At 68.3% G+C, this 57003-nt stretch carries 53 protein-coding genes; 40 read left to right on the forward strand and 13 right to left on the reverse strand.

What is annotated here, in order from left to right:
• The 3 genes from ACNJ7E_RS08840 to ACNJ7E_RS08850 form a co-directional block, all read left to right on the forward strand.
• Positions 1-1122 (forward strand): acyl-CoA dehydrogenase family protein (locus tag ACNJ7E_RS08840; RefSeq protein ID WP_418339637.1); only part of this gene is annotated, 1122 nt, incomplete at its 5' end.
• A complete protein-coding gene (gene fabG / locus ACNJ7E_RS08845; protein WP_280780419.1) occupies positions 1119-1877 on the forward strand; it encodes a 3-oxoacyl-ACP reductase FabG in 759 nt (252 codons plus the stop codon). The genes ACNJ7E_RS08840 and fabG, both read left to right, overlap by 4 nt.
• Positions 1878-1880: 3 nt before the next feature.
• The gene (locus tag ACNJ7E_RS08850) at positions 1881-2870 is read left to right on the forward strand and encodes an NADPH:quinone oxidoreductase family protein (protein WP_280780418.1); all 990 of its coding nucleotides are present in this window, start codon (positions 1881-1883) and stop codon (positions 2868-2870) included.
• Here ACNJ7E_RS08850 and ACNJ7E_RS08855 read toward each other — a convergent pair.
• The gene (locus ACNJ7E_RS08855; protein WP_280780417.1) at positions 2867-3325 is read right to left on the reverse strand and encodes an SRPBCC family protein; all 459 of its coding nucleotides are present in this window, start codon (positions 3323-3325) and stop codon (positions 2867-2869) included. The two genes, ACNJ7E_RS08850 and ACNJ7E_RS08855, sit on opposite strands and share 4 nt — an antisense overlap.
• A gap of 119 nt (positions 3326-3444) precedes the next feature.
• Between ACNJ7E_RS08855 and ACNJ7E_RS08860 the strand changes: the two genes are divergently transcribed.
• The 4 genes from ACNJ7E_RS08860 to ACNJ7E_RS08875 all read left to right on the forward strand — a co-directional run bounded on the left by ACNJ7E_RS08860 (position 3445) and on the right by ACNJ7E_RS08875 (position 7132).
• Positions 3445-4065 (forward strand): TetR/AcrR family transcriptional regulator, encoded by a 621-nt coding sequence (locus ACNJ7E_RS08860; protein WP_007296545.1) that lies wholly within the window; start codon positions 3445-3447, stop codon positions 4063-4065.
• 99 nt (positions 4066-4164) lie between these two features.
• Positions 4165-5376 carry an acyl-CoA dehydrogenase family protein gene (locus tag ACNJ7E_RS08865; RefSeq protein ID WP_009480718.1) on the forward strand — a complete coding sequence of 404 codons (1212 nt, stop codon included), beginning with the start codon at positions 4165-4167 and terminating at the stop codon, positions 5374-5376.
• Positions 5373-6398 (forward strand): phosphotransferase family protein, encoded by a 1026-nt coding sequence (locus ACNJ7E_RS08870; protein WP_418339638.1) that lies wholly within the window; start codon positions 5373-5375, stop codon positions 6396-6398. Before ACNJ7E_RS08865 ends, ACNJ7E_RS08870 begins: the two co-directional genes overlap by 4 nt.
• Positions 6395-7132, forward strand: a complete 738-nt coding sequence (locus ACNJ7E_RS08875; RefSeq protein WP_317568258.1) for an SDR family NAD(P)-dependent oxidoreductase — start codon at positions 6395-6397, stop codon at positions 7130-7132. The genes ACNJ7E_RS08870 and ACNJ7E_RS08875 overlap by 4 nt, the downstream gene beginning before the upstream one ends.
• Here the strand turns inward: ACNJ7E_RS08875 and ACNJ7E_RS08880 are convergent.
• Complete coding sequence (locus tag ACNJ7E_RS08880) at positions 7120-7680, reverse strand: ribulose 1,5-bisphosphate carboxylase large subunit (protein ID WP_280780415.1); 561 nt, start codon at positions 7678-7680, stop codon at positions 7120-7122. The two genes, ACNJ7E_RS08875 and ACNJ7E_RS08880, sit on opposite strands and share 13 nt — an antisense overlap.
• Positions 7681-7774: 94 nt before the next feature.
• On the opposite strand from ACNJ7E_RS08880, the gene ACNJ7E_RS08885 reads away from it, so the two are divergent.
• Genes ACNJ7E_RS08885 through ACNJ7E_RS08910 form a run of 6 tightly spaced genes read left to right on the forward strand, consistent with a single transcriptional unit; the run spans position 7775 to position 11585 of the window.
• A complete protein-coding gene (locus ACNJ7E_RS08885) occupies positions 7775-8281 on the forward strand; it encodes a methylated-DNA--[protein]-cysteine S-methyltransferase (protein ID WP_418339639.1) in 507 nt (168 codons plus the stop codon).
• Positions 8278-8769, forward strand: a complete 492-nt coding sequence (locus ACNJ7E_RS08890) for an RNA polymerase sigma factor (protein ID WP_418339640.1) — start codon at positions 8278-8280, stop codon at positions 8767-8769. Before ACNJ7E_RS08885 ends, ACNJ7E_RS08890 begins: the two co-directional genes overlap by 4 nt.
• On the forward strand, positions 8766-9368 hold the full coding sequence (locus tag ACNJ7E_RS08895; protein WP_280780412.1) for a methylated-DNA--[protein]-cysteine S-methyltransferase: 603 nt from the start codon (positions 8766-8768) through the stop codon (positions 9366-9368). Before ACNJ7E_RS08890 ends, ACNJ7E_RS08895 begins: the two co-directional genes overlap by 4 nt.
• Positions 9365-10075 carry a 2OG-Fe(II) oxygenase gene (locus tag ACNJ7E_RS08900; protein WP_280780411.1) on the forward strand — a complete coding sequence of 237 codons (711 nt, stop codon included), beginning with the start codon at positions 9365-9367 and terminating at the stop codon, positions 10073-10075. Before ACNJ7E_RS08895 ends, ACNJ7E_RS08900 begins: the two co-directional genes overlap by 4 nt.
• Positions 10076-10080: 5 nt before the next feature.
• Positions 10081-10737: an alpha-ketoglutarate-dependent dioxygenase AlkB family protein gene (locus tag ACNJ7E_RS08905; protein WP_418339641.1), complete on the forward strand. Its 657-nt coding sequence runs from the start codon at positions 10081-10083 to the stop codon at positions 10735-10737.
• The gene (locus ACNJ7E_RS08910) at positions 10734-11585 is read left to right on the forward strand and encodes a DNA-3-methyladenine glycosylase family protein (protein ID WP_418339642.1); all 852 of its coding nucleotides are present in this window, start codon (positions 10734-10736) and stop codon (positions 11583-11585) included. Before ACNJ7E_RS08905 ends, ACNJ7E_RS08910 begins: the two co-directional genes overlap by 4 nt.
• Here ACNJ7E_RS08910 and ACNJ7E_RS08915 read toward each other — a convergent pair.
• Together ACNJ7E_RS08915 and ACNJ7E_RS08920 are read right to left on the reverse strand one after the other, a co-directional pair.
• Complete coding sequence (locus tag ACNJ7E_RS08915; protein WP_418339643.1) at positions 11582-13804, reverse strand: MMPL family transporter; 2223 nt, start codon at positions 13802-13804, stop codon at positions 11582-11584. The genes ACNJ7E_RS08910 and ACNJ7E_RS08915 overlap by 4 nt on opposite strands.
• Before the next feature lie 83 nt (positions 13805-13887).
• Complete coding sequence (locus ACNJ7E_RS08920) at positions 13888-15423, reverse strand: bifunctional 3'-5' exonuclease/DNA polymerase (RefSeq protein WP_418339660.1); 1536 nt, start codon at positions 15421-15423, stop codon at positions 13888-13890.
• A gap of 122 nt (positions 15424-15545) precedes the next feature.
• Here ACNJ7E_RS08920 and ACNJ7E_RS08925 point away from each other — a divergent pair, with 122 nt between their 5' ends.
• Complete coding sequence (locus ACNJ7E_RS08925; protein ID WP_054245510.1) at positions 15546-15755, forward strand: hypothetical protein; 210 nt, start codon at positions 15546-15548, stop codon at positions 15753-15755.
• A gap of 1 nt (position 15756) precedes the next feature.
• On the opposite strand, the gene ACNJ7E_RS08930 is transcribed toward ACNJ7E_RS08925, so the two are convergent.
• Positions 15757-17100 carry a YhgE/Pip domain-containing protein gene (locus ACNJ7E_RS08930; RefSeq protein ID WP_280780407.1) on the reverse strand — a complete coding sequence of 448 codons (1344 nt, stop codon included), beginning with the start codon at positions 17098-17100 and terminating at the stop codon, positions 15757-15759.
• Between the two features lie 75 nt (positions 17101-17175).
• Positions 17176-17424 (reverse strand): phosphopantetheine-binding protein, encoded by a 249-nt coding sequence (locus ACNJ7E_RS08935; RefSeq protein ID WP_037205604.1) that lies wholly within the window; start codon positions 17422-17424, stop codon positions 17176-17178.
• Positions 17425-17570: 146 nt separating this feature from the next.
• On the opposite strand from ACNJ7E_RS08935, the gene entS reads away from it, so the two are divergent.
• Complete coding sequence (entS, locus tag ACNJ7E_RS08940; protein ID WP_283353246.1) at positions 17571-18836, forward strand: enterobactin transporter EntS; 1266 nt, start codon at positions 17571-17573, stop codon at positions 18834-18836.
• 16 nt (positions 18837-18852) lie between these two features.
• On the opposite strand, the gene ACNJ7E_RS08945 is transcribed toward entS, so the two are convergent.
• The 3 genes from ACNJ7E_RS08945 to ACNJ7E_RS08955 form a co-directional block, all read right to left on the reverse strand.
• The gene (locus ACNJ7E_RS08945) at positions 18853-19917 is read right to left on the reverse strand and encodes an iron-siderophore ABC transporter substrate-binding protein (RefSeq protein WP_105423335.1); all 1065 of its coding nucleotides are present in this window, start codon (positions 19915-19917) and stop codon (positions 18853-18855) included.
• The gene (locus ACNJ7E_RS08950; protein WP_418339644.1) at positions 19914-26993 is read right to left on the reverse strand and encodes an amino acid adenylation domain-containing protein; all 7080 of its coding nucleotides are present in this window, start codon (positions 26991-26993) and stop codon (positions 19914-19916) included. The genes ACNJ7E_RS08945 and ACNJ7E_RS08950 overlap by 4 nt, the downstream gene beginning before the upstream one ends.
• Positions 26994-27164: 171 nt before the next feature.
• Positions 27165-27812: an isochorismatase family protein gene (locus ACNJ7E_RS08955; protein ID WP_418339645.1), complete on the reverse strand. Its 648-nt coding sequence runs from the start codon at positions 27810-27812 to the stop codon at positions 27165-27167.
• A 223-nt stretch (positions 27813-28035) separates the two neighbouring features.
• Between ACNJ7E_RS08955 and ACNJ7E_RS08960 the strand changes: the two genes are divergently transcribed.
• From ACNJ7E_RS08960 to ACNJ7E_RS09015, 12 genes are all read left to right on the forward strand, one after another.
• Positions 28036-28632, forward strand: a complete 597-nt coding sequence (locus ACNJ7E_RS08960; RefSeq protein WP_280780402.1) for a DUF4178 domain-containing protein — start codon at positions 28036-28038, stop codon at positions 28630-28632.
• Positions 28629-29132 (forward strand): DUF2617 family protein, encoded by a 504-nt coding sequence (locus tag ACNJ7E_RS08965; protein ID WP_418339646.1) that lies wholly within the window; start codon positions 28629-28631, stop codon positions 29130-29132. Before ACNJ7E_RS08960 ends, ACNJ7E_RS08965 begins: the two co-directional genes overlap by 4 nt.
• Positions 29120-29542: a DUF4247 domain-containing protein gene (locus ACNJ7E_RS08970; protein ID WP_105423344.1), complete on the forward strand. Its 423-nt coding sequence runs from the start codon at positions 29120-29122 to the stop codon at positions 29540-29542. The genes ACNJ7E_RS08965 and ACNJ7E_RS08970 overlap by 13 nt, the downstream gene beginning before the upstream one ends.
• Before the next feature lie 28 nt (positions 29543-29570).
• Complete coding sequence (locus tag ACNJ7E_RS08975) at positions 29571-30041, forward strand: DUF350 domain-containing protein (RefSeq protein WP_005251488.1); 471 nt, start codon at positions 29571-29573, stop codon at positions 30039-30041.
• A gap of 4 nt (positions 30042-30045) precedes the next feature.
• Complete coding sequence (locus ACNJ7E_RS08980; RefSeq protein ID WP_283353252.1) at positions 30046-31617, forward strand: polyamine aminopropyltransferase; 1572 nt, start codon at positions 30046-30048, stop codon at positions 31615-31617.
• 133 nt (positions 31618-31750) lie between these two features.
• Positions 31751-32305 carry a MarR family winged helix-turn-helix transcriptional regulator gene (locus ACNJ7E_RS08985; protein WP_280780400.1) on the forward strand — a complete coding sequence of 185 codons (555 nt, stop codon included), beginning with the start codon at positions 31751-31753 and terminating at the stop codon, positions 32303-32305.
• Between the two features lie 99 nt (positions 32306-32404).
• The gene (locus tag ACNJ7E_RS08990) at positions 32405-33604 is read left to right on the forward strand and encodes a homogentisate 1,2-dioxygenase (RefSeq protein WP_418339647.1); all 1200 of its coding nucleotides are present in this window, start codon (positions 32405-32407) and stop codon (positions 33602-33604) included.
• The gene (locus ACNJ7E_RS08995; protein ID WP_283353310.1) at positions 33601-34458 is read left to right on the forward strand and encodes a hypothetical protein; all 858 of its coding nucleotides are present in this window, start codon (positions 33601-33603) and stop codon (positions 34456-34458) included. Before ACNJ7E_RS08990 ends, ACNJ7E_RS08995 begins: the two co-directional genes overlap by 4 nt.
• A complete protein-coding gene (fahA, locus tag ACNJ7E_RS09000) occupies positions 34455-35636 on the forward strand; it encodes a fumarylacetoacetase (protein WP_418339648.1) in 1182 nt (393 codons plus the stop codon). Before ACNJ7E_RS08995 ends, fahA begins: the two co-directional genes overlap by 4 nt.
• A gap of 43 nt (positions 35637-35679) precedes the next feature.
• Complete coding sequence (locus ACNJ7E_RS09005) at positions 35680-36462, forward strand: enoyl-CoA hydratase (protein ID WP_280780397.1); 783 nt, start codon at positions 35680-35682, stop codon at positions 36460-36462.
• 162 nt (positions 36463-36624) lie between these two features.
• The gene (locus ACNJ7E_RS09010; RefSeq protein WP_007296521.1) at positions 36625-37233 is read left to right on the forward strand and encodes a hypothetical protein; all 609 of its coding nucleotides are present in this window, start codon (positions 36625-36627) and stop codon (positions 37231-37233) included.
• 45 nt (positions 37234-37278) lie between these two features.
• Positions 37279-38802 (forward strand): acyl-CoA synthetase, encoded by a 1524-nt coding sequence (locus ACNJ7E_RS09015; protein WP_418339649.1) that lies wholly within the window; start codon positions 37279-37281, stop codon positions 38800-38802.
• Here ACNJ7E_RS09015 and ACNJ7E_RS09020 read toward each other — a convergent pair whose 3' ends face one another.
• The gene (locus tag ACNJ7E_RS09020; protein ID WP_280780394.1) at positions 38803-39837 is read right to left on the reverse strand and encodes a LacI family DNA-binding transcriptional regulator; all 1035 of its coding nucleotides are present in this window, start codon (positions 39835-39837) and stop codon (positions 38803-38805) included.
• 147 nt (positions 39838-39984) lie between these two features.
• Between ACNJ7E_RS09020 and ACNJ7E_RS09025 the strand changes: the two genes are divergently transcribed.
• From ACNJ7E_RS09025 to ACNJ7E_RS09050, 6 genes are all read left to right on the forward strand, one after another.
• Complete coding sequence (locus tag ACNJ7E_RS09025) at positions 39985-41157, forward strand: acyl-CoA dehydrogenase family protein (protein WP_418339650.1); 1173 nt, start codon at positions 39985-39987, stop codon at positions 41155-41157.
• Positions 41154-42287: a CaiB/BaiF CoA transferase family protein gene (locus ACNJ7E_RS09030; RefSeq protein WP_280780392.1), complete on the forward strand. Its 1134-nt coding sequence runs from the start codon at positions 41154-41156 to the stop codon at positions 42285-42287. Before ACNJ7E_RS09025 ends, ACNJ7E_RS09030 begins: the two co-directional genes overlap by 4 nt.
• A 138-nt stretch (positions 42288-42425) precedes the next feature.
• Positions 42426-43793, forward strand: a complete 1368-nt coding sequence (locus ACNJ7E_RS09035; protein WP_418339651.1) for an MFS transporter — start codon at positions 42426-42428, stop codon at positions 43791-43793.
• 15 nt (positions 43794-43808) lie between these two features.
• Entirely contained in the window at positions 43809-44468 is a 660-nt protein-coding gene (locus ACNJ7E_RS09040; RefSeq protein WP_009474969.1) for a response regulator transcription factor, read from the forward strand.
• A gap of 1 nt (position 44469) precedes the next feature.
• Positions 44470-45900: a sensor histidine kinase gene (locus ACNJ7E_RS09045; protein WP_418339652.1), complete on the forward strand. Its 1431-nt coding sequence runs from the start codon at positions 44470-44472 to the stop codon at positions 45898-45900.
• Positions 45897-46838 carry a TAXI family TRAP transporter solute-binding subunit gene (locus tag ACNJ7E_RS09050; protein WP_418339653.1) on the forward strand — a complete coding sequence of 314 codons (942 nt, stop codon included), beginning with the start codon at positions 45897-45899 and terminating at the stop codon, positions 46836-46838. Before ACNJ7E_RS09045 ends, ACNJ7E_RS09050 begins: the two co-directional genes overlap by 4 nt.
• Positions 46839-46847: 9 nt before the next feature.
• Here the strand turns inward: ACNJ7E_RS09050 and ACNJ7E_RS09055 are convergent, their stop codons facing one another.
• Complete coding sequence (locus ACNJ7E_RS09055; RefSeq protein WP_418339654.1) at positions 46848-47612, reverse strand: trans-aconitate 2-methyltransferase; 765 nt, start codon at positions 47610-47612, stop codon at positions 46848-46850.
• Between the two features lie 49 nt (positions 47613-47661).
• On the reverse strand, positions 47662-48819 hold the full coding sequence (locus tag ACNJ7E_RS09060) for an acyl-CoA dehydrogenase family protein (protein WP_280780387.1): 1158 nt from the start codon (positions 48817-48819) through the stop codon (positions 47662-47664).
• A 330-nt stretch (positions 48820-49149) separates the two neighbouring features.
• Here ACNJ7E_RS09060 and ACNJ7E_RS09065 point away from each other — a divergent pair, with 330 nt between their 5' ends.
• From ACNJ7E_RS09065 to ACNJ7E_RS09090, 6 genes are all read left to right on the forward strand, one after another.
• Positions 49150-50478 carry an MFS transporter gene (locus ACNJ7E_RS09065; RefSeq protein WP_005251536.1) on the forward strand — a complete coding sequence of 443 codons (1329 nt, stop codon included), beginning with the start codon at positions 49150-49152 and terminating at the stop codon, positions 50476-50478.
• An 84-nt stretch (positions 50479-50562) separates the two neighbouring features.
• The gene (locus ACNJ7E_RS09070) at positions 50563-51696 is read left to right on the forward strand and encodes a thiolase family protein (protein ID WP_418339655.1); all 1134 of its coding nucleotides are present in this window, start codon (positions 50563-50565) and stop codon (positions 51694-51696) included.
• Positions 51697-51730: 34 nt separating this feature from the next.
• Positions 51731-52495 carry an SDR family NAD(P)-dependent oxidoreductase gene (locus tag ACNJ7E_RS09075; protein WP_005261389.1) on the forward strand — a complete coding sequence of 255 codons (765 nt, stop codon included), beginning with the start codon at positions 51731-51733 and terminating at the stop codon, positions 52493-52495.
• A gap of 17 nt (positions 52496-52512) precedes the next feature.
• On the forward strand, positions 52513-54162 hold the full coding sequence (locus tag ACNJ7E_RS09080) for a class I adenylate-forming enzyme family protein (protein ID WP_418339656.1): 1650 nt from the start codon (positions 52513-52515) through the stop codon (positions 54160-54162).
• Positions 54163-54249: 87 nt separating this feature from the next.
• On the forward strand, positions 54250-54603 hold the full coding sequence (locus ACNJ7E_RS09085; protein WP_280780384.1) for a hypothetical protein: 354 nt from the start codon (positions 54250-54252) through the stop codon (positions 54601-54603).
• Complete coding sequence (locus tag ACNJ7E_RS09090; RefSeq protein ID WP_418339657.1) at positions 54596-55255, forward strand: Dabb family protein; 660 nt, start codon at positions 54596-54598, stop codon at positions 55253-55255. The genes ACNJ7E_RS09085 and ACNJ7E_RS09090 overlap by 8 nt, the downstream gene beginning before the upstream one ends.
• On the opposite strand, the gene ACNJ7E_RS09095 is transcribed toward ACNJ7E_RS09090, so the two are convergent.
• Positions 55224-56048 carry an enoyl-CoA hydratase/isomerase family protein gene (locus ACNJ7E_RS09095; RefSeq protein ID WP_418339658.1) on the reverse strand — a complete coding sequence of 275 codons (825 nt, stop codon included), beginning with the start codon at positions 56046-56048 and terminating at the stop codon, positions 55224-55226. The two genes, ACNJ7E_RS09090 and ACNJ7E_RS09095, sit on opposite strands and share 32 nt — an antisense overlap.
• Before the next feature lie 269 nt (positions 56049-56317).
• Here ACNJ7E_RS09095 and ACNJ7E_RS09100 point away from each other — a divergent pair.
• Positions 56318-57003, forward strand: a 686-nt coding sequence (locus ACNJ7E_RS09100) for an NAD(P)H-dependent flavin oxidoreductase (protein WP_418339659.1), incomplete at its 3' end; no start/stop codon positions are given.

A 57003-nucleotide genomic window follows, 5' to 3' on the forward strand; every position in this document is an offset into this window, starting at 1 on the left:
GATCCGCATTTCCAGCCGCCGGTGTTGGAGGAGTTGAAGGCGGAGGCGCGGCGTCGGGGGTTGTGGAATCTGTTTCATCCGCATCCGGGGACGGGTGCGGGGTTGACGAATCTCGAGTATGCGCCGTTGGCGGAGATCATGGGGCGCAGTCATATTGCGTCGGAGGCGTGCAATTGCAATGCGCCGGATACGGGCAATATGGAGGTGCTCGAGTTGTTCGGTACGGCCGAGCACAAGGAGAAGTATCTGACGCCGTTGCTGGAGGGGACGATGGCGTCGGCGTTCGCGATGACGGAGCCGGCGGTGGCGAGTTCGGATGCGACGAATGTGGAGTTGTCGATGGTCCGGGACGGTGACGAGTATGTGCTGAACGGGCGGAAGTGGTTTGCGTCGAATGCGTTGCACCGTAATTGCCGGGTGTTGATCGTGATGGGGAAGACGGATCCGTCGGCGGCGCCGCATCGGCAGCAGTCGATGATGGTGGTGCCGATCGATGCGCCGGGGGTGACGGTGATGCGGGGGTTGCCGGTGTTCGGGTATCAGGATCGGGAGGGGCATGCGGAGATCGATTTCGCCGATGTTCGGGTGCCGGCCAAGGATGTGCTGAAGGGCGAGGGGGAGGGTTTCGCGATTTCGCAGGCGCGGTTGGGTCCGGGTCGGATTCACCATTGCATGCGGGCGATCGGGATGGCGGAGCGGGCGTTGGAGTTGATGTGTCGTCGGGCGTCGTCGCGGGTGACGTTCGGTAAGCCGGTCAGTGAGAATGCGAATGTTCAGGATTGGATTGCGGAGGCGCGGATCGAGATCGAGATGATTCGGTTGTTGACGCTGAAGGCGGCGTATCTGATGGATACGGTGGGGAACAAGGAGGCGCGGACGGAGATCGCGGCGATCAAGGTGGCGGCCCCGAATATTGCGTTGAAGATTGTGGATCGGGCGATTCAGGTGCACGGTGGAGCCGGCGTGACCGACGACTTCCCCCTCGCCATGATGTACGCCCATCTGAGGGCATTGCGTCTCGCGGACGGACCGGATGAGGTCCACAAGATGTCCATCGCGAGAAGAGAACTGCGTAAATACCGTACGAAGACCGAGAACAACCAGCATGGAGGAAACAAGTGAGCCAGGAACGTAGAACCGCCATCGTCACCGGATCGGCCCGGGGAATCGGCGCCGCCGTCGCGAAGCGGCTGGCAGGCGACGGCTACGCGGTCGCCGTCCTCGACCTCGACGAGTCCGCCTGCGCGGCAACCGTCGACGCGATCACGTCCGCCGGCGGCGAAGCGTTGGCCGTGGGCGCAAATGTCGCCGATGAGGCGTCGGTCGCCGCGGCGGTCGAGCGGGTGGCGACCGAACTGGGCGCCCCGACGATCCTGATCAACAATGCCGGGATCACCCGCGACAACCTGCTGTTCAAGATGACCGTCGACGACTGGGACGCGGTGATGAACGTGCACCTGCGCGGCGCGTTCCTGATGTCGCGGGCCGTGCAGAAGTACATGGTGGACGCCAAGTTCGGGCGCATCGTGAACCTCTCGAGCACCTCGGCGCTCGGTAACCGCGGGCAGGTCAACTACTCCGCCGCCAAGGCTGGCATGCAGGGCTTCACCAAGACGCTGGCATTCGAGCTCGGCAAGTTCGGGGTCACCGCGAACGCGATTGCGCCCGGCTTCATCGAGACCGAGATGACCGCCGCGACCGCCGAGCGGGTGGGTGTCGGCTTCGAGGACTTCAAGAAGGCGGCGGCGTCGCAGATCCCGGTGAACCGCGTCGGGCAGCCCGAGGACATCGCGCACACCGCATCGTTCTTCGTAAGCGAGGGCGCCGGATTCGTGTCGGGTCAGGTCGTCTACGTCGCCGGTGGACCGAAGGACTGATCGATGAAGGCGTGGCGTGTACACGAATTGGGGCAGCCGAGGGACGTTCTGACGTTCGAGGACGTCCCCGACCTCGAACCGAAGCCCGGCGAGTTGCTGGTCAAGGTGCTCTCGGCGGCCGCGAACTTCCCGGATGTGCTGTTGTGCCGCGGCGAGTACCAGATCAAGCCGCCGCTTCCGTTCACTCCCGGTGTGGAGCTGTGCGGCGAGGTGGTGGGCCTGGGGGAGGGTGTCACCGAGTTCGCTGTCGGCGACCGGGTGATCGGCATGCCGAGCCTGCCGAACGGCGGGTTCGCCGAGCTGGCCGTCATGTCCTCGGCCACCGCGTTCCCCGCTCCGGAGGCCCTCGACGACGCCGAGGCGTCGGCGCTGTCGATCGGGTACCAGACGGGATGGTTTGCGCTGCACCGCAGGACGCAGATCCAGCCCGGCGAAACGCTGCTCGTGCAGGCTGCGGCAGGCGGAGTGGGCAGCGCGGCCGTGCAGCTGGGTAAGGCGGCAGGCGCCAAGGTGATCGGCGTCGTCGGCGGGCCCGAGAAGGCGGCATATACGCGGGAACTCGGTGCCGACCTCGTGATCGATCGGCACAGCGAGGACTTCGTCCAGGCCGTGAAGGACTTCACGGACGGCCGCGGTGCCGACGTCGTGTTCGATCCGGTGGGCGGCGACTCCTACACGAAGTCGACCAAGTGCATCGCGTTCGAGGGTCGCATCATCGTGATCGGATTCGCGAGTGGCACCATCCCGTCGCCCGGGCTGAACCATGCGCTGATCAAGAACTACTCGATCATCGGGCTGCACTGGGGGCTGTACAACGCCTACAACCCCGCTGCGATCCGGGAGTGCCACGACGAGCTGACGAGGATGGCCGCGGCCGGTGAGATCAAGCCGATGATCAGCGAGCGGCTCGGACTCACCGACGTCGCGGACGGCATCGCGAGACTCGGCGAGGGGACAACGGTCGGACGGCTGGCTTTCCTGCCCGGACGCTAGCGGTTGCGCTTCGCGTACAGCTCCTCGAGGTTGTGCCGCAAGGTCACCTCGGTGTTCTTCACGGCCGTTTCGACGAACGGTTCGACGATGAGACCGAGGGCCTTGCCGGCGAGACCGCCGGGGAGTTTGTACGCGAAGTCCACGCTGATCTCGGTCTTGTCCTCACCGTTTGCGGTGAACTCCCAGGTCGAGGAGTTGGCGGCGCCGTCGAGCGACGCCAGGGTGATGACCCGGTCCTGCTCCCACTCGGTGACCTCGAGCCGCGACCGCAGGGTGCTGGGGCCGATGTGGATCGCGGCGTCGAAGGTCGACTCCATCCCCTGGTCGAATTCCCCGATCGGACGGAACTCCGAGACTCCGAACATCCAGTCGGGGACCGTCCGGTAATCGTCGATGTACGCGAACGCCACGTGGATGGGGACGGCTGCGATCGCGGAGTGACGGACGTGGATCATCAGGTGGTCCCTGGCTCTCTGTCGGAGAAGGCTGTCGATCTGGGCGACCTCGTTCGACTCTAGTCAACTCCCGCGACCGCAGCAGGGGAGCGGCGGGTGCCTGTTCTACCGTAGGACCCATGACGGTAGAGGGCACCCAGCGCGGCAGTTCCTGGCGTGAGTACACCGACCAAGGCTTGTCCAAGGTTCTGGCCGCGGCGCTGGCGGCGTTTGTCGAGAAGGGGTACGACGGCGCGTCGATCCGTGAGATCGCTTCCCGCGCCGGTCTGTCGGTCCCCGGTCTCTATCACCACTACCCCTCCAAGCAGGCGCTGCTGGTGGGGTTGACGAACGCGGTGATGCGCGAACTCCTCGATCGTAGCCACGCGGCGGTGGCTGAGGCGGGTCCGACACCGGGCGAGCGGTTCGACGCGGTCATCGAGTCGTTGCTGCGGTTCCACATGTACCGGCGTGAACAGGCGTTCGTCGCGTCCCGGGAGACGCGGAGCATGGAACCGGAGAGCCGGAAGGCGTACATCGCGCTGCGCGACGAGCAGCAGGAGATGCTGGACGACATCGTCCGCGAGGGGGTGGCGGCCGGGCTGTTCCGGACACCGTTCCCGGAGGACGCGAGCCGTGCCGTCGTCACGATGTGCGTCGCGGTGTCCACCTGGTACCGGGAGGACGGGCCGCTGTCGCCCGACGAACTGGTCGAGCGGTACCTGGCGATCGCGAGGAGCACGGTCGGCGCGTCCGACTGAGTCTTGACCGGCCTTCGAAGGTGTGGAATTGTCGGGGACGACTTCGACCGAGCGAGTGATCGGTCGGTACTGGAGTCGTCGTACTGACTGGAGGTAGTTGTGGCGATCGATCTGTCCTACGCACCCGGGGTGACCGCGCTCGTCGAGAAGACCGAGGCGTTCATCCGCGAAGTCGTGCTGCCCATCGAGGACGAGCACGGCGGCGACATCACAGCTGCTGGTGGCGACACCCTGCGCGTGGAGCTGCAGAAGGCAGCCAAGGACGCCGGAGTCTTCGCCCCGCACGCACCTGTCGAGTACGGCGGGCACGGCCTGAACATGACCGATCGCGCGCCCGTCTTCGAGGCTGCGGGCTATTCGCTGTTCGGTCCGACGGCCCTGAACATCGGGGCACCCGACGAAGGCAACGTCCACATGCTCGCGCACATCGCCAGCCCCGAGCAGAAGGAGCGGTTCCTCGCCCCGCTGGCGCACGGCGACATGCGGTCGGCGTTCGCCATGACCGAGCCGTCACCCGGAGCCGGCTCGGACCCCTCGGCGCTGACCACGCGCGCCGAAAAGGTGCCGGGCGGGTGGAAGATCAACGGCCACAAGTACTTCATCACCGGCGCCGACGGCGCGGGATTCTTCATCATCTTCGCCCGCACGTCCGGCGTGCCCGGCGACCGCGGCGGCGCCACGATGTTCCTCACACCGGCCGACGCCGACGGGCTGAGGGTGGGCCGCCACATCGACACCCTCGACCGGGCGATGATCGGTGGGCACTGCGAGGTGTTCTTCGACGACCTGTTCGTCCCCGACAGCGGGGTTCTCGGCGAGGTGGACCAGGGATTCGCCTACGCCCAGGTCCGGCTCGGGCCCGCCCGGATGACACACGTCATGCGTTGGCTCGGTGCGGCGCGCCGCGGCCACGACGTCGCCGTGGCACACGTCGCGCAGCGTGACGGTTTCGGAGGCAAGCTGGGCGATCTGGGCATGGTCCAGAAGATGGTCGCAGACAACGAGATCGACATCGCCGCCAGCCGGGCACTGTTGACGCGGGCGTGCTGGGAACTCGATCAGGGCGGCCACGCGAGCAACTCCACGTCCATCGCCAAGACCTACGCGTCCGAGGCCATCTTCCGCATCGTCGACCGCTCGATCCAGATGTGCGGCGGTCTCGGCGTGTCCGGCGACCTGCCCCTCGCCCGGCTGTCCCGCGAGGTGCGACCGTTCCGCGTCTACGACGGACCGTCCGAGGTGCACCGCTGGGCCATCGCCAAGCGTGTCGTGGGTGCCGCGAAAAAGGCCGCGCGGGAGGCGGGCGCATGAGCGAACATCGGGGGCTCGATCTCGTTGCGCTGCAAAAGTTCCTGACCGCGTCGGACGTTCCTCTCGACGGCGAATTGCGGGCCGACCTGATCGCCGGCGGCAAGTCCAACCTCACCTACGCCATCTTCGACGACTCCTCGCGGTGGGTGCTGCGAAGGCCGCCCACCGCGGGGCTCACACCCTCGGCGCACGACGTGGCCCGCGAGTTCCGCATCACCTCGGCCCTGCAGGGCACCGACGTCCCGGTGGCCGCCACCGTCGCACTGTGCGAGGACGACTGTGTGATGGGCGCGCCGTTCACCGTGGTGGAACACGTGACGGGCCAGGTGATCCGGACCAAGTCGGATCTCGAGGCGCTGTCCGGCGACGACATCGACTCGTGCACCGACGAACTGGTCCGTGTGCTCGGCGCGTTGCACAACGTCGACTACGACGCCGTCGGCCTGGGCGAGCTCGGCCGCCCGGACGGGTACGTGGCCCGGCAGGTCACATTGTGGGCGAGCCAGTGGGGGCGGGTGAAGACGACGGACTCCGCGGACGTCGACCGCCTGCATGCCGCGCTCGTCGAATCGATTCCGCAGCAGTCGGAGTCGGCGATCGTGCACGGCGACTACCGCATCGACAACACCATCCTCGCGTCCGGCGACGTGAGCACCGTCGCGGCGGTCGTGGACTGGGAACTGTCGACCCTCGGCGACCCGCTCACCGACGTCGCCCTGATGTGCGTCTACCGGCATCCGGCTCTCGACCTGGTGCTCGGCGAACCGGCGGCCTGGACGAGCCCGCGACTGCCGTCGGCCGACGACCTCGCGCAGCGCTACACCGTGGCCTCGGGGCGCGAACTGGTCCACTGGAACTTCTACCTGGCGCTCGCGAACTTCAAACTCGCCGTCATCGCCGAGGGCATCAACCACCGCTACCGTGTCGGTGCCACCGTCGGAGAGGGTTTCGACAAGGCAGGCGACGCGGTGCCCGAATTCGTCGCGGCCGGCCTGCGCGCCCTGAAAGGACAGACCGTATGAGTCGCACCGCACTGATCACCGGCGCCTCACGTGGCATCGGACTCGGCATCGCCACCCGTCTCGCCGAACAGGGGTACGGGCTGACGATCACCGCCCGCGATCGCGATCGGCTCGAGTCCGTGGCCGCCGACCTGCGGACCGCGGGCGCGAAGGAGGTCGTCGCGGTCGCGGGTGACCTCGCCGACGAGGAATCCGCGGGACGCGTCGTCGAGGCGCACGCCGACGCGTTCGGGTCGCTCAACGCGCTGGTACTCAATGCCGGGGTCGGAACCGCGGGCCCCATCGGCGAGTTCCCCATGCGCCGATTCGACAAGAGCCTCGGAGTCAACCTGCGGGCGCCGTTCAGCCTGCTGCAGCAGTCGCTGCCGCTGCTCCGGACCGGTGCGGCGGAGAACCCGGGGCGCGGGTCCAAGGTCGTGGCCCTGGCATCGATCACCGGCGTGTACGCCGAGGCAGGGCTCGCCGTCTACGGCGCGACCAAGGCCGCCCTGATCTCCCTGACCGAGACGCTGAACGTCGAGGAGTCGGGCAACGGCGTCTCCGCGACCGCGCTCGCCCCCGCGTACGTCGACACCGACATGTCCGCGTGGATCCACGACACGATCCCGCCCGAAGCGATGATCGAGGTCAACGACATCGTCGAACTCGTCGACGCCCTGCTGCGGCTGTCGTCGCGTGCGGTGGTCCCGAAGATCGTCGTGGGACGCGCCGGAACGGACGGCTACCGCGCGTAGTCCTCGTCCTCCTGGGCCTCGCCGCGCTTGCGGAAGAACTTGAACCCGGGGACGCCCTGGATCGCCTGGCGCACGCCCTGGACCTCCTCGAGGAGTTGGTGGATCTCCGGCGACACGGTGTCCAGGGTCGCCAGGATCGGCATCAGCCCCTCCATGCGCAGGGTCAGCTCGGGCAGGTGGTCCACCAACCCGATCGCGGCGTGAATCTCCTCCTCGGTGAGGTCGTCGACGAACCGCTGCGCCAGTGGGGCGGCCTTCGTCGCGAGCGGCTCGTACAGACTGATCAGCGTCTGTGCCGACGCGGATGTGTGCCCTGCCGTGGCGACCACGGTTGCCGCCGATTCCGCAACCGCGTTCGCCCTCGCCACCGCGATCTCGGCGCCGTCGCTGATCGCCTCGATGCGGGAAATCAGCTCCTCGACCTGATCCAGGAGGGTGCCGATCCGGCCGGGAAGAGAGACGACGAGTTCAGCGGTATCCGCCGACCACCGGACGATCCCGGTGACGGTACGCACCAGGTCGCGGGTGCCGAGTTGTACGAGAGCCATCGGCCCATCCTGCCTGATGCCTTTCGCACCTCACGTTTCGGTCGTGACAGACGTCTACCTTTCAGGGGCCCGTACACCTGGAAGGATTGGCACCGTGAATGCCGACCGAGCAGCACACACAGTCATCGATTCACCGATCGGCCCCCTGACGCTGGTGAGCGTCTACGGGGTGCTGAGCGGCATCTACATGGTCGAACACCGGCACCAGCCCAATCCCGCGACGTTCGGGGAACGCGACACCGCAGATTTCGACGAGGCCATCACCCAGCTCACCGAATACTTCGACGGCAAGCGCACCGAGTTCACCGTGCCGCTCGCCGCGCGAGGCACCCCGTTCCAGCAACGCGTGTGGGACGCCCTGCGCACCATCCCGTACGGCGAGACGTGGACGTACGGTCAGCTGGCCGACTCCCTCGGCACCCCGACCGCGATTCGCGCGGTGGCGGCGGCGAACGGCAGAAATCCGATCAGCATCATCGTTCCGTGCCACCGCGTCATCGGGAGCAACGGCAGCCTGACGGGGTACGCGGGCGGGCTCGACCGCAAACGGTTCCTGCTCGAACGCGAAGCGGAACGGGCGGGACTCCGGCTGAGCCGATGACCCTGAAACCGTTCGAAGACGTCGTGGCCGAGCACGGCCCGACGGTGCTGCGGGTCTGCCGGGCCGTGGTCGGCCCGGTGGACGCCGAGGACGCCTGGTCGGAGACGTTCATCGCCGCGATGCGGGCGTACCCCGACCTGCGTCCCGGGAGCAACATCGAGGCGTGGCTGGTGACGATCGCGCACCGGAAAGCGCTCGACCACATACGTGCGCGTGACCGACGGCCCGTCCCCACCGACGAGCTTCCCGAGCAGACCACCGACCGCGGACTTCCCGGCGGTCACGACCCCGAGTTGTGGAACGCGGTCGGCTCCCTGCCGATGAAGCAACGGGCTGCGGTGGCGTATCACTACCTGGCCGGGCTGCCGTACACCGAGATCGCGGTGATCCTCGGCAACTCCCCGGACGCGTCGCGGCGGGCGGCGGCCGACGGCATTGCGGCGCTACGCAAGACCCTCTCGATCTCTGTGAGTGGAGACATCACATGAACATCCCCGACATCGTCTACGCCCTGTCCACGTCGGACTCCGCGGTCGAGCAGAAACTGCGTGAGCGGCTCGCCGCCCTCGCCGCCGAGGCAGGTCTCCTCGACGTCGCGTACCGGACACTCGACACCCCCGTCGGTTCGCTTCTGCTCGCCGCCACCGATCGCGGGCTGGTGCGGGTCGCCTTCCCCAACCAGGATCACGACGCCGTACTACAGACCCTCGCCGAGCAGATCAGTCCCCGGATCCTGCGCGCACCCGCCCGGCTCGACAGGGTGGCCCACGAGATCGACGAATACTTCCTCGGTGAGCGCACGAGCTTCGACATCCCGCTGGATTTCAGGCTGTCCAAGGGATTTCGGCTCGAGGTTCTCCATCATCTTCCCGAGATCGATTACGGGCACACCACGAGTTACGCCGCGGTCGCGGCGGCCGCGGGCAGTCCGAAAGCAGTGCGCGCGGTCGGAACCGCCTGCGCCCTCAACCCGCTCCCGGTCGTGGTTCCCTGCCACCGGGTGGTCCGCAGCGACGGCAGCATGGGGCAGTATGCGGGTGGGCCGGAGGCCAAGTCGATCCTGCTGACTTTGGAGGCAGCGGCATGACAACCTTGACGCAACGCGTGAACGATCTGGATTGGCACGGTCTTCACGCCGAGACCGATGCCGCCGGATGCGCGCAATCGGAGCAGATCCTGACTGCCGAGGAGTGCGCACAGATCGCGGACATGTACGGGGAGGTCGAGCGTTTCCGGTCCACCGTCGACATGGCCCGGCACCGTTTCGGCTCGGGACAGTACCGGTACTTCGACTACCCCCTACCGGAGGTCGTGGCCGAACTCCGTGCCGCCTTCTACCCGAAACTGCTTCCCGTGGCACGGGACTGGGCCGCCAAGCTGAGGAATCCCTCGCCGTGGCCGGACACCCTCGGCGAATGGTTGGACATGTGCCACGACGCCGGCCAGAAACGGGCGACACCCATCTTGCTCAGCTATCGCGCGAACGACTGGAACGCCCTGCACCGTGACCTCTACGGTGACCTCGTGTTCCCGTTGCAGGTGGTGTTCGGCCTCGACCGTCCGGGAGTGGACCACGAGGGCGGGGAGTTCATGCTCGTCGAGCAGCGGCCCCGCGCCCAGTCCCGGGGCACAGTGACGACGCTGCGGCAGGGGCACGCGCTGATCTTCACCACCAGGGACAGACCCGTGCGCTCGACCCGCGGTTGGTCGACCGGACCGGTACGGCACGGTGTCAGCACCGTTCGGCGCGGCACCCGCCGGACCCTCGGCCTGGTCCTCCACGACGCCGAGTGACCGTGATGTCCGCCTTGATACCCCGCCCCCGAACCGAGGTGGCGCCCGGCGCCGTCCACGTCCCCGATTGGCTCACGCCGGCCGAGCAACGCCACCTGGTGGCCGAATGCCGGCGCTGGGCCACCGCACCAGTCCCGATGCGGGCCGCACAACTGCCGACGGGGCACCGCATGTCGGTGCAGACGGTGCGCCTCGGCTGGCACTGGAAGCCGTATTCCTACTCGCGCACAGCCGAGGACGCGGGCGGTGGCCGCGTGGCGCCGGTGCCCGACTGGCTGGTCGAACTTGGCCGGCGGGCGGTGAGTGAGGCCTACGGGCAGCCCGCCGACGCGTACACACCCGATGCCGCGCTGATCAACTTCTACGACGACACCGCGAAGATGGGCATGCACCAGGACAAGGAGGAGCGGTCCGATGCGGCCGTCGTGTCGTTGAGCATCGGCGACACGTGCACATTCCGCTTCGGCAACACCACCACCCGCACCAAGCCGTACACCGATGTCGAGTTGCTGTCGGGCGACCTCTTCGTCTTCGGTGGCGAGTCGCGGTTCGCGTATCACGGAGTGCCGAAAGTGTTTCCCGGCACGAGCGATCCGGACTGCGGACTGACAACGGGCCGACTGAACATCACGCTGCGGGTGACGGGACTCGAGGACACATGAGAGTGCAACTGCCGTACCGGGGTCCGTTCACCCATGCGCCGTTGTGGGGCGCGCTCCGCGCCCACACCGTGTCCGGGCTCGAGCGACACGACCCCGACGGAACCCACACCCGGGTGGTGAACGGTCCGCACGGGCCCGCGCTCGTGTCCGTCGTCGTCCGTCCCGCCGACGGGGACGTCGAGGCGCACCTGACACCGGCGGATCCCGGAGACGCCGAAGCTGTCACCGCCGCGGTCCGGCGCTGGCTCGACCTCGACGCGGATCCGCTGCCGATCGACGCCGCGTTGAGCCGTCACCCACAACTGGCTCCGCTGGTGGCGCTGCGTCCGGGTCTGCGGCGTCTGGGGAGCGTGGACGGATTCGAGACGGCGGTTCTGACCGTTCTCGGACAACAGGTTTCGCTGGCGGCAGCCCGGACGTTCGGCAGCCGGCTCGTGTCCGCGTACGGCCGGCCGGTCCACGACGGATTCTTCGCGTTCCCCGAACCGGAGACGCTCGCGGCGCTCTCACCCGAACAGTTGCGCTCGACCCTCGGCCTCACCGGCGCCCGGGCCAGGACGGTGCTCGCGCTGGCCGAGGCCGCGTCCGACGGTCTGCGTCTCGGCGCGGACACCGACCCGGCCGAATTCCGGGCCGGTCTGCTCGCACTGCCCGGAATCGGTCCGTGGACGGCGGACTATCTGACGGTGCGGGTGCTGGCCGACCCGGACGCGTTCACACCCGACGATCTCGTCCTCAAACGCGCGCTGGGGGTCAGGACCGGCAGGCAGGCAGCGGAACTCGCCGAGCAGTGGCGTCCGTGGCGGGCCTACGCGCTGTTCCACCTGTGGACGGAGGAAGCCTATTAGTCCTTGGCCTTTGCCAGCGCCGACGGCCACCAGATCTTCTTGCCGATGTCGTGGGAGAGCGCCGGGACGAGGATGCTGCGCACGATGATCGTGTCGAGCAGCACGCCGAACGCGACGGCGAAGCCGACCTCGGCGAGGAACACCAGGGGCAGCACACCCAGCACCGCGAACGTCGCGGCGAGTACGACACCGGCCGACGTGATGACGCCACCGGTCACCGCCAGCCCCCGCAGCACACCGGATTTGGTGCCGTGTTCCTCGGTTTCCTCGCGGACCCGGGTCATCAGGAAGATGTTGTAGTCGATGCCGAGCGCCACGAGGAACACGAACGCGAACAGGGGAAACGCCGGATCTGCGTTCGCGAAATGGAAGACGTGGGTGAAGAAGAGTCCGCACACCCCGAGGGTGGCTGCGAACGACAGGACCACGGTGGCGATGAGGATGATGGGCGTGAGCAGGGCGCGGAGCAGGAGGGCCAGCACAACGAAGATGACGACGAGAACGATCGGGATGATCAGGTTCCGGTCGTGCACCGACGCCGTCTGCACGTCGAGCGTCGTTGCCGTGCTGCCGCCGACGAGAGCATCGGCACCGGGTACGGCGTGCGCCGCGTCGCGCAGTCGCTTCACCGTCTCGAGGGCTTCCGGGGAATCGTACGAGTCGGCGAGCGTCACGTTGACGACCATGCGCCCGTCGATCGGTGCGGCCGTGAGGAAATCGGGTGCGCACCCCTGCCCGGCGGCCGAGGCCACCGCGGCCGGGTTGGACTTGACGAGTGCAGACAGCTTCTCGACATCGACCTGCGGGCACACCGCGCCGGGATCCGTCGACACCCCGTCCACACCGCTCACGGCCGCGATGACCGCCTCCGTCTGATCGGCATTGGTGACGATGACGGCGGGCGCGCCGGCGCCCGGATCGAACTTGGAGTCGTACAACTCCTGACCGACGACGGCGTCGGGCCGGTTGGTGAAGTTCTCCGACGACGACAGTCCGTCCGTCTTCAGACTGCCGATGCCGACCAGGAACAGCACGGCCAGCAGCACCGTCGTACCGATCCAGAGGGGACGGTCCTTGCTCCCGACCTGGGCGGCGATCCTGCCCCACAGACCGTGCGTGGTGAGGTCTGTGGCCTCGTCCACCCTCGGTTTCCGCGGCCAGAACACCCACCGCCCCGCCGCGGACAGCGCGACGGGCAGGAACGTCATCATCACGAGGTACGTGCACGCGATGCCGATCGCGGCGACCGGCCCGAGACTCTTGTTGGAGTTCAGTTCGGAGAACGTCAGGCACAGCAGACCGAGGATGACGGTGACCGCCGACGCCGTGATGGCGGGGGCGGATTCCTTCCACGCCTTGATCATGGCGTCGAACCGGCTGGGATAGAAGTGCAGTTCTTCCCTATATCGGGAGATCAGGAGGAGCGCATAGTCGGTGCCCGCACCGATCACGAGGACGAACAGGATGCCCTGACTCTGTCCGGTGAGGGTGAGCACCTCCGCCTTGGCGAGGAAGTAGATGACCATCGACGCCAGGCCGAGCGCGAGGAGCGCCGAGAAGAGCGGGAAGAACCACAGCACCGGGGAGCGGTAGACCACCAGCAGGATCAGGACGACCACGAGCAGCGCGGCGCCCAGCAGTGCACCGTCGAGTCCGGCGAACGCGTCGATGAACGCCACCAGCAGGCCACCGGGACCGGCAGGAAGCACCTCGAGCCCGGCGGCCGCGTTCTTCGCGGCGGTGAGGACGTTCTCCTCGGTGGCGGCGAGCACATCGCCGGCGACCGCCGTGCCGTCCTCCTTCGCGACGAGGGGAACGAAGATCGATGCCGTGGTGCCGTCCTGGGAGAACTGTGTCTGGGCCATGCCTTCGGCGTCGACTCCGTCGACTGCCGCGATGGCGTCACGCGCCTGGGCGATCGCGGCCTTGTCCTGCTCGGTGAGCGGGGAGTCGCTGTGGAACAGCACGAATCCGGGGATGGTTTCGACGGTGAGGAACTTGGACGATTCGTTGGTGACGATCGTCGATTCGGCGGAACTCGACAGGTAGGCGGCGTTGTCGTTCTTCTGGACCTCGGTGAGCTTTCCCTGGAAGGAACCCCCGAATCCACCCGCGAAGAACGCGATGATGGCGATGGCCACGATGGTGAACGCAGGCCAGCGGTATCTGCGCGGCGTCTCGCCGCTGGTGCTCGAGTCCGTCGAATCCAACTTCGTCATGGGTTCTCCTTCGCCGCCCCCGCCAGCAGTGCGTCCCAGTACACCATGTCGAGCGCACCCGCGACACCGGAAATCCGCGCGGGTCAGGCCTCGTCGGAGGTTTCGGCGTAGCAGTCCCGCACCGCCACATCCATCGGGAACCGCACCCGCGTCTCGCCGAACAGCAACCGGGTGGCTACCTCGACTGCGCCCAGAACGTGCCGCGTCGCCGAGTCGGGGTCCCGGGTATGCACCATCACCTCGTCGTGCTGGAAGAAGACGAGTTCGCTGTCCGGGTCGTCGGCCAGCCGGCGCCGCAGGTCCGCGAGCACGCACAGTGCCCACTCGGCTGCCGTGGCCTGTACCACGAAGTTTCGGGTGAACCGGCCGCGTGACCGGGCGTCGCCGTGCGACCAGAAATCGGGCGACGGGGGTGGGCACGCCCGGCCGAGCCACGAGTGCACGACCTCGCCGCGTTCACCGGCACGGGCCGCCCTTTCCACATATTCGACGGCGACGGGAAAGCGGGTGCGCAGCAGGGTGAGCAGCGAACGGGCCTCGCCCGCGGTGGCGCCGTACAGAACACCGAGGATCGCGACCTTGGCCTTGCCGCGGTCGCCGTCGAACGTCTCCGCCGCGACCGGTGCATACAGGTCGTCGGCGCCCGCCGCGGCGACCATGCGGGCGTCACCCGACATGGCGGCCAGGATGCGGGGTTCGAGTTGGCCGGCGTCGGCGATGACGAACGTATGACCCGGGTCGGCGATCACGCTCGACCGCAGCGGTTTCGGAATCTGCAGTGCGCCGCCGCCCCGGCTCGACCAGCGGCCGGACACCACGCCGCCGGGAACGTAGACGGGCCGGAACCGGTCGTCGTGGACCCAACTGTCCAGCCACTGCCAGCCGTTCGTGCTGAACAGCTTGGACAGATCGCGGTGGCGCAGCAGCAGCGGCACGGCGGGATGATCGACCTCGCGGAGCAGGTGTTTGCGGGTCGACGCGAGTTCGATGCCCTCACGGCGAAACGCGTCGACCACCTCGACGTGGGACGCCGGGTTGATGCGACGGCCGAACGCCGACCCGATCTCCACGGTCACGTCCTGGATGCGCTGAGGCAGGTCGTACCCGGCAGGCCGCGGCCCGAGCGCCGCCTCGAGGAAGGCGCGATGGGTACGGGTGGAGAACGGCAGGCCGTCGACACTCATCTCCGCGGCGGCCAGCGCGCCCGCGGACTCGGCCGCCACCAGCAGGTCGAGCCGTGCATCGTCACCGATCGTCTTCCGCTGTTCCGCGAAGTCCGCCACCACTTGCGCCGGATCCGTGGTGGGTGCGGTCTCGAACAGTCCGGGGCGTTCGTCGACGGGTTCGTCCGGCGGCGGCGCGGGAACACCGTCGCGCATGCTGAGGATGGCGTGGGTGAGCGCGAGGTCCTGGCAGCGCTGCACCCGCACCCCCGCCTTCAGCAGCGCCGGATAGACGGCCGCGGTACTCGTCCAGACCCAGCGGGGGTGTTCGGTCGCCTCGATGTCGCGGACCGCGGCCACGGCGTCGGAGTGTCGACGTGGGGACTCGACCGGAACGCCCGTGGGATCGGTGCGAACGGTCGTCGCGCCACCGTCGGCATCGGGAACCAGGACCATTCTCACGGGCCCAGTCTGCTCTGCGTCACCGACAGTCGATAATCCGCCGCCGGACGAGGGCAAATCCGCAGGTCGGCACTACACTGAACGCAGACGCTTCTCGCCGGAAGGAGGGGCATCCGATGGCAACCATCGAAGAGTTCGAGCAGACGGTGACCGACAAGGTGATCGCCGGACTGCACGACAAGTTCGCCGACTACGAGCGCCGCGGAGTCGGACTCGCCGAACTCGGCGACCCCGATCGGTTCGTCGAACGGATCCTGGCGGCAGTGCCCGCCCCGCATCCCTGGTACGAACAGTTCGGCGCGGCCTGGTCGTCCGCGCCCGCGTGACTCACGCCCCGGCTGCGTCCACCGGTTCGGGTTCGGTCTGCGCCTTGTGGCGGCGATGCAAGCCCTTGCGGTCGTAGAACCGGGTGATGACGGCACCGAAGACGAGGCCGATGAGGAGGCCGGCGAGGGTCATCCACACGGCGTGGATGAGCCCCGCGTCGCCCGCCGCGCCGAAGAACATGATGGCGCGCACCCCGATGTAGATCTGGTGCATCGGTTCGAACTCACCGAGCCAGGTGTACAGGCGCGGCGCCGCCTCGAGCGGGATCGTGCCGCCCGACGAAGGCAGCGCCAGGACGACGAACACCAGCAGGTTGATGAGCAGGCCCAGGTTGCCGAACGCGGCCATCACGGACATCGCGGTGATCCCGACCGCGGCGATCGCGAAGGCGCCGTATTCCCACAGGGCGAGCGGGTCGGTGATCGGCAGGCCGAGGGCGGAGCTGATCCACAGGTACAGACCCGACACGATCATCGCCAGCACAACCATCACCGCCCACTTGATGAGCAGGGTGTTGAACCGTGAGATCGGGACCGCCTCGTTGTGGAGGTACAGCGGCCCCACCTCGGTCGGGGTGAACCCGAGCATGCCGTCGATGAGGGTGCTCGCGATGGTCGCACCGGTGAAACCGGCCAGGACGATCAGGAGCGCGTAGTAGAACGCCGCCAAGCCGAAACCGGTGCCGTCGGGCAGCGGGTTGTGGGCCACCACCCGCACGTCGATGGGGTCGTCGAGGACGAGCCGGCTGGCCCCCGACAGCTGGAGGTCGGGGGCTGTCGCCTGGAGTTGCTGCGTCACCTGGGTGGTGAGCTGCTCGCCCATCGTCTGATTGGCCTTGTCCAACGCCATCTCCCCGATGTTCTGGACGAGGTTCGCGCTGATCGTGCCCGCGCGGGGGTTCGTGTAGATCGTGATCACCGGACGTTCGACGTCTCCGGGAATCACGCCGGCCTGGGCGAGGATGAAGGTGCGCTTCGTGAAGTCGCTCGGTATGACGATCGCACCGTAGATTTCCCCGTTGTCCAGTGCGGACTGGGCCTGCGCGATCCCGATCTGCCGAAGTTCGACCTTGTTCGGATCGACACCCTCGACGAGCCCGGCGGTGATCTGGTCGCCGAAATTCTGCTGCTGCGGCGGGTTGGAATTGGGCGTGGTGTCGCCCTCGTCCTGATTGACGAGCGCGATGGGGAAGTGGTTGAGGTGTGTGGTGGGGTTGAGCATCCCACCCATGTACAGCGCGGCCAGCAGGGACATGACGACGGAGACGAGGAGCAGGGGAGCGATCCAGAACCGTGGTGTCCGGAGCACGCTCATCCTGCCTGCACCGCTGGTTTCGTGAGCCATGTCCCCTCGCATCCTCCCGTGTCCGGGCCGACCCTGGGATCGACCAGCCGGATCAAGAGTAGGTGGTGGGACCGCTCAGCGTGCTGCCGTCACCTCGAACCACGCGTCGAGTGTCGGCTCGCCGACGAGGTCCACGAGATCCACCTGCACACCGTCCGCCCGCCATCGTTCGACCAGCGCCATCACGCGCACGGAGTCCATCCCCTCGTCGAGGAGGTTCGCGGAATCGTCGATCTCGGCGACCGGGACGTCGAGCACGTCGGCTACGTCGGCGCGGATTCGGTCGCGGGTCGGAACTGTGCTGGGAGCGGAACTCACTATCATCCTCCGGTGCGTCGGTCGAACCACGGCCCGTTGAGCCGGTTCGACGACATGGGGTAGGTTGCTGGGTTAGTGAAGCCTAAGCATAGTTGCTCTCCGCGCGAACGGCGAAACGGAGAGCTGTTGCAACCGAATGTGAATGGATGACAATGGCTGGATTATCGCGATACGCAATCGACTTGACGCCTCTACGGACGAGTCGCGAGTTCCGATACATCTTCATTGCCCGCACGATCTCCATCTTCGGTCTGGGTCTGCTGCTGGTGGCGGTGCCGCTGCAGGTGTACGACATGACGAATTCCACACTGGCAGTGGGCGCGGCGAGCATCGTCGTGGGCTCCTCGGTGTTCATCGGCACCCTGTTCGGCGGCGTGATCGCCGACCGGTACGACCGCAGGCCGGTCATCTCCCTCGCCCGTGCCGCAGCGGGCCTGGCCTTCGCGATCCTCGCGGTCAACGCGTTCCTCCCCACACCCCAGTTGTGGATCATCTACCTGTGTGGCGTGATCGAGGGCCTCGCCGGCGGCATCTCCGCGACCGCGCTGATGGCGGTGATCCCGTCGCTGCTCCCCAAGGACAAGATGGCCGCCGCCGGTGCCCTGATGACCGTGATGGCCGACCTCGGCACGGTTGCGTCACCGGCCATCGGGGGTGTGATCATCGCGGCGACATCCGTGGGCACCAACTACGTTCTGGCCGCGGTGTCCTCGGGAATCACCGCCTACTGCATCGCCAGGCTGCCCTCGCTGCCGCCGCCGGTCAAGAACACCGAGAGTCCGTTGCGGTCGATCGCCAGCGGCTTCACCTATGCCGCCAAGGACTCCGTGGTCGGCGGGACGCTGCTGGTCGGGTTCTGCGCGATGATGCTGACCGGCTGGAACGTGCTGCTGCCCGCCTACGCGAGCCAGGTTCTCCATGCCGGACCGGCGGCCACCGGACTGCTCTACAGCGCCCCCGCCGTCGGCGCCCTCACCGGATCACTCACGAGTGGCTGGACGGGAACTGCTCGTCGCGGTGGCCTGATCGTGTTCCTCGCGGCCGTGATCGCGTCGGCCGGGCTGATCGGCGCCGGCGCGGTCCCGATGATCGCGGTCACGTTCCTCGGGCTCGCCGCACACGGATTCGGCCGCGTCCTCGGTGACATCCTCCGGTACGCGGTCATCCAGACCGAGACGCCCGAGGAATACCGCGGACGCGTCGCCGGTGTGTGGGGCGCCCAGATCTCCACGGGCTCGGCTGCCGGAGCGCTCGTCGCCGGCGCCGTCGGCGCCGCGGTGGGTCCGCGTGAGGCGTTCCTCCTCTACGGGGCGGGCGGCATCGTGGTGCTTGCGGTTCTCGCACTGACCTTGAAGGGGTTGCGCACGTACAGCAGTGCCGCTGCCGAGGAGGACGACCTCTCGGCAGCGGCACAGTGACGCGTTCAGGTGGGAACTAGCTGGCCTGAGCGTTGTTCGCGGCCTGCGACAGCTGCGGGAGCAGCTTGTCCAGCAGCCACGGCATGCTGAGCACGTTCGGCGAGCTCGACGCGAACACCAGCGGCGGATCGGTCAGACCCACGTAGGCGTTGTCGCGCACGGCCTTCATCCCGGCGAACAGCGGGTTCGACTGGACCTCGTTCTGCAGCTCGGGCGACAGGTACCACGCGAGCAGCACGTCCGGGTTGTACGTCGGCAGCAGTTCCAGGCTGACGGGAGCCGCGAACTTGGTCTGGTCACTGCTCTCGCGCAACTGCTGGGCGAGCGGGTCGACCGTGAAACCGAGGCTGGCCAGCATCTTCAGACGAGGATCGGTGTCGAAGTAGAAGTTGTACGATCCCGGCTCGGTGCCGCTCCCGAATGCCACCGTCTTCCCGGCGAACTCGGGGTGCTGCGACTTCGCCTGCGCGAGGGTGTCCTGAGTCCGGGTCACCAGTGTCTCGGCCTGTGCCGACCGGCCGAGGGCCTTGCCGACGGTAGTGATCTGGTCTTCCCAGCTGGTGGCCCAGCGACGCTCCGGGTACGCCACGGTGGGGGCGATGGCCGACAGCTTGTCGTACTGCTCCTGGTTCACGCCCGAGTGCACGGCCAGGATCACGTCGGGGGCGAGTGCCGCGATCTGCTCGTACGGCATCTCCTTGCTCGACGCCGTCAGCAACGTGGGTTCCGCGTTCGGGTCGAGCTCTTCGAGCTTCGCCCGCGACCACGGCAGCAGGCCGTCGTCGGTTCCCGTGTCCGACTTCATGTTCTGCACGGCGACGGGCACGACGCCGAGCGACAGTGCCGCGTCCTCGCTGCCCCAGCCGATCGTGACGACGCGTTCCGGTGCCTCCGTGATCTCGGCGGTACCGAGCGCCGACGGAATCGACACGGGGAAGGCCGACGCGTCGGCCTGTCCGGTGGCGGATCCCGCCGCGTCGGTCGAGTCGGAATTCGACTCGCTGCAGGCACCCGCGAACAGCGCGGTTGCCGCCATCATCACGATTCCGGCTCTACGCCAATATCTTCCGGACGTTTTCATCGATCTCCCTGTTCTGTGTTGGTGGGGTTCATGTGCGAGCCGAACGAGGCGAGGGCCTCGTTCACGACGGAGCCGACTTCGCCGATCCAGCGGGGCTGGGTCATGTCCTTGTGCTCGCAGTCGAGGTCGTGGTTGACGATGGTGCCGGTCAGGTAGGGCCGCCACAAGTCGTACGTCGCCGCGGTCGCAGGGTTCCTGGCCGCAGTGAAGAAGAGCATGTCGGAGTCCACGACGATCTGTGAGGGTTCGGATTCGAGGCGCACGGCGTTCGCGAAGTTGTCGATCATCGCGGCCGGTGTGTGCTCGTTGATCCCGGCCAGCGCGCTGCCCTCGCCGCGCAGGATGTCGATCACCTGCTGCCGGTCGAGTCCGTCCTCCAGGAGCGGTTCCGGGTCGTAGCCGACCATGTAGAGCAGCGCGGCGAGCGCGTCCTGCTCCGTCGGCATCGAGGCCCACGCGTCCGACGGGAAGGAGTCGAGCATGACGAGCATGCCGAGTTCCTCACCCTGGTTCTGCAGTGCACCGGCGATGGCGTGCGCGACGACGCCGCCCAGCGACCATCCGAGGAGGTGGTAGGGGCCCTTCGGCTGCACGGTACGCATGTGCTCGATGTATTCGGCGGCCATGTCCTCGAGCGTTTCCGGCGGCCGCTTGGACGTCGACAGGTTGGAGGCCTGCACGCCGTACAGCGGGTAGTCGTCGTCGATGTGCCGCAACAGGCCCGAGTAACCCCAGCTGATTCCGCCGGCGGGGTGGAAGCAGAACACCGGTGGCTTGGACCCCTCGGTGCGGAACGGCAGGAGGACGGCCAGCGCGTCGGCGTCATGATCGTCGTCGAGACGGCCCGCCAGCTGGGCCACGGTCGGCGCCGCGAACAGCGAGGCCACCGTCGCGGTCACGGACAGCCGCTTCGAGATCGCACTCATCAATCCGGCCGCCATCAGCGAGTGGCCGCCGAGGTCGAAGAAGCTGTCGTCGATGCCGACCCGCTCGATACCGAGAGCCTCGGCGAACAACTGGCACAGCACCTCTTCGCGCGCCGTGCGCGGACCCCGCTCGGACACCTGCAGTGACAGGTGCGGAACGGGAAGCGACGACTGGTCGAGCTTGCCGTTGGGGAGGGTGGGGAACTCGTCGACGGCGATGAACGCGGCCGGGATCATGTAGTCCGGCAGCCTGCTGGCGGCGCGGCGGTGCAACTGGTCGGGGTCGATCCGGCCGCCCGGCACCGACGTCGCGTACGCGACGAGCCGCTGATCGCCCGGGCGGTCCTCGCGGACCACGACGACGATGTGCTCGACGTCCGGGTCACCGGACAGCACTGCCTCGATCTCGTTGAGTTCGATGCGGAATCCGCGCACCTTGACCTGCGAGTCGGCGCGGCCGGTGAAGTAGATCTGACCGTCCCTGCCCCACCACACCACATCCGACGTCCGGTACATGCGCCTGCCCGGCTCTGCGAACGGGTCGGCGATGAAACGTTCCGCCGTCTTGGGGCTCTGATTGCGGTATCCCCGGGTGACGCTGTCGCCCGCGAGATACAGCTCGCCGGACACGCCCGGAGGCACCGGCCGCAGCGCGTGGTCCAGGACGTACGCGCGCTTGCCGGGATCGACGACGCCGATGGGGACCGGACCTTCATGTCCCGGTTCGACGAGGGCCAGGGTGGCGTTGACCGTGCACTCGGTGGGTCCGTACGCGTTGAACAACCGGCGTCCGGGTGCGTACCGCTCGATCAGCTGGGGTGTGAGCTTCTCGGCGCCGAGCATCAGGTCGACGCCGTCCGGGATGGGATGCTCCGGCGGGAACGCGGCGGCGAAAGACGGTGGTACGCCGACGAAGTTCACGTCGTGTTCGTTGATGACGCGGGCGAGCGGCTCACCGGGGATGCGGTCGGCGTCCGTCGCGACCACCAGCGTTCCGCCCGAGAGCACACCCCACATGATCTGCCAGAACGCGAGGTCGAAGCTGATGGACGAGAAGTGGAGCGCCCGAGTGGTGTGGTCCATGCCGATCACGTCCGACTGCAGCGACAGCAGATCCGCGATGCCCAGGTGGGGGACGACGACGCCCTTCGGCACCCCCGTCGATCCGGACGTGTAGATGAGATACGCGGCGTCGTCGAGTTGCAGTGGTCTGCTCCGCTCGGCGTCCGTGGGGGCGGTGACCGGCTGGGTGTCGATCAGGGCCTGCAGGTCCGGATCGTCCAGGTCGAGAATGGGCACGTCGGTGCCCAGCGGGGTGCGGTCGGGCACACCGACGGAGGACGTGAGGATCGCGACCGGTGCGCCGTCGGCGAGCATGTGCGCGATCCGGTCGGCCGGGTACGTGGGGTCGACGGGAAGGTACGCGGCACCGCTCTTCAGCACGGCGAGAACACTGATGATCAGCTCGGCGGAGCGGTCGAGTGCGAGCGCGACCACGTCACCGGGGCCCGCGCCACGCGAGATCAGCAGGTGGGCAATCCGGTTCGCCCGTTCGTCGAGCTGCCGGTACGTGAGGGAGACCGCGGGCCGCACGCTCGCACCGACGGCGAGGGCCTCGGCGTCGGGTGTCTGCGCCACCTGCGCCGAGAAGTACTCGTCGAACGTGCGGGCCGGGACGGAGTGCTCCGCGTGGGACCATTCGCCGAGCACCCGGCCCCGCTCCCGCGGGGTCAGGATGTCGAGCCGGGCGATCCGCTGCTCGTGGTTCTCGACGAGCCGCTCGATCACCACGGCGAGGCGGTCCGCGAAGGACTCGACGGTCGCGGCATCGAAGAGTTCGGTGGAGTACTCGAACGTCACGTCGACCCCGCCGCTGTCCGGACGTTCCTGGAAGCGCAACGCCAGATCGAATTTCGCGGTCGTCGCGTCGAGCATCCGCACCGAGGCGGTGGTCCCGGCGAATCGCTCCGCCGCACCGTCCTGCTTCCAGTGCGACAGCATGACCTGGAACAGGGGATGGCGGGCCGACGACCGTGGGGGATTGACGAGTTCCACGATCCGGTTGAACGGCACGTCGGCGTGGTCGACGGCGTCGAGGTCGACGGCCCTGACCCGGTCCAGCAGTTCGGCGAACGTCGGGTCGCCCGACACGTCGGTCCGCAGGACCACCGTGTTGATGAAGCAGCCCACCATGGCGTCGAGGTCGGGGTGACTGCGACCGGCGACGGGCACGCCGAGGGCGATGTCCTCGCCGGCGCCCAGTCTTTCGAGCAGCACGGCCACGGCGGCGTGGACGATCATGAAGAAGCTCGCGCGGCGCTCGGCGGCGAGCGACTCGACGGCCGCGTGCAGCGACGGCGACAACGTGCGGTGGACGCTCGCGCCGCGGTTGGTGGGCAGGGCAGGTCGGGGGCGGTCGGTGCGCCAGCCCAGTTCGAGCGGCAGACCGTCGAGTTGCTCACGCCAGTAGTCGAGTTGGCCGGTCAGCAGCGGGGTCGCGTCGTCGCCGGCGCCTATGCGTTCGCGTTGCCACACGGCGACGTCCGGGTACTGCAACGGCAGCGGCGTGAACTCCGGTGCCCGTCCGGCGCGGCGGGCGTTGTACGCGAAGGCGAGATCGTCCAGCAGTTTCGACTGCGACCACTCGTCGCCGATGATGTGGTGCATCAACAGGACCAGTGTGTGCTGCGGTTCGTACAGCACCGCGCGCAGCGGCGGCTGGTCGGTGAGCCCGAGACCCACCGTCGTCATCGCCGCGATATGTCCCTCGATGTTGCCGACGTTGTCGACTCGTTCGAGCCGAACCTTCGCATCTCCGGCGGGAAGCACGACCTGGTGGGGCACCGAGTCGACGAGGGGGAACACCGTCCGCAACGACTGATGCCGGGTCACGACGTCCGCGAGCGCCGCGGACAGGGCGTCGGGTTCGAGGCCTTCCCCGAAATCGACGGCCAGTGCCAGCAGGTACGTTCCACCGCCGGCGGCGCTGTCGAGGAACCACAGGCGTTCCTGCGCGGGTGACAACGGCACCGGCGTGCCCTCGGGGAGGTCCCGCGGGGACGGCCTGCTCGCCGGTACCTGCTCGCCGGCGTCCTCCAGTTGCGCGGCCACAGCGGCCACGGTGGGATTCTCGAAGACCGTGGCAACCCGCAGTGGCACACCCAGTTCCGCGGTGATTGCGGACACGAGAGCGGCGGCGAGGAGGGAGTTCCCGCCGAGTGCGAAGAAGTCGTCGTGGACACCGACCTCCTCGGCGCCGAGCACCGAGGTGAACAGCGGGAGTATCCGGGCTTCGGTGTCGGTCCGCGGTGTGTCGCCGGCCTGTCCGAGCCAACGGGGGGCGGGCAGCGCGTCCTTGTCGACCTTGCCGTTGTGGGTCAACGGCAAGCGGTCGAGCATCACCAGTGCGGACGGCGTCATGTACCCGGGAAGGGAGCGGACCAGGTGCGCCCGCACCTGCTCCTCGACGGCGTCGTGCTCGCCGCCCGGCCGGGGAACGACGTATCCGACGATGCGCTGGTCGCCGCCGGCCCGCTCGTGCACCGTGGCCACCGCCGCCTGCACGTCGGGCACCGCGGTCATCGCGGCGCCGATCTCGCCGAGTTCGACACGATAACCGCGCAATTGGATCTGGTCGTCGATCCGGCCGTGGTAGTGGAGCGCGCCGGTCGCGTCGTACCGTGCGAGGTCGCCGGTGCGGTACATCCGCGTCCCGCCGGGCGCGAACGGGTCGGCGACGAACCGTCCCGACGTCAGGCCGGGACGCCCGACGTAGCCCGGGGACAGTCCGGGACCGGACACATAGATCTCGCCGGTCACGCCGGGCGGCACCGGACGCAGCCCCGGCCCGAGGACGTACGTGCGGAGGTCGCCGAGCGGAACCCCGATGTCCACCACGTCGGCGGCGGTGGCCTTCGTGGCGGTGACGTGCACGGTGGTCTCGGTGATCCCGTACATGTTGACCAGTTCGGTTCCCGCATCCGGACCGGTCGCGGCGAACCAGGCGCGCAGGACGGCGGGGTCGAGAGCCTCACCGCCGAACACGACGTACCGCAGTCGCAGCCGGTCGAACGAGTCCGCGCGGACGAGGGCGTCGACGAGATGCCCGAACGCGGACGGCGTCTGGTTCAGCACCGTGACACCCTCGTCGACGAGGAGCGCGGCGAGGTCGGCCGGTGACGTGAGGGTGGCCTCGTCGACTGTGACGAGGCGGCCGCCGTGCAGCAGCGCACCCCAGATCTCCCAGACGGAGAAGTCGAACGCGTACGAGTGCAGCAGGGGCCAGCAGTCGTCCTCGGTGAACGTGAACCATTCGCGGGACACGTCGAACAACCGCATCACGTTACGGTGCGGAATCGGAACGCCCTTGGGGACACCGGTGGATCCGGACGTGTAGATGATGTACGCGATGTCGTCCGCCTGCACGGCGTTCTCGAGTTCGCCGGACTCGGACTGTGCCGAGTCCTCCTCGACTCGCGGGAGGTCGCCGAGCAGGTCGGCGGATCCGATTCCCAGCGACGGCTGCGCGTCCCGCAGGATGAACCGCGCGCGTTCGGCCGGGGAGGACGGATCGATCGGCAGGTAGGTCGCGCCGCTGCGGAGAATCGCGAGGACGGCGACGATCAGATCGGTGCCGCGGGGGAGGCTGACGGCCACGACCGTGCCGCGGCCGGCGCCGGCCGTCCTCAGTTGCCGGGCCAGGGCGGCACTGCGACTCGAGAGGTCCCGGTACGACAGATCGTTCACCGCGACGCGGTCCGGGTGGGTGCGCGCCTGGGCGAGGAAGGCGGAGACGATGCTGTCCGGAAGCGCCGCTGCCGTGCCGGTGGTCCGGTCGAGGCCGGCCGCCGACCGCCACAGGTCCAGTTCGTCCGGAGCGCAGACGTCGACCACGGAGACGGGTTCTGCTGCCACGGAGATGGTTCGGAGGTAGTGCGCGAATCGGTGTGCGTGGTCCCGGATCTCGTCGTCCGTGTAGACCTCGGGATTTCCGGCCCATTCGAGGGTGAGCTCGTCCCCGGCGCCCGAGACGGAGATCACCACGTCCTCCACCGGACCGGTGGCGAGCTGATGCACCGTGCCGACGGTGGGACCGAAAGCGATTCTGGCGGCGAACGGTTTGACGTTCACCACCGCTCCGCCGGTGGCGCGGCTGCCTGCGTCCCGGACGCGCTGGAACGGACGCGTCTCGGCCAGTGCGGCGGCCACTCTGCCGATCACGTCGGCGAACGTCGGTCGTGCGTCGAGCGGAATGCGGAGCGGCACAATGTTCGTGGCCGTCACGGGCGACGTCAGCTCGATCCCGTTGCGGGCGAGCACCGGCACCCGGAGCGTCACCTCCTCCGCTCCCGTGTGGGCGCCGAGGTAGGCGGCCGCGGCCGCATAGACCGCTTCCGCCCACGTGGTCGCCTGCGCGGTGGCCGCCTCGCGCAGGCTCCCCGCGACGTCGGGGTCGATCGGGATCGTGTACCGATGGGGATCGGGGACGGGCCTGCGCACGGTGTCGCTGAATCCGACCGGGCGGGAAGCGCCGTGGGGCGCGTCGATGTCGGGGGCCGCGGCATCGAATTCCTGTGCCGCCTGGACGTGCGCCCGCAGCGGCGGAAATTTGGCCGGCCGGGGTTCGGTGCCCGCGAGCCGGGCCGCGTACAGCGCCGCGACGCGGCGGGTGAGCAGCGAATATCCGTAGGCGTCGAGCAATGCGTGCGGGGCGCGGAGGTACCAGAGCACACCGGAGTCGGTCGTGATCAGTGCCGTCCGCACGAGGGGAGCGGAGTCGAGGTCGAGCGGTCGGCGCACGTCCTCGCGCATCCACTCGAGGGCAGCGGCCCGGTCGCGTTGGAGACGTTCGAGTTCGGGGGCGTTGCGACGGTCGTGCACCTGGACGACGTCGGCCGAATCGGCACCGGGTTCGGCCCCGAAGCGGACCGAGAGCACCTCGGCCTCCTCGATCACCGTGCGTACCGCCGCGGCGACAGCGTCGATGTCGACGGGGGCGGCGACCTCCACGTACTCGGCCGTGGTGAATGCCGATCGGGTCGGGTCGAGATGGTGCCCGGCCCACAGCTCGCGCTGGGCGGCGGTCAAGCAGACGTCGGCCGTGTCCTCCCCGGTCTGCGGGGTGGACGGCGACGATATCGAAAGGGACATCTAACAGGCACTCCTGATGCTTTCGGCTTTCGGGCGTGGGGATTCCGGGCTTTCAGCTACTCAGCGTGTCAGGTTAGCCTAACCACATTGATTGTGGTCATCCGACTGCCGAGCACACCCGGCGCAGCTTCGGAACGAAGCGCTGCGCCGGAGTGTGGGCTTCGGGTCGACTCAGCAGACTTCGAGCGGGGAGAACGCGGAGACCAGCGCATCCGTGGTGGTCACCGAACCGCAGCGCTTCGCCGCATAGGTGAGCGCCATGAGGTGCTCGTCACGGCTGAAATCCGCGGTCGCGTCGGAGACCAGGAACGGCTGCACGTCCGACATGAACGCCTCGGCGGCACTCAGCATGCAGCCCATATGCGCGTAGACGCCCGTCACGATCAGCTGGTCGCGGCCGTGGTGGCCGAGCAACTGCCGGAGGTCGGTGCGCTGGAAGGCCGAGTATCGCCATTTGGTCACCTGGATGTCGCCCTCGCGGGGGGCGAGCGGCTCGACCACCTCGGTGTCCCGACCCGACGTCAATCCCGGGCCCCAGAAGTCGGCGAGGATGCCGCGACGCGACGGGTGCTGGTCGCCCGGCTGCATCGTGTAGATCACGGGAATCCCGGCTTCCGAGCACAGTTCGCGGATCCGGACCATGTTCGCCATCGCAGTCGACATCGGCTCCGCACGCACGTCGTACGCGTCGATGAAGTAGTTCTGCATGTCGTGGACCAGCAGTGCGGAACGCCGGGGGTCGAGCCGCCAGGACACCTTCGATTCGGGGACCTCCCGGATCGCCGGGATCGTGTAGGTCGAAATGGGCGGGATGGCCATATGGTTCCTCACTGTCGGTCTTGTCGACGTCTGGGCGTATGCCGCACGAATTTCGGTGAACGACAGCGCTCCGCTCCACCGCTCGCGCGTTCGGTTAGGCTAGCCTTTGCTACCAGGCTCTGCAATCGCCAGGTGTGTGGGTGCGCGGCGCACAGTAAGGTGACTGAGCGGTGGGGGCCGGGCACTGGCCTCCCGTGCCGGAGCCGCTGACCAGGAGAGACTGTTGACCACGCTGCTGTTACTGCTGCTGATCGTCGTCGTGATCGTGGGCATCGTGCTGATCCTGCGGAATCGGACCGGGAAGAAGACCACTCCTGCTGCCAGGGTCGATCCGCTCGCCGACTACCCGGAGGTCTACGACCCGTACAAGATCGGAGTCGGCGACATCATCACGTACGCCGGAATCGATCACGTCGTGCGCGGCACCATCACCCTCGACGAAGAGGGATACATCTGGCACGAACACCTCCTCGACGGGTCCACCGGTCAGCGATGGCTGACCGTCGAGAACGACGAGGGCAACCTCGACATGACGCTGTGGATGCGCCGCGAGGGCACGGGGCTCGAACCGAACGGTGACGTGATCCTCGACGACAGGGTGCACCGGCAGATCGAGCGCGGCACCGCCTCGTTCACCGCGGAAGGCACCACCGGAACCGCACCCCAGGGCATCGTCGACTACGCCGACTACGAGACGGCCGACAAGACCGGCCTGCTGTCCTTCGAGCGCTGGGCGCGGACGCAGTCGTGGGAGGTCTCCACGGGCCGCGCCGTCACGCGGGGTGAACTCACCGTGATCCATTCCGGTCCGCCGCAGTGACACTGCACGTCCTCGACATCGAGTCGCGCGATGTGACGGCCGAGGCACTCGGTCTCGTCGTGAACGCTGAAACGCCGTGCCCGCTGGCCGAACTCACCATCACGCACGGTGACGACCGAGTGACACTCGCGGTTCTCGGGGCGTCGCACGCGGTGACGGCGTCCGCGGCGGGCAGCCGAATCACCGAACAGGTCTCGTGCGACGCGGTCCAGGCAGGCGGCAGGCCGTTGCCCGTATCCGACAGCGCGAGCGGGTACCGGTTCGACTCGACCACCGACACCGTCGACCGCACCCACCTCGAGCAGACCGCCGACTGGCTGCGGCGCCAGGCCACCGAGGTGGACGGGTGGATCTGCGGGGCGTTCCCCGGTGACCACACCGCGCTGACCGCGCTCACGGCGGCCAAAGATTCGGGCGGATGGGTCTGGCAGACCTGGCATCTGTACCCAGGAGACAAAGGCGGGGTGATCGTGAAAACTCGAAGCAGGTGGCAGCCGTGAGCCGGTTCAGTGCGCGCGTGCGGCTCGTCCCGATGCTGCTCCTGGTGTTGGCCGCGACCGCGTGCGGCGGCGGCGTCCGCGACTACATCGCCGACACCTACGCCCTGCAGAACACCGCGGGCGACGCGAAGACGTACACGTCGAACGACCCCGTGGGGACGACCGTCTCGAACATCGTCGCCGAAGAGGACCCGGCGGCGCGGAAGGCCGACGGCGGCAGCGAATACCTGCGCTACGACGACGACATCGTCACGGTCAGCGCTGGGCCGGGTGGCGGCAGCCTCGTCCGCGTCGAAGACATCGACGGCCGGTACAGGAGTGGCGGGTTCGCCTATCTGGGGCCCGGTTTCAACCCCGGTTCACCGGCAGGCGGCGCCAGCGGCAGCGGCGGATCCGGGAGCGCGAAATGACAGAGAACACTCGACTGGGGAGAAGCGCGTGAACACCACCTACACGGCGGCAGCAACGGAAATCGGCAGCGTCGACGTCGGGCTGCTCGCCGTCGGCATGCTCGGCACCCTGGCGTACTTCGTCATCGGCATCGCCGTCCTCGGAGTCGGCTTCGCGGTACTCGACCTCGCCACCCCCGGCAATCTCCGGCACCAGGTGTACGTCGACAAGAACCCCAACGCGGCAATCCTGCTGGCGTCGAACCATCTCGCCCTCGCCGTCGTCGTGGTCACGGCGATCCTCACCAGCTCCGACGGATTCGCGCAGGGGCTCGCCGACTCCGCGGTCTACGGCCTCTTCGGTGTGCTGCTGCAGGTCATCGCGCTGCGCCTGATGAATCTGCTGCTGCCGGGACAACTCGTCGGTCTGGTCGGGAACCCGCAGATGTGCGGTGCCGCATGGGCGGTCGGTGCGAGCCTCTTCGCCATCGGCCTCGTGAACGCCGCCGCACTCACCTGATCTCGTGACGACCACCGCGGCAGAGCCGAATATCTCCACCACCCGCGCGCTCGGCGGGCGGGCAAGGGCGTTCCTGCTCGCCGCGGTGGCAGCCTGTGCGGCGTGCGGGCTGATCTACGAACTGGCACTGCTGACACTGTCGGTCAGTCTGACCGGCGGCGGGATCACCCAGACGTCGCTGATCGTTGCGGGTTTCGTGGCCGCACTCGGAGTGGGGGCCCTCGCCGCCAAGCCGCTGCTCTCCACCGCGGCCGCGTCGTTCGTGGTCGTCGAGATCGTCCTCGGCCTCGTCGGCGGGTTCAGCGCGGTGACGCTGTACGTGACGTTCACGTTCTTCGGTTCCAGCGCAATCGTTCTGGTGCTCGCCACCGCACTGATCGGTGTGCTGGTGGGCGCCGAGGTGCCGCTGCTGATGACGCTGCTGCAGTCGGGCCGCAGCGACACCGACGCCGAGAGCACCGGAAAAGTGCTGGCGAACCTCAACGCCGCCGACTACGCAGGCGCCCTGGTCGGTGGCCTGCTCTGGCCGTTCGTCCTGCTGCCGATCGCCGGGATGATCCGCGGCGCCGCCATCACCGGCATCATCAACCTCGTTGCCGCCGCGGTGGTGGCGCTGATCCTGCTGCGGTGGCAGCTGAGCCTGCGCACCCGGTTGCTCGCCGTCGTGGCAATGCTCGTCGCCGCCGCGTGCATCGCGGTGCTGCTGGTGCGCGCCGACGGCATCGAGACCACGTCGCGGCAACGGCTCTACACCGACCCGGTGGTCGCCGCGGAAAGGTCGCAGTACCAGGAGATCGTGGTCACCGAGCGCGGGGGAGACGTGCGGCTCTTCCTCGACGGCGACCTCCAGTTCTCCAGCATCGACGAACATCGGTACACCGAATCGCTGGTGTACCCCGCGATGGCCGCCGACCCGAAACGGGTGCTGATCCTCGGCGGGGGCGACGGCCTCGCCGCCCGGGAGGTCCTGCGACTGCCCGGGGTCGAGGAGATCGTGCAGGTGGAGCTCGACCCTGCGGTCGTCGAACTCGCGAACACCCGGCTGTCCGGGCTGAATCAGGGAGCACTGCAGGACCCGCGCGTGCACGTCGTCCTCGACGACGCGTTCCGGTGGCTACGCGACGCACCCGATTCGGGTTTCGACGCCGTCATCGTGGACCTCCCTGACCCGGACACCCCGGCGCTCGGCCGCCTGTACTCCACCGAGTTCTACGGTCTCGCCGCCGCCGCCCTGAATCCCGGCGGACTGATGGTGGTGCAGTCGGGAAGCCCCTATTCGACGCCGGACGCGTACTGGCGCACCACGTCGACGGTCGCGTCCGCGGGCCTGGCCGTCACGCCGTATCACGTGCTGGTGCCGAGTTTCGGGGACTGGGGTTACGTCCTCGCCCGGCGGGGACCCGAACCGCCGGCCCTGCGCCTACCCCGCGACGTCCCCGAACTGCGCTTCCTCGACGAGCCGACCCTCGCCGCGTCCGCGATCTTCCCGCGCGACCGTCCCCGCCGCGAACTCGAGCCCTCCACCCTCGACCGCCCGCGCATCGTCGACGACATGCGGAAGGGCTACGAGCGCTGACGCGCCCGTGAGTACTTATTAACGGCCGGGCGTTAATAAGTACTCACAGGCCGAAGGCATATAGTTCATAGATATACTAAAAGCGGAGGTGGCGGGCACTGGGCCCGCCACCAGCTCGCGATAGGGTTCCCCCATGACCGATGACGCAGCGCCGGTGCCCGTCGAGGTACCGGACAGCCTCGACTTCTGGTCGTTCATCGAACTGGCGAACCGGCGCCTGAGCACGGAATACGGCTCGACGCACGAACTCGCCACCCAAGTCCTCCTGACGTTGAACCGCGCGTCGAACGTGGTGACGTACGACCTGGAGTCGTCGATTCACCGCCCGCGCGGCCTGTCGTGGTCGGCGTTCCGGCTGATGTTCGTGACGTGGCTGGCCGGACCCGTCGAGTCGAAGACGGCGGCCAAGCTCACCGGTATGAGTAGGGCTGCCGTCTCGAATTTGACGAAGACGCTGGTCGGTGGTGGTCTGATGGAACGGACCCCGGACGAGCGGGACGGCCGGTCCGTCCAGTTGTCGCTCACCGAGAAGGGCCGGAGCGAGATCGGTGAGATCTACCGTGAGCAGAACGAGCGGGAACATGCCTGGGCGAGTGTTCTCACCGAACCGGAGCAGCGCATTCTCGTCATGCTGCTGGACAAGCTGATCACCAACCGCAGCCAGTTCGACGTCCGCGGGCGTAACTGACCCCTGCTGTGCCTCCCGGGAAATCTGTGCTTGCCATCACGCCCGTAATTTAGTTAATGTGTTTACTACTACGGACACGCACTTCTAGGGAGGCCGGTCATGGCGTTCTATCGGCACGTGGGCAACATCCCGCCAAAGCGGCACACCCAGCACCGTGACGACAACGGTCAGCTCTACTTCGAGGAATTGATGGGAGAAGAGGGGTTCTCCTCCGACTCCTCACTGCTCTACCACCGCCACATCCCGTCGGCGATCGTCGATGCCACCGTGTGGGAGCTGCCCGACCAGAGCACGACACCCAATCATCCGCTCAAGCCGCGCCACCTCAAGTTGCACGACCTGTTCCCGGACACGGTCTGGGCCGACACCGACGTGGTCACCGGACGCCGGTTGATCCTCGGCAACGCGGACGTCCGCATCTCCTACGTGGTCGCCGCCAAGGAGTCGCCGCTGTACCGCAACGCGATCGGCGACGAGATGGTCTACGTCGAATCCGGTGCCGCCACCGTCGAAACCGTGTTCGGCGCGCTCGAGGCGAAGCAGGGCGACTACGTTCTCATTCCGATGTCGACCACCCACCGCTGGATCCCGCGGGGACCGGAACCGTTGCGTGCCTACGCGATGGAGGCCAACAGTCACATCGTCCCGCCGAAGCGTTACCTGTCCCGGTTCGGTCAGCTGCTCGAGAACGCGCCCTACTGCGAGCGCGACCTGCACGGGCCGTCCGACACGCTGCAGGTCGAGGGCACCGACGTGGAGGTGCTCGTCAAGCATCGGACGTCGCACGGGATCGTCGGCACGCGAATGGTGTACCCGCACCATCCCTTCGACGTCGTGGGCTGGGACGGGTGCCTCTACCCCTACACGTTCAACATCTCCGACTACGAGCCCATCACCGGGCGCGTGCACCAGCCGCCGCCGGCGCACCAGGCGTTCGAGGGCAACAACTTCGTCATCTGCAATTTTGTGCCCCGCAAGGTCGACTACCACCCGCTGTCGATTCCGGTGCCGTACTACCACTCGAACGTCGACTCCGACGAGATCATGTTCTACGTCGGCGGAGACTACGAGGCGCGCAAGGGTTCCGGCATCGGCCAGGGCTCGATCTCGATTCATCCCGGCGGACATGCGCACGGTCCGCAGCCCGGCGCGTACGAACGCAGCATCGGGGCCGAGTTCTTCGACGAACTCGCCGTCATGGTCGACACGTTCCGCCCGCTCGAACTCGGCGAGGGTGCCGTGGCGTGCGAGGACTCGGGCTACGCGTGGACGTGGGCAGGGCGGGGGCCGACGCCGTGATCTCCGCCCTCTTCGCCGGTCTCTGCGACGACGCCGCCCTCTTCCCGCCCGGAAACGCACCCCTGCCCGACGCCCTGCCCGCGCACGCCGGACATTTGTCGGCGCCGTACGCGGATCTGGTCGGTCCCTTCGTCTTTCCGGTCGCCCGGCTGGGCGAATTGACCCCCGGTGCGCTCGAACTGAGCCTGACGCTGCCCGGCGGTCCGGCCACGCTCGAACCCGCACTCGACCGCCTCGCGCAGATCGACGGTGCCACCGCGGTGGCACTCGAGATCGCGGTGCCCGCAGACCAGACGGCCGCGGAGTTCTTCGCTGCGATGGACGCCGTCGAGGCGCTGACCGCCGGGCTCGACGTGTTCGTGGAGGTGCCGCGTGGCGAGCGCCGGCCCGACTTCCTCGCCGCACTGACCGGCGGCCCGTTCGCGGCGAAGTTCCGCACGGGTGGCGTGGTCGCCGAGGCCTACCCGGACGAGACCGAACTCGCCGCTGCGCTGCACACCGTCATCGCGTCGGGAATCCCGTTCAAGGCCACCGCCGGACTGCACCACGCCGTCCGCAACACCGATCCGCACACGGGATTCGAACAGCACGGTTTCCTCAACGTGCTGCTCGCCACCCGGCACGCACTCGGCGGCGCCGGCGTCGACGAGGTGGCCGCCACCCTCGCCGGACGTGACGGCACACCGCTCGCCCGCGAGCTGCGCGACCTCCCGGCCGACGTCGTCGGCGCCGTTCGCACCGCCTTCCGATCCTTCGGCACGTGCAGCATCCTCGAACCCCTCGAGGATCTCGTCGCACTGCACCTCGTGCCGTCTTCCGTCCTCGCCTCCGCAGATCAAGGAGCCCACGCATGACCGTCCTCGACATCCCCGCAGATTCCCTCTTCGGAATCGAGAACCTGCCGTACGGCGTGTTCTCGACCGCCGACTCGACCCCACGGGTCGGAGTGCGGGTGGGAGATTCCGTCGTGGATCTCGCCGCCGCACTGGGTGACGACGTCTTCGCACAGCCCACCCTCAACGCCTTCATGGCGCAGGGCCGGGCCCGCTGGACCGAGGTCCGCAGGCAGATCACCGAACTCGTGCAGGGCGACGTCGCCGACACCGCGGTGTTCGCCGTCGAGGACGTGACGATGCACCTGCCGGTTGCCGTCGCCGACTACGTCGACTTCTACGCCTCCGAGTACCACGCCACGAATCTCGGGCGACTGTTCCGCCCCGACTCCGAGCCGCTGATGCCCAACTGGAAGCACCTGCCGGTTGGATACCACGGGCGGTCGAGCACCGTCATCGTGTCCGGCACGGACGTCATCCGGCCCTGCGGGCAGCGCAAGACCCCGGCTCAGGACGCCCCCGACTTCGGGCCGTCCCGCCGCCTCGACATCGAGGCCGAGATGGGCTTCCTCGTCGGTGTCCCGACGAAGCTGGGGGAGACGATCACCCCGGATCAGTTCGCGGAGTATGTGTTCGGGGCGGTCGTCGTGAACGACTGGTCCGCCCGCGACATCCAGGCCTGGGAGTACGTGCCGCTCGGCCCGTTCCTCGGGAAGAGCTTCGCGACGTCGATTTCCCCGTGGGTGGTTCCGCTCGACGCGCTCGAGGCGGCCCGCATCGACACCCCGACGCAGGATCCGCAGCCGCTGCCGTACCTGCGCGGCGAGGAGAAGTGGGGCCTGGACATCGACCTGGCCGTCGAATGGAACGGACACGTCGTGTCGCGTCCGCCGTATGCGCGGATGTACTGGTCGCCGGCGCAGATGCTCGCACACACCACGATCAACGGCGCCGCCGCCAGCACGGGCGACCTGTTTGCGTCGGGCACCATCTCCGGACCCGAGAAGGATCAGCGTGGTGCGTTCATCGAGCTGACCTGGGGTGGGCAGGAACCTGTCGTCGTCGGGGACGAGAAGCGCACGTTCCTCGAGGACGGCGACGAGATCGCCATCTCCGCCACCGCCCCGGGCCCGAACGGCACCCGCATCGGCTTCGGTGAGGTGCGGGCCCGCATTGCTCCGCCCGTGAGTACTTGTTAACCGCGGGCGGTTGATAAGTACTCACGGGTGGTAGGCAGTAGTCATGACCGAGAACTTCGTCGAGACCACTGCCGAGCCGGACACCGGCGTCGCGTTCCTCACCCTGAACCGCCCCGAACAGCGCAATCCGCTGTCGTCCGAGGCCATGCGGGACGTCACCGCGGCGCTCCGGAAGCTGGGCGACGACGACACCACCCGCGTCGTCGTCATCAGGGCTGCAGGACCGGTGTTCTCCGCAGGCCACGACCTGAAGGAGATGATCGGCCGCACACTCGAGGACGAGCAGGCCATCTTCGACACCTGTGTCGAGATGATGCAGACCGTGCAGGACATTCCCCAACCGGTCATCGCGTCCGTTCAGGGCGCGGCGGTCGCGGCGGGCTGTCAGCTCGCGGCGTCCTGCGACCTGGTCGTCGCGTCGTCGAACGCCGTGTTCGGGACGCCGGGGGTGAAGATCGGCCTGTTCTGCTCCACCCCGATGGTGGCCCTCAGCCGCGCGATCGGACGTAAGCGCGCCCTGCAGATGCTGCTCACCGGGGAGACGATCGGGGCGGAGACCGCCGCGGACTGGGGGCTGGTGAACCTGGTCGTGCCACCCGAGGAACTCGACGTGCAGACCAGGGCTCTCGCCGCGAAGATCACGACGGCCAGCCCGCTCACCGTGAAGATCGGCAAGCAGGCGTTCTACCGGCAGATCGAGCTTCCCCAAGGCGAGGCCTACGTGGCGATGGCGGAGACGATGGCCACCAACGCGATCACATGCGACGCCCAGGAGGGCATGCAGGCTTTCGTCGACAAGCGCACTCCGCACTGGCAGGGAAAATAGCGCACGCTACCTGCATTGCGCGGTCCAGCGAACCGGCGAAGGATCAAGTGTGCAGTGGCTGCGGCCGCGGGCCGTCGGTGCCCGCTGACGGTGGACCGCGACGGGTCGGTCACCGAGATCGTTCTCACTGCGGGGCGACCGTCCCGCGGGAGGTGACTATCGATGTTCATCCAGGTTATTCAAGGAAAGGTGTCCGACGAGGCCGGCCTACGCCGGTGCATGGACCGCTGGACGGAGGACGTGCGACCGGGAGCGACGGGCTTCCTGGGCTGCACCCAAGGATTGTGCGACGACGGAACGTTCATCGCCCTCGCGCGGTTCGAATCGGCCGAAGCCGCCCGGCGTAACAGCGAGCGTCCGGAGCAGGGCGCGTGGTGGGCGGAAACCGAGCGGTGCTTCGAGGGTGCCGTGTCGTTCATGGACTGCCCGGACGTGATGGAGTGGATGGGTGGTGGCTCGGACGACGCGACATTCGTTCAGGTCATGGAGGGGCACACCTCCGACGCGAGTCGGATGCGGGAGCTGCTGGAACAGGCCGAACCCCAGGTTCATCAGCTGCGCCCGGAGATCCTCGGCGGAACGTTGTGCACGTACGGCGACGGCGGGTATGTCGAGGCGGTGTACTTCACCTCGGAATCGGAGGCCCGCGAGCACGAGAAGGTCGAGATCCCGGACGACCTGAGGTCGTTGTTCGAGGAAGAGGGGCGGTTGATGGGCGACGTTTCGTACTACGACATGCACGAGCCGATGCTGGTGCCTGCAGGGCGGTAGCCGAAACCTCCGGCAAGGTACTTGGACGTCCTATAACCTTCGTGCATGAGTCTGGATGCGCGTACCGATACCGTCGACGGAGTGCTGCGGCGCTCGGCCGCCAAGTTCCCCGACCGCAGGGCACTGACGTTCGAGGACCGCACGTGGACGTACCGTGAACTCGACGACGCGGTCAGCCGAGCGGCCGCCTACCTGCAGTCGCTCGGACTGTCGGCCGGTGAGCGGGTGGCCGCGTACGGCACCAACTCGGACGCGTACACGATCGGGTTCCTGGCCTGCGCGCGTGCAGGTCTCGTGCACGTCCCCGTCAACTATGCGCTCAAGGGTGACGAGCTGACCTATCTGGTGTCGCAGTCCGGGAGCGCCGCCGTGCTGGTCGATCCGGCGCTGAGGGGCACGCTCGACTCGGCCCGCGGCGCCCTCGAACTGCGCCACGTGATTCCCCTGCGCGACGCCGAAGACTCGCTTCTCGCCCACAGCGGCTCCGGCGACGTCCCCGTGCTCGCGGTGCCGGTCGCGTCCACCGATCTGGCGCAGTTGCTGTACACATCCGGGACGACGTCGAAGCCGAAGGGCGCCATGATGACTCACGGCGCTCTCGTGCACGAGTACGTGTCTTCCATGATCGCCCTCGCGCTGAGCGACGGTGACAATCCGCTGATTTGCATGCCGCTGTACCACTCGGCGGGCATGCACGTCTTCATGATGCCGTACCTGTCGGTGGGCGCCTCGGTGAATCTGATGCAGACCCCGGACATCCCGGAGATCCTGCGGCGCATCGAGGCGGATCGCATCGGCTCGCTGTTCCTGGCGCCGACGGTGTGGGTGCCGCTCGCCGGACATCCGGATCTCGGGACCCGCGACCTGTCGTCGCTGAAGAAGGCGCAGTACGGCGCGTCGATCATGCCCGTGACGGTGCTGAACAGGCTGCGCGAACGCTACCCCGACCTCGGGTTCTACAATTGCTTCGGACAGTCCGAGATCGGTCCGCTCGCCACGGTGCTGCAGCCCGAGGAACACGAGGAGCGGCCGTCGTCGTGCGGCAAGGCCGTGTTCTTCGTCGAAACGCGGGTGGTGGATCCGGACGGCAACGACGTTCCGGACGGCACGCCCGGTGAGGTGCTCTACCGTTCGCCCCAGCTGTGCCTGGGGTACTGGGACAACCCCGACGCCACCGCGGAGGCGTTCCGCGACGGCTGGTTCCACTCGGGGGATCTGGTGACGCGGGACCCGGAGGGGTACATCACCGTCGTCGACCGCATCAAGGACGTCATCAACACCGGCGGCATCCTGGTGGCGTCGCGGGAGGTCGAGGACGCGGTCTACACGCATCCGGACGTGGCCGAGGTCGCGGTCATCGGGACGCCGGACGACAAGTGGATCGAGGCGATCACCGCGGTCGTGGTGTTGCGGGAGAACGCGGCCGGCGTGACGCCGGACGGGTTGATCGCCCACGTCAAGGAGCGCATCGCGCCGTTCAAGGTGCCCAAGCAGGTGGTGTTCGTGGACGAACTGCCCCGCAACCAGAGCGGGAAGCTGCTCAAACGCGAACTGCGGGCCACGCTCTGACTAAATCCTGGTCGACGCCCGCTCGATCAGCTCGACCGGGAGTTTCACCGATTCCACGTCGTTGCCCGCGATGATCGACAGGAGATGACGCACACCCGTCGCGCCGATCAGGCGCGCGGGTGAGCGGACGGTCGTCAGCGGCACCGGCAGCTGGGCGACCACCGGAATGTCGTTGTACCCGACGAGCGCGAGGTCGTCGGGGATCCGCAGCCCGAGGTCGCGGGCGACGCCGAGGACGCCGATCGCGATGGTGTCGCTGACGGTGAAGATCGCCTCGGGACGCGAATCCGACTCGAGGAGAACGGTGGCCGCGGCGACACCGCCGGACACGTCGAAGTCGGAGCGGACGACGCGATCCGGGCGGAGTTCGATGCCGTTCTCGGCCAGTGCGGCGCGGAATCCGGCGAGGCGGTCGCGGGAGGTGCTCGCATGGTCGGGGCCTGTGATGACGGCGACCTCGGTGAAGCCGCGGTCGAGGAGATGGCGTCCGGCGAGGTAGCCGCCCCGGTGGTCGTCGCCGGACACGAACGGCAGACCGACGTCGGCGTGCCGGTTGAGCTGCAGCATCGGCAAAGCCCCCACCGACAGTGAGTCGACGAATTCGCGGCCGGGACTGTGCAGGCTGCTGAGCAGCAGGCCGTCCACCTGCCTGCTGACGAGGAACTCGATGGCGCGGCGCTGGGCGTCGAGGTCGTCAGGCGGGCTCGACAGCAGCACCGAGTAGCCGGCCTGCGTGGCCGTCTCCTCGATGCCCTGGAACATCGTCGCGACCACGCCGTCGGTGAGTCGCGGCATGACGACGCCGAGGGTGGTGGTCTTGCGCGTCCGCAGGCTCGCGGCCCACAGGTTGGGCTGGTAGCCGAGTTCCACCGCCACCTCGCGAACCCGCAGCGCGGCCTCGGACCAGCCGTCGGCGGGTTCGGGCTGCCGGAGCACCCGGGATGCCGTCGACACGTGGACGCCGGCGCGTTCGGCGATCTCGCGGAGGGTAGGCGGACGCCCGGAGGTGCGTGTCGGGCGGTCCGGCTGGTTCACGGGCAATCCTCGCGCTCGGGGACGGGGGCCGGCGGGTGTCGTGGTTGACGGCTGCCGGAACGCGCCTTAGTCTACGTGACGAAATCGTTCGTGCAATCGTTCTCGCGAACGTTTGCACATCAGCCCCACCGGCCCCGTGGAGGAACAATGTCCGACTCGCAGTCCCTGTCCCAGCTGTTCGCCCTCGACTCGCTGCTCGACACCGAGGAGATCGCGATCCGCGACACCGTGCGCCGATTCGCGGACGAGAAGATCCGGCCCCACATCGGCGAATGGTTCGAAGCGGCGGCACTGCCCGTGCGTGAACTGGCGGAAGGGCTGGGCGAACTCGGCGTGCTCGGTATGCACCTCGAGGGATACGGCTGCGCCGGCATGAGCGCCACCGCGTACGGCCTGGCCTGCCTGGAACTCGAGGCCGTCGACTCCGGAATCCGCAGCCTCGTGTCCGTCCAGGGCTCGCTGGCCATGTACGCGATCCACCACTACGGCAGCGAAGACCAGAAGCAGGAATGGCTGCCCCGGATGGCCGCGGGCAAGGCGATCGGCTGCTTCGGACTGACCGAGCCCGACTTCGGCTCCAACCCCGCCGGCATGCGCACGGGCGCAAAGCGGGACGGTGACGACTGGATCCTCAACGGCACCAAGATGTGGATCACCAACGGGTCCGTCGCCGACGTCGCCGTCGTGTGGGCGCGCACCGACGACGGCATCCGCGGATTCGTCGTGCCCACCGACACCCCCGGCTTCTCGGCGCCCGAGATCAAGCACAAGATGTCGCTGCGGGCGTCCGTCACCTCGGAGCTCGTGCTCGAGGACGTCCGGCTGCCCGAATCCGCGATGCTGCCGGAGGCCAAGGGACTGTCCGGTCCGCTCGGCTGCCTCAACGAGGCCCGGTTCGGCATCATCTTCGGTGCGATGGGCGCCGCCCGCGACTGCCTCGAATCCGCCATCTCCTACGCGCAGGACCGTCAGGTCTTCGACAAGTCGCTCGCCGCCTACCAGATCACGCAGGTCAAGATTGCCGACATGGCCCTCGAGGTCGGCAAGGGCCACCTGCTGGCGTACCACCTCGGACGTCTCAAGGATCGCGGCGTGGCACGTCCCGAGCAGGTCAGCACGGGCAAGCTGAACAACGTCCGCGAGGCCATCGCCATCGCCCGCGAGTGCCGCACCATCCTCGGCGCCAACGGAATCACGCTGGAATACCCCGTGATCCGCCACGCCAACAACCTCGAGTCCGTGCTCACCTACGAGGGAACGTCCGAGGTCCACCAGCTCGTGATCGGCAAGGCGCTGACGGGCGAGGCAGCGTTCCGGTGAGAAGTGCATCCCTGGATGGCCTGCTGATCGCCGACTTCGGGCGGGTGCTCGCCGGGCCGTACGCCACGATGCTGCTCGCCGACCTCGGTGCCGACGTCGTCAAGATCGAGCGCGCAGGCGTCGGGGACGACACCCGGCAGTGGGGGCCGCCGTGGGTGGGCGACGAATCCACCTACTTCCAGTCCGTCAACCGCAACAAGCGGTCCTTCGCCTGGGATCTGCGCGACCCCGCCGACCTGCAGCAGGCGCGGGAACTGGCCGCCCGGGCGGACGTGGTGGTGGAGAACTTCCTTCCCGGCACGATGGACCGGCTCGGGCTCGGCTACGACGCCGTGCGGGAGATCAATCCCGACGTGGTCTACTGCTCCGTCACCGGGTTCGGCGGCGAGAACAACCTGCCCGGGTACGACCTGCTCATCCAGGCCGTCGGCGGGTTGATGAGCATCACCGGTCCCGAACCTGGCGTTCCGACGAAGGTCGGGGTGGCCGTCGTCGACATCATCACCGGACTGCACGCCGCGGTCGGGATCCTGGCGGCGCTGCGCCACCGCGATCGCACCGGGGAGGGGCAGCGGGTCGAGGTGAACCTGCTGTCGTCGCTGCTGTCCGCCCTCGCGAACCAGACGTCGGGGTATGTGGGCGCCGGTGTCGTCCCGCAGGCGATGGGCAACCGGCACCCCAGCATCGCGCCGTACGAGGTCTTCCGGACCGGCGACCGTCCGCTGGTGCTGGCGGTGGGGAACAACCGTCAGTTCGCCTCTCTCGTCGAGGTTCTCGGTGTGCCCGAACTCGCCGGCGACGAGCGGTACGCGACCAACACGCAACGGGTGGCGCACCGCGAGCAACTGGTCCGGGACATCACCGCGGCGCTGTCCGCGGGCTCGGCGGACGAGTGGTTCGAGAAGCTGACGGCGCAGGGTGTCCCGTGCGGCCCGCTCAACGACATCGCCGACGCAGTGGCGCTCGCCGAGCGGCTCGGGCTGAATCCGGTGGTCGAGATCGACGACCCCCGCAGGGACCGGCCCGTACGTCAGGTGGCGAACCCGATCCGGCTCAGCGCCACCCCGGCGAGCTACCGCAGCGCGCCGCCGCGGCTCGGCGAGGACACCCCAGCCGTGAGTACTTGTTAACCGCCCGCGGTTAACAAGTACTCACGGGGGCTCTTCCCTAAGGGAGTGTTAGGAAGGCTCCGCGGCCCTTCCGTATCGATGTGACGTGACCCACTGTGGTGTGAACGCAGAGATCCAGGGCATCGAGAGGAGTCCCGCGTGAGCACCACATCGACGGGTGAGCGCCGAGTCATCGGCAATGTTTTGAAAGGTTCGGTCGGCAACCTGATCGAATGGTACGACTGGTACGTCTACGCGGCGTTCAGTGTGTACTTCGCGAAGGAGTTCTTCCCGGAAGGCGACACCACCGCGCAGCTGCTTTCCACGGCAGCCGTTTTCGCGGTCGGATTCCTGATGCGGCCGATCGGCGGCTGGATCATGGGACGGTACGCCGACCGGCACGGACGCCGATCGGCGCTCACCCTGTCGGTGACCGTGATGGCGGCGGGTTCGCTCGTCATCGCCGTCACGCCGTCCTACGCGAGCATCGGGCTCGTGGCACCGGTCCTTCTGGTGATCGCCCGGATGCTGCAGGGGCTGTCGGTCGGCGGCGAGTACGCCACCAGCGCCACGTACCTGGCCGAGGTCGCGTCGCCCGGCAGGCGCGGGTTCTACTCGAGCTTCCAGTACGTCACGCTCGTCGCCGGGCAGCTGATCGCACTGGGTGTGCAGATCATCCTGCAACTGACGTTGCCTGCGGAGGCCATGCAGTCGTGGGGCTGGCGGATCCCGTTCCTGATCGGCGCCGCCGGTGCCGTCGCGGTGATGTGGCTCCGTCGCACGATGGACGAGTCGGAGGCGTTCACCGACGAGGTGGAGGCGAAGCGTGACGCAGACTCCTCGGACGGTGGGCCGAAGGAAGGTTCGCTCCGGATGCTGCTGCAGTACCCCCGCGAGTGCCTGCTGGTGTGCGCCCTGACGCTCGGTGGTTGTGTGGCGTTCTACACGTACACCACGTACATGCAGAAGTACATGATCAATACGTCCGGCATCTCCAAGGACACGGTGGCGTGGATCAACTTCGCGGCCCTGCTGGTGTTCATCGTGTTGCAGCCGATCGGCGGCGCACTGTCCGACCGCATCGGTCGCCGGAAGCTGCTCATCTTCTTCGGGATCGGCGGAACCGTGCTCACCGTGCCCTTGATGACGGTGCTCGGGAAGACGACGAACCCCCTGGTCGCGTTCGGCCTGATGATGCTGGGACTGATCGTCGTCACCGGGTACACGTCGGTGAACGCGATCGTGAAGACCGAGCTGTTCCCGACCAAGGTTCGCGCGCTCGGGGTCGGGCTGCCGTACGCGCTCACGCTGGCGATCTTCGGCGGAACGGTCGAGACCGTCGCCCTCGCCCTGAAGCGGGCCGGCCACGAATCGCTATTCTTCTACTACGTGACCGGGTGCATCGCGATCTCGCTCGTCGTCTACTTCTTCATGCGTGAGACTTCGGACGGTTCGCCGCTCGACCGGACGACCAGCCGGGAGGACACCCCGGACGACGACGTCGAACTGGTCGACTCACGGAGCTGATCGAAGGGAAGAGAAGTGCAGATCGCGGTGGTCGAGGACGACGACGGAGTCGGCGACGCACTCGTGGAAGCATTGGCCACCCACGGCCACGAGGCGGTGCGCATGCGCCGCGGTTCCGATCTTCTTCTCGGCCATCGCGGTATGGACGCGGTGATCCTCGACCTCGGTCTCCCCGACGCGGACGGCCTGCAGGTGCTCCGGCAGCTGCGGGCCGTCAGCGACGTTCCGGTGGTGATCCTCACCGCCCGCGACGACGAACGGTCGGTGGTGCGGGGACTGCGGGGCGGGGCGGACGACTACCTCGTCAAGCCGGCGCGGCTCGCGGAATTGCTGGCGCGGCTCGACGTCGTGACCCAGCGTCGCCGCGCGACCGCGGCCTCGGCCGCGCAGACGGTCACCGAGGGTGATGTGGTGGTCGATCTGGCGGCACGCGAGGTGGAGGTCGGCGGCGCTCCGGTGGCGTTGACGGCCAAGGAGTTCGAGCTTCTCGAGGTGCTCGTCACCCGTCCCGGTGCCGCCGTGAGCCGCCAGCAACTGATGGATGCGGTGTGGGGCGACGCGTACGTGGCCATCTCGCGCACCCTCGACGTGCACATGACCGGGTTGCGCGCGAAACTGGGCCGGCCCGGGCTCATCTCGACCATCCGCGGGTACGGCTACCGCTGGGGCACCTGACGTGCGCCGCCGTGTGCTCGCCGTCCTGCTGGTGTTCGCGGCCGTCGCGGTGGTGGGATTCGCCGTCCCGCTGGCGCTGGCCACCAGCGCCGGGAGAACCCAGGCCCTGCGGCTGAGCAGGGAGGCGGACGCGACGCATTTCGCCAGCCTCGCCGGACAGACCCAGGCCCCCGGAAGTACCACGCTGCTGCGGGAGGAGGTGGCCCGCTACCACGAGTTGTACGGCGAGGGCGTCCTCATCGTCGACGCGAGAGGCAACCTCCGCGCCGGAGCCGGACTGTCGCCGGACGACGCCGACGTCGCCGCGGCGGTCACGGCGGGACTGCGCAATCAGAAGCAGGGGATCAGCGGTTCGCTGACACCGTGGTCGGCGGACCGTGTCCTGTCGGCCGTGCCCGTCGGAACGGGCGCGCAGGTGGACGGTGCCGTCGTCCTGGACGTGTCCACCCGCGCCGCACGGGAGTCCATCCGGACGTCGTGGGTGGTGATCGTCGCGGGGGCGCTCGTCGCGCTGGCGGCGGTCACCGCGGTCGCGATCGCGCTGTCCCGGTGGACCGTTCGTCCGCTCGGGGCGCTCACCGCCAGGGTCGGCGCCCTCACCGACGCCGTCCCGTCGCCGCGTCCGCGGGCGCGGCACAGCACGGGGCGGCCATCCGGCAGCTACACCGGGCCACCCGAGGTCCAGGAACTCGCGAAGGCGTTCGACACCATGTCGGGCGCCGTCCAGGCGTCCGGTCAGGCGCAGCGGCAGCTGATCGCCGACACCGCCCATCAGCTCCGAAACCCCCTCGCGGCCCTGCACATCCGGTTGGACTCCCTCGGCCCACACGTCTCCGAGGCCGGGGCCGAGACGTACCGCCGCACGGGGATGGAGGTCGATCGGCTCGGCGGGATCCTCGACGGACTGCTGGCGCTCGCCGTCGCCGAATCGCCCGCGGACTCCGCTGACTTCGACGCCGCCGAGGACGAGTCCGGGCACGGCGGATGCGACGTCGGTGCCGTCCTCGCGGACCGTGCCGACGCCTGGACGGAGGCCCTCGGGGAGTCGGGGATGGACCTCGTGCTCCGGGAACCGGCCGAACCGCTGGTCGCCGACTTCCGGTCCAGTCACCTGGCACAGGTCCTGGACGTCCTGCTCAGCAACGCGCACGCGTACGCCGGTCGAGGTTCGACGGTGCGGATCGACACGGGACGGTCGGCCACGGGAATCGAGATCCGGGTGAGCGACGACGGGGCGGGGGTGAGCGAGGACGAGATCGGCAAACTGTCGTCACGCTTCTTCCGCGGGTCCGGCGCGGCGCAGCAGGGCACCGGGCTCGGGTTGTCCATCGCGACCGCGCTCGTCGAGGGCGGCGGTGGGGCGCTGACGATCGCCGCGGAGCAGCCACACGGACTCCGGGTGACGTTGACACTTCCGGCGGTGGCGCCGTGATCACCCGACGTGCACTTCTACGCGGCGTCGTCGCCGCGGGTGCGACCGCGGCCACGGGTTCGCTGCTCGCCGCGTGCTCGGACAGCGGCCGCGATCCGCTACGACTCGCAGCCGGAGAGGAGGGCGGATTCTTCTGGGAGTTCGCCCAATTGACGGCCCAGGCCGCGGAGCGTGCCGCACTGCCGGTGAGTATCGTCCCGGTCCGCACCGCGGGGTCGATGGACAATCTGGCGGCGCTGGCATCCGGAGACGCGGAACTGGCCCTGAGCCTCGCCGACGCCGCCGTGGCGGCTCTCGAGGCCGGCGCCGGGTTCACCGCCATCGGCAAGGTGTACGAGAACTACATGCAACTCGCGGTGCGCGCCGATTCCGGGATCTCGGACACCTCGCAACTGAGAGGTACCCGAATCAGCCTGGGTGCCACAGGCTCCGGCGCGGAACTGACGGGCGAACGGATCCTCGAGGTGCTCGGTCTGGCGGGTCCGGGAGACGTGACGCGTCTGCACCTGTCGATGACGGATGCGGGGCAGGCCCTGCGTGACGGCACCGTCGACGCGGTTCTGTGGGCAGGCGGAGTGCCCACGCCGTCGTTCGCGAATCTCGGGATCCCGCTGCGTCTACTCGACCTGTCCGCCGAACTGGAATTGCTGCGGGAGCAGTTCGGCCCGCGCTACGAGCCGGTGCTGATTCCGCCCGGCACGTACGGACAGCAGGCGTCGGTCGCGACGATCGGTCTCGCGAACCTGCTGCTCGCCGACCCGGCCGTCTCGGACAGCGCCGCCGGCGCCATCGTCGAGGTGCTCATCGACCACGCGGCGGAACTGGTGCCGGATCAGGCGACCGGCAGCCAGTTCCTGGACCGGCAGTCGCTGATCGTCACCGCCGGGGTGCCGCTGCACCCCGGCGCGGCCGCGGCGTACCGCAGACACCACGGCTGAGCCGGTCTATCACTGCACCTGGGCGACGACGAAGATGCGCCGGAACGGGAAGAATGTGCTGCCGTCCGGTCGCCGGGGGTACGCCTCGTCGAGGAGCGGGACGAGTTCTTCGCGGAACCGGTCCCACTCCGGCGCCGAGAGGGCGTCCTTGACCGGGCGGAGCGCGGTGCCGGTGATCCACTCCAGAACCGGGTTCTCCCCGGTCAGCTGCTGCACGTACGTGGTCTCCCAGGCATCGACGGCGCACCCGGCGTCGGCGAGTAGACCGGCGTAGTCGGTGGGATCGTCGACGACCTTGCTTTCCCGGAACGGCGCGTCCGGCAGCAACCGGGACCATCGGTCGCTCGAAGCGAGGTCCCGGACGACTGCGTGCGAGGGCGCGTCGAAGTTGCCGGGAACCTGCACTGCGATCCACGCCCCCGACGGCAGCTGAGCCGGCCAGCGACGCAACAACTCCCGGTGTTCGGGCACCCACTGCAGGGTGGCGTTGGAGACGACGACGTCCGTGTCGGGCTTCGGCGTCCAGTCGCGCACGTCCTGCCTGCCGGCGTCGAGGCCGCGTTCACGCGCGGCCTCGACCATCTCGGGTGAGCTGTCGGAGGCCTCGAGGACGGCGTCCGGCCAACGTTCGGCCAGGCTGACGGTCAGGTTTCCCGGGCCGCAGCCGAGGTCGACGACGCGGCGCGGTGACCGCGCGTCGACTCGCGACAGCAACTCGTAGAACGGGCGCCCGCGATGGTCCGCGAAGGCGAGGTACTTGTTCGGATCCCACATATAGTCCTCCTCGCCTGAAACAGTACGCCCATACTGTTGGCGTGTGGGGTCAGAGGCCGAGATCCTTCGCGATGATCGTCTTCATGACCTCGCTCGTGCCGCCGTAGATGCGGGAGACGCGGGTGTCCGCGTACAGGCGCGCGATGGGGTACTCGAGGATGTAGCCGTATCCGCCGTGCAGTTGCAGGCACTTGTCGATGACCCGGCCCGCGGCCTCGGTGCAGAACAGCTTCGCCTTCGCGGCATCCGCCACCGTGAGTTCGCCGGCGTCGTGCAGTTCGAGCGCCCGGTCGGCCATCAGCTGGATCGCCTCGACCTCGGTGGCGCACTCGGCGAGCACGAACTTGGTGTTCTGGAACGCCGCGACGGGCTTGCCGAACACCTTGCGCTCCTTCACGTACGCGATCGCGTGCTGCAACGCCGCGGCCGCGGTCGCCGACCCGCCGAGCGCGATGGAGAGGCGTTCCTGGGCGAGGTTGTGGGTGAGGTAGCTGAAACCGGCACCTTCGTCGCCGAGTCGGTCCGCCACGGGCACCTTGACGTCGGTGAAGGACAGTTCGGCGGTGTCCGAGGCCTTCAGGCCGATCTTCTCGATCTTGCGACCCACCGCGAAACCCTCGGACGTGGTGTCGACGACGAGGATGGTGAGACCGGCCCGGCGGTCCTCGGGGGTGCTGGGCGCGGTGCGGCACACCACGAGGATCCGGTCGGCGAGCGCGCCACCGGTGATGAACGTCTTCGCGCCGTTCAGGACGTAGTGCGACCCGTCGTCGGACAGCTTGGCCGACGTCGCGATGTTCGCGAGGTCCGAACCGGTTCCCGGCTCGGTCATCGCGATGGCGAACATGATGTCGCCGGACGCGAATCCGGGGAGCCACCGCTGCTTCTGCTCGTCGTTCGCGTACTCGAGCAGGTACGGCAGGATCAGGTTGGTGTGCACCGAGTAGCTGCCGAACGTGACTCCGGCGGCCGCCGTCTCCTCGCCGACCACCGCCGCGAACTTGAAACTCTTCTCACCGCCGCCGCCGAACTCCTCCGGCACCTGGATGCCGAGTACCCCGAGCTCCCCGAGACGACGGTAGAAGTCGCGCGGGGGATGCCCTTCGCCCTCCCACTCGTGGTGGACGGGGGCGACTTCCTTGGCGATGAAGTCGCGGATCGTCTTCCGGAACGCGTCGTGATCTTCGTTGAACACCGTACGCTGCACGGGCTTTCTCCTTCGAATTACAGTGCGTAACTGCGTAGTACGACCTTGCCGATGATTATCTTCCGTACCTCGGAGTGTTCGTCGGATCGAAAGTCTGGGCGAGGCGGCTCATGGGATGAGAATGCCCGATCCGCGGGGGTCCGGCTAGGGGCGTTCGGCTATCGGTCGGATAGCGCAGTCCAATGCACGCGTGGCTCCTCGACTCTGCCGACACATAGGCAGACGTAGCCGGTGCCTTCGCCGAGTGCGTATTGATCACGGGCACCCCGGTACGTTGAATGAACCGTGACACTGTGACCCACGCCACCCCGCTTCCGAAGGGATCACCACGTGACCCGCTCCACTGCCATCCTCGACCGGACCGTCGCCATCGGTTCCGAGTCCCGCAGCCGCGCTTGGGGCCTGACCGGGCTCCTCGTGCTGCTCTACGTCGTCAACTACGCCGACAAGGCCGTCCTCGGCATCATCGCCCAACCCCTCGCCCACGAGCTGGGACTGAGTGCCTCGCAGATCGGGCTGGTGGGAAGCCTCTTCTTCCTGACCTTCACCGTCGGCGGATTCTTCGCCGGCGCGCTGAATCGCTGGATGTCGCTACGGTGGGCGCTGCTGCTGCTCGCGATCGCCTGGTCCGTCGCGATACTCCCGCTCGTGGTCGTCGCGTCTTTCGCGGTGCTGCTGGTCAGCCGCCTGCTGCTCGGGCTCGCGGAGGGGCCGAGTTCCGCGCTGCTCCACACGGCGGCGTACTCGTGGCATGCACCCGCCAAGCGCGGACTGCCGAGCGCTCTGCTCGCCGGTGCCGCGTCCATCGCCAAGATCGCCGTCGCGCCTGCTCTCGCATTCGTGACCGTCACGTTCGGGTGGCGCTACGCGCTGGTCGCGCTGGCGGTCATCGGGGTCCTGTGGTGCGTCGTGTGGCTGACCGTCTGGAGCGAGGGCCCGTACATTCGCAGCGGCAAGGGCGCCGATTCCGCGGCCTCCGGTGACGCGGGCGAACCGGCGGTGCCGTGGGGTCGCATCTTCCGGACCCGGACGTTCATCAGCGGCGCGCTTCTCGTCATGAGCGTGTACGCGCTGGTCGCCGTGGTTCTGACGTGGCTGCCCTCGTACTTCGAGGTGGGCCTCGGATACAGCCGCCTCCAGGCCGGTTCCATGTTCGCGTTCCCGAGCATCGCCGGGCTGATCCTGATGCTGCTCTCGTCCGTGATCGGCGACCGTCTGCTCGCACGCGGCTCGACGTCCCGCGTCGTCCGCGTCATCGTCCCCGCAGTCGGGGTGCTGATCTGCGGAGCGATCCTGCTGGCACTCCCGTCCATCACCGCACCCGCCGTCGCCGTCCTCGTCGTCTCCGTCGGCTACGGCTTCGCCGCGTCGGTGTTCCCGCTGCTCAACGCGGCGATCTCGGAGATCTGCCCGCCCCGTCAGACCGCGGGCACCCTGGGCGTCTTCCTCGCCGTCATGGCGATCGGCGGCCTCGTCGCCCCCTACGCGACGGGTCTGATCGTCGACGCGGCTGCCTCGCCCGCCGAGGGCTACGCCACCGCGTTCCAGTCGCTCGGACTCGTCGCCGCCGTCTGCGCCGTCGGCGCCCTGGTCTTCGCGAACCCCGAGCGCGACAAGAAACTCGTCCGGGGTGACGCTGCGGACATAGGCACGAACTAACCCTCTGATCGGCCGAAAGTCGTTGTGCCGACGACATCGCCCGTGATTGATTCGAGTGACCCCCTCAGATCGAAGGAACACACCATGCGCGATGCAGTGATCGTCGACGCCGTCCGCACGCCCATCGGGCGGCGTGGCGGTTCCCTGTCCGGAATCCACCCCGCAAATCTGTCGGCGCACGTCCTCGAGGCCCTCGTGGCGCGCACCAATCTCTCCCCGGAGGAGATCGGCGACGTCGTCTGGGGCTGTGTCAGCCAGGTGGGGGAGCAGGCAGGCAACGTCGCCCGCACCGCCGTCCTCGCCGCCGGCTGGCCGGAGACGGTCCCGGGCACCACGCTCACCCGGGCGTGCGGATCGAGCCAGCAGGCCGTGAGCTTCGCCGCCGCCGCCGTGATCGCCGGCCACGAGGACGTCGTCGTCGCCGGTGGTGTGGAGTCCATGAGCCGGGTTCCCATGGGCAGCGCCAGCAAGAACGGCGAGCACTTCCCGGCGGCCGTCCTCGACCGGTACGGCGTCGACGGGTTCAGCCAGGGCACCGGCGCCGAGATGATGGCCGCGAAGTGGGGGCTCTCCCGTCAGGTGCTCGACGAATACGCGCTGCGATCCCACGAACTCGCCGCGCACGCCGCGGACCGGGGCTCATTCGACGGGCAACTCGCACCGCTCTCCGACGTCCTCGCCGGGGACGAGGGGATCCGCCGCGGCGGCACGCTAGAGTCTCTCGGCAAGCTGAAGACCGTGTTCGAGGAGGACGGCGTGATCCACGCCGGCAACTCCTCGCAGATCTCCGACGGCGCCGGTGCGCTGCTCGTCACGACGAGCGAGAAGGCCGCGCAACTCGGTCTGACCCCGATGGCCCGCATCCACACCTGTGCCGTTGCCGGCGACGACCCGGTGATCATGCTGACCGGACCCATCGCCGCGACGGAGAAGGCACTGTCCCGGTCCGGACTGAAGATCGACGACATCGGCGCATTCGAGGTGAACGAGGCCTTCGCTCCCGTCCCGCTGGCGTGGCAGGCGGAGACCGGCGCCGCGACGGACCGGCTGAACCCGCTCGGTGGCGCCATCGCCGTCGGTCACCCGCTCGGCGGTTCCGGCGCGATCCTCATGACCCGACTCGTCCACCACATGCGGGACAACGGCATCCGGTACGGACTGCAGACCATGTGTGAGGCGGGCGGCCTCGCCAACGCCACCATCCTCGAACTTCTCTGATCCGACAACACTTTTCGAAGGGAACACCCGCACGATGGAACTCAAGGGAATCTCGACCGCGGTCACCGGCGGCGCGTCCGGTCTCGGACTCGCGACGGCACGCCGCCTCGTCGACGCAGGCGCTCAGGTCACGCTCATCGACCTCCCGAACTCCGACGGGGAGGCGGCGGCGAAGGAACTGGGCAGCGCCGCCCAGTTCGCTCCCGCCGACGTCACCGATTCCGAGCAGTTCGCGGCCGCACTCGACGTCGCCGACGACCGTGGTGGCCTGCGCGGCATCGTGCACTGCGCCGGGGCGGGACGCCGGATGCGCATCCTCGACTCCGACGGCAAGGCAGGCTCCGTCGAGGACTTCGAGTTCGTGATCCGGCTCAACCTCGTCGGCTCGTTCAACGCCCTGCGCCTCGGCGCGGAACGGATCGCGCGGCAGGAGGAGATCGACGGCGAGCGCGGCGCGGTCGTGCTGACGGCGTCCGTCGCCGCCTTCGAGGGTCAGATCGGCCAGATCAACTACACCGCATCGAAGGCCGGCATCGTGGGCATGACGGTCACCGCAGCCCGTGACCTCGCCAGCCGCAACATCCGGGTGTGCACCATCGCGCCGGGAATCATGGACACCCCGCTCCTCGCCCGGCTGCGCGACGACGTGCGCGCGTCGCTGGAGAAGTCGGTGCCGGGCCCGTCGCGTCTGGGCAAGCCCAGCGAGTTCGGGCAGCTCGCCTGCCAGATCCTCGAGAACGGCTACCTCAACGGCGAGACCATCCGCCTGGACGGTGCCATCCGCATGGCACCTCGCTGACGAGTAAGGGACCGAACGTGAATTCTGCTGCACCGGTACTGCATTACCCCGACCTGACGTTGGCGGCGTTTCCGTCCGCCATGGCGGACCTGTACGGAGACAAGGCCGCAGTGGTCGACGGCGACACGGTGTGCACCTACCGCGAGCTCGACCAGCGGTCGGGCGCGTTCGCCGCCGCCCTGCGGGACGCGGGGGTGACCGAACGCGACGTGGTGCTCCTGCACCTCGGCAACTGCATCGAATTCGTCGTGGCCTACTACGGCGCACTGCGGGCCGGCGCGACCGTCACCCTGGTCAACCCGCTGCAACCCGGACCCGGCCTGCGCTCGCAGATCGTCGACACGGAGGCGGTCGCCGCCGTCACCCAGCCGGCACAACTGGACACTCTCACCGAGGCGGCGAGCGGCACCACCGTCCGCACCATCGTCGTGGCCGGCCTCCCCGCGGGCGTCGGTCGCGGTCAGTTCGGGTTCGAGGAGTTCGTCCGCGGGTACGCCACCGCACCGTTCACCCCGAAGGTGTCCGGGGACGACGTCGCCCACCTCGCCTACACGGGCGGCACCACCGGGTTGTCCAAAGGTGTGCGGGTACTGCACCGCAACGTTCTCGCCAACGTGACCCAGATGATCGCCTGGCGGGCGGGCCACGAGGTGCGCGCCACCGCCGACGGCGGGATCGAACTGCGACCCGTCGAGAGTCTCGGGGACCGCGGTGTGGTGCCCGGCGCCGGAGCGACCGTCGTCGTGTCGCCGCTGTTCCACGCGCACGCGCTGATCAACATGTCGTTCCTCCTGCTGTGCGGGGCGACCCAGGTGTTCGCCGGGCGGTTCGAGCCGGGCCGCATGCTGGAGTTGATCGAGACGCACCGCGCCACGTACATCACCGGCAGTCCGGCAATGTGGCATGCCGTCGCCACCCACCCCGACGCCGTCGTTCGAGACACCGACTCGGTGCGGGTCGTGTCGTCGGGTGCGGCGCCGATCGATCATGTGACGCTCGAGGCGCTGGTCCGGGCGTTCCCGTCGGCGAGCGTGGTCGAGGGGTACGGGCTGACGGAGGGCACCTGCCTGGTCGCCTCCGCACCGTTGACCGGCTCTGTCGCGTACAAGCTCGGCAGCGTGGGGCTGCCGGTGTTCGACACGGAGGTGCAGATCCGTGCCCAGGACGACTCCGGCGCCGTGCTGGAGGCCGGCACCCGCGGCAAGTTGTGGGTCCGCGGCCCGCAGGTCACGGACGGCTACCTGAACCATCCGGAGATCACGGCGCAGCAGTACGTCGACGGCTGGCTCGACACCGGTGACATCGCCTACCTGGACGAGGACGGGTACCTGTTCATCTGCGACCGCACCAAGGACATGCTGATCTACAAGGGCTACAACGTGTATCCGCGTGAGCTCGAGGAGATTCTGGTCTCGCATCCGGACGTGTCCTCGGCTGCCGTCGTCGGCAGGGAGGCCGGCAGCGTCGGGCAGGAGCCGGTGGCGTTCGTGGTGCCGATGCCGGACGTGACGATCGATCCGGATGCGGTGTCCTCGTTCGTCGCCGAGCGGGTGCTGCCGTACAAGAAGGTTCGCGACGTCGTGGTGGTCGAGCAGCTGCCGACGTCGGCGGCCGGGAAGATCCTCAAGACGAAGCTGCGTGAGCAACTCGCCGCCGCGACGACCTAGCGTTTTTCTCCCGCTGGGTGGAAGCAACCCTGTGGAGCGCTTCCTACTTCCCCCTACCGTCCTGGTGGGGGGAAGAAGGGAGCGCCGATGGCATCGGCCGAGTCGATCGTGTACATCGTCGACGAGATGGTGGCCGAGCCCGGGCAGGCTCGCGCGTTTCTCGCCGACTACCTGGAGCGCTATGTGCCCGGCGCGATTGCGCGTGGCCTGACCCTCGACCGCGTGCTCGTCTCCCCGCCGGTATGGCTGGAGGACCAGTCGAACACCCTGACCGTCAGCTGGACTCTGCGGGGCGCTCGCGCGTGGTGGCGGCAGAGTCTTCTCGCACGCCACGATGCGGAGGTGCTCAACTGGTGGGCCGATGCCGACGAGTTCCTCACCACCCGGCGACGCACCGTCTCCTGCTCGCCCGCGGACGTGGCGGCGATGACTGATGTTTAAGGTGACCAAGCTCGTTCACCTCGTCGCCGACGCGGATGCCTCCACCGGTGCGGCGTTGGCCGGCAGGCTGCGCGAGATCGCTGCGCCCACGGCCCGGCGCGTTCTCGTGACTCCGACCCTGCCCGGCGGAATCAACGGGGGCGACGTGATCGCGCACCTGCACTTCGACGACGAATCCCACTGGCGCGCTGTCGAACCAGGCATCATCGCACAGCTACGCATCCCCGAGATCGGGCACATCGACAGCGTCGGTTACACGGGCGTGCCCACTCCAGCCCCAGGTCATTTCGAACCGACCGTCTACCGGACGCTGTTTGTCTCAGTGGACGATTCGGTCGACCCGGCGGTGGTGGAGCGCTTCGAATCCGAGATGCGGGCGATGCCGACCCACATCCGCACGATCGGGACCTCGCAGCTGAGCCGGGTGCAGGAATCGGCCGGTTCCGCGCGGTGGACCCACGTCTGGGAGCAGGAGTACGCGAACCTGGACGGGCTGCTCGGGCCGTATATGACACACCCCTATCACTGGGCGCACATAGATCGGTGGTTCGATCCCGAACGCGGGCCGCGGATCGTCACTCGGCTGTGCCACAGCTTCTGTGCGATCGACGGCCCGACCATCACGGTTGCTGCACCTGCCACTCGCCGCTGAACGCAGGGGGACGCTTCTCGATGAATGCGCGAAGTGCGGCCGGAGCGTCGGTCGCGAAGTTGACCGCTTGCGAACGCGCCTCGTTCTCGAGTGCGTCCCGCAGCGACGACGTCGTGCCGTCCTCGATCAGGCGCGTCGACTGCATGACGGCCACCGTCGGCGCCGCCGCGAGACGGGACGCGAACCGGGCGACCGTGGCATCCAATTCGTTCGGCTCGACGAGCTCGCTGACCAGTCCCAGCGCATCCGCCTGCTCGGCGTCGATCATCTCGGCGAGCATGACCAGACGTTTCGCGCGGTGTAGTCCCACCATGCGCGGCAGGAGCCACGAGCCGCCGAAATCCACCGACAGGCCGCGCTTGGCGAAGATCTGGCTGAACTGCGCGTCGCGCGAGGCGATGAGCAGGTCGCACAGCAGCGCCAGGTTCCAGCCGGCTCCCACGGCGTAGCCGCGAACCTTCGCGATCAGCGGCTTGGGGAACTCGGCGACCGCCAGCGCCGTCGCGTTGATCTGGCGCATGCGGTTCAGCGGGTGCATGGGGGTGCGCTTGTCGAGGTCTGCGCCGGTGCAGAAGTCGTCGCCCGCGCCGGTGAGGACCACGACATGGATGGCGTCGTCGAGGGCGAGTTCGCCGAGCGCCTCGCGCAGCGCGATCCACGAGTCGAGGGTCATGGCGTTGCGCCGTGCGGGCCGGTTCAGGGTGATCGTCGCGACCGCGCCGTCCCGGCTGATCAGAACGTCGCGTTCGGCGGATTCGGTGCCTGTGGTCGAGGTGACGGTTTCGATGCTCATACGCGGCTCCAGACGTCGGCGCGGTTCTCGGCGCACGCCGGAGTGGTCGACGCCGTGCCGCCCAGCCAGTCGATCACCGGGGACGTTCCGCCGCAATGTCGTTCTGGGATACACCGGATGAGGTGAAACCTATGGTTACCGCCGAGTGTCATAGGTTCCGATTAACCGGACCATCAGCGATGTGTCTTTGTCCACGCCCGGACTGCGTGCTGAACTGGTCGGACCTGGAAGTGCTTGCATCAGAAGACTCCCCCTCATCAGGAGAACCGATGTCTCTACCCTCCGTGCTGTCCGATCGCCTGCGCCTGCCGGCTGTGGCCTCCCCGATGTTCATCGTCTCGGGTCCCGAGTTGGTGATCGCCCAGTCGACGTCGGGCATCGTCGGATCGTTCCCCTCGCTCAACGCCCGCCCGCAGCCCGTCCTGCGTGAATGGCTCACCCGCATCACCGAAGAACTCGCCAAACACGACGCCAACAACCCGGAGACACCGTCCGCGCCGTACGCGGTCAACCTGATCGTCCACAAGAGCAACGACCGCCTCGACGAGGACCTCGCGACCATCGTCGAGTTCGAGGTCCCGATCGTCATCACGTCCCTCGGCGCCCGCGCCGACGTCAACGAGGCCATCCACAGCTACGGCGGCATCGTCCTCCACGACGTCATCAACAACAAATTCGCGAAGAAGGCCGTGGAGAAGGGCGCCGACGGCCTCATCGCCGTCGCGGCCGGCGCGGGCGGACACGCGGGCACCCTGTCGCCGTTCGCGTTGATCCAGGAGATCCGCGAATGGTTCGACGGGCCGGTCCTGCTGTCGGGCTCCATCGCCCACGGCCGCTCGGTCCTCGCCGCGCAGGCCGCAGGCGCCGACCTCGCCTACGTCGGCTCCGCGTTCATCGCCACCGAAGAGGCCAACGCAGACCAGGGCTACAAGCAGATGATCGTCGACTCCACCGC

It is taken from the genome of Rhodococcus mengyinensis, from assembly GCF_048381435.1.
GTDB classification, from domain to species: Bacteria; Actinomycetota; Actinomycetes; order Mycobacteriales; family Mycobacteriaceae; genus Rhodococcus_F; species Rhodococcus_F opacus_D.

Coding starts and splice junctions, on each gene's coding strand:
- ACNJ7E_RS08850 (WP_280780418.1), top strand. CDS start 1,881: ATGAAGGCGTGGCGTGTACACGAATTGGGGCAGCCGAGGGACGTTCTG.
- ACNJ7E_RS08855 (WP_280780417.1), bottom strand. CDS start 3,325: ATGATCCACGTCCGTCACTCCGCGATCGCAGCCGTCCCCATCCACGTG.
- ACNJ7E_RS08860 (WP_007296545.1), top strand. CDS start 3,445: ATGACGGTAGAGGGCACCCAGCGCGGCAGTTCCTGGCGTGAGTACACC.
- ACNJ7E_RS08870 (WP_418339638.1), top strand. CDS start 5,373: ATGAGCGAACATCGGGGGCTCGATCTCGTTGCGCTGCAAAAGTTCCTG.
- ACNJ7E_RS08875 (WP_317568258.1), top strand. CDS start 6,395: ATGAGTCGCACCGCACTGATCACCGGCGCCTCACGTGGCATCGGACTC.
- ACNJ7E_RS08880 (WP_280780415.1), bottom strand. CDS start 7,680: ATGGCTCTCGTACAACTCGGCACCCGCGACCTGGTGCGTACCGTCACC.
- ACNJ7E_RS08890 (WP_418339640.1), top strand. CDS start 8,278: ATGACCCTGAAACCGTTCGAAGACGTCGTGGCCGAGCACGGCCCGACG.
- ACNJ7E_RS08895 (WP_280780412.1), top strand. CDS start 8,766: ATGAACATCCCCGACATCGTCTACGCCCTGTCCACGTCGGACTCCGCG.
- ACNJ7E_RS08900 (WP_280780411.1), top strand. CDS start 9,365: ATGACAACCTTGACGCAACGCGTGAACGATCTGGATTGGCACGGTCTT.
- ACNJ7E_RS08905 (WP_418339641.1), top strand. CDS start 10,081: ATGTCCGCCTTGATACCCCGCCCCCGAACCGAGGTGGCGCCCGGCGCC.
- ACNJ7E_RS08910 (WP_418339642.1), top strand. CDS start 10,734: ATGAGAGTGCAACTGCCGTACCGGGGTCCGTTCACCCATGCGCCGTTG.
- ACNJ7E_RS08915 (WP_418339643.1), bottom strand. CDS start 13,804: ATGACGAAGTTGGATTCGACGGACTCGAGCACCAGCGGCGAGACGCCG.
- ACNJ7E_RS08920 (WP_418339660.1), bottom strand. CDS start 15,423: ATGGTCCTGGTTCCCGATGCCGACGGTGGCGCGACGACCGTTCGCACC.
- ACNJ7E_RS08925 (WP_054245510.1), top strand. CDS start 15,546: ATGGCAACCATCGAAGAGTTCGAGCAGACGGTGACCGACAAGGTGATC.
- ACNJ7E_RS08930 (WP_280780407.1), bottom strand. CDS start 17,100: ATGGCTCACGAAACCAGCGGTGCAGGCAGGATGAGCGTGCTCCGGACA.
- ACNJ7E_RS08935 (WP_037205604.1), bottom strand. CDS start 17,424: ATGATAGTGAGTTCCGCTCCCAGCACAGTTCCGACCCGCGACCGAATC.
- entS (WP_283353246.1), top strand. CDS start 17,571: ATGGCTGGATTATCGCGATACGCAATCGACTTGACGCCTCTACGGACG.
- ACNJ7E_RS08945 (WP_105423335.1), bottom strand. CDS start 19,917: ATGAAAACGTCCGGAAGATATTGGCGTAGAGCCGGAATCGTGATGATG.
- ACNJ7E_RS08950 (WP_418339644.1), bottom strand. CDS start 26,993: ATGTCCCTTTCGATATCGTCGCCGTCCACCCCGCAGACCGGGGAGGAC.
- ACNJ7E_RS08955 (WP_418339645.1), bottom strand. CDS start 27,812: ATGGCCATCCCGCCCATTTCGACCTACACGATCCCGGCGATCCGGGAG.
- ACNJ7E_RS08985 (WP_280780400.1), top strand. CDS start 31,751: ATGACCGATGACGCAGCGCCGGTGCCCGTCGAGGTACCGGACAGCCTC.
- ACNJ7E_RS08990 (WP_418339647.1), top strand. CDS start 32,405: ATGGCGTTCTATCGGCACGTGGGCAACATCCCGCCAAAGCGGCACACC.
- fahA (WP_418339648.1), top strand. CDS start 34,455: ATGACCGTCCTCGACATCCCCGCAGATTCCCTCTTCGGAATCGAGAAC.
- ACNJ7E_RS09005 (WP_280780397.1), top strand. CDS start 35,680: ATGACCGAGAACTTCGTCGAGACCACTGCCGAGCCGGACACCGGCGTC.
- ACNJ7E_RS09010 (WP_007296521.1), top strand. CDS start 36,625: ATGTTCATCCAGGTTATTCAAGGAAAGGTGTCCGACGAGGCCGGCCTA.
- ACNJ7E_RS09015 (WP_418339649.1), top strand. CDS start 37,279: ATGAGTCTGGATGCGCGTACCGATACCGTCGACGGAGTGCTGCGGCGC.
- ACNJ7E_RS09025 (WP_418339650.1), top strand. CDS start 39,985: ATGTCCGACTCGCAGTCCCTGTCCCAGCTGTTCGCCCTCGACTCGCTG.
- ACNJ7E_RS09055 (WP_418339654.1), bottom strand. CDS start 47,612: ATGTGGGATCCGAACAAGTACCTCGCCTTCGCGGACCATCGCGGGCGC.
- ACNJ7E_RS09070 (WP_418339655.1), top strand. CDS start 50,563: ATGCGCGATGCAGTGATCGTCGACGCCGTCCGCACGCCCATCGGGCGG.
- ACNJ7E_RS09075 (WP_005261389.1), top strand. CDS start 51,731: ATGGAACTCAAGGGAATCTCGACCGCGGTCACCGGCGGCGCGTCCGGT.
- ACNJ7E_RS09085 (WP_280780384.1), top strand. CDS start 54,250: ATGGCATCGGCCGAGTCGATCGTGTACATCGTCGACGAGATGGTGGCC.
- ACNJ7E_RS09090 (WP_418339657.1), top strand. CDS start 54,596: ATGTTTAAGGTGACCAAGCTCGTTCACCTCGTCGCCGACGCGGATGCC.
- ACNJ7E_RS09095 (WP_418339658.1), bottom strand. CDS start 56,048: ATGAGCATCGAAACCGTCACCTCGACCACAGGCACCGAATCCGCCGAA.